General features: G+C 71.9%; 46 protein-coding genes (1 of these 46 running past the window's edge). 21 read left to right on the top strand and 25 right to left on the bottom strand.

Annotated elements, in window-relative coordinates; translation table 11 throughout:
* Nucleotides 1–1,424: the 5' portion of a prolyl oligopeptidase family serine peptidase gene (locus ACFVGY_RS04810; protein ID WP_385671021.1), read on the bottom strand. It extends 709 nt beyond the left edge of the window; the window shows 1,424 of its 2,133 coding nt (coding positions 1–1,424); the start codon lies at nt 1,422–1,424; its stop codon lies off the left edge, out of view.
* Nucleotides 1,425–1,523: 99 nt separating this feature from the next.
* Here ACFVGY_RS04810 and ACFVGY_RS04805 point away from each other — a divergent pair, with 99 nt between their 5' ends.
* Together ACFVGY_RS04805 and ACFVGY_RS04800 are read left to right on the top strand one after the other, a co-directional pair.
* On the top strand, nt 1,524–3,071 hold the full coding sequence (locus tag ACFVGY_RS04805) for an MFS transporter (RefSeq protein ID WP_385671018.1): 1,548 nt from the start codon (nt 1,524–1,526) through the stop codon (nt 3,069–3,071).
* 58 nt (nt 3,072–3,129) lie between these two features.
* On the top strand, nt 3,130–4,365 hold the full coding sequence (locus ACFVGY_RS04800; protein ID WP_385671015.1) for a hypothetical protein: 1,236 nt from the start codon (nt 3,130–3,132) through the stop codon (nt 4,363–4,365).
* 16 nt (nt 4,366–4,381) lie between these two features.
* Here the strand turns inward: ACFVGY_RS04800 and ACFVGY_RS04795 are convergent, their stop codons facing one another.
* The 4 genes from ACFVGY_RS04795 to ACFVGY_RS04780 form a co-directional block, all read right to left on the bottom strand.
* Nucleotides 4,382–4,930 (bottom strand): hypothetical protein, encoded by a 549-nt coding sequence (locus tag ACFVGY_RS04795; protein WP_385671012.1) that lies wholly within the window; start codon nt 4,928–4,930, stop codon nt 4,382–4,384.
* Nucleotides 4,931–4,954: 24 nt separating this feature from the next.
* Nucleotides 4,955–6,358 carry a cytochrome P450 gene (locus ACFVGY_RS04790; protein ID WP_385671009.1) on the bottom strand — a complete coding sequence of 468 codons (1,404 nt, stop codon included), beginning with the start codon at nt 6,356–6,358 and terminating at the stop codon, nt 4,955–4,957.
* A gap of 149 nt (nt 6,359–6,507) precedes the next feature.
* Nucleotides 6,508–7,011 (bottom strand): NUDIX domain-containing protein, encoded by a 504-nt coding sequence (locus ACFVGY_RS04785; RefSeq protein ID WP_385671006.1) that lies wholly within the window; start codon nt 7,009–7,011, stop codon nt 6,508–6,510.
* A complete protein-coding gene (locus ACFVGY_RS04780; protein ID WP_385671003.1) occupies nt 7,008–7,208 on the bottom strand; it encodes a ferredoxin in 201 nt (66 codons plus the stop codon). The genes ACFVGY_RS04785 and ACFVGY_RS04780 overlap by 4 nt, the downstream gene beginning before the upstream one ends.
* 196 nt (nt 7,209–7,404) lie before the next feature.
* Between ACFVGY_RS04780 and ACFVGY_RS04775 the strand changes: the two genes are divergently transcribed.
* On the top strand, nt 7,405–8,298 hold the full coding sequence (locus ACFVGY_RS04775; protein ID WP_385671000.1) for a hypothetical protein: 894 nt from the start codon (nt 7,405–7,407) through the stop codon (nt 8,296–8,298).
* A 21-nt stretch (nt 8,299–8,319) separates the two neighbouring features.
* Nucleotides 8,320–8,853, top strand: a complete 534-nt coding sequence (locus tag ACFVGY_RS04770) for a hypothetical protein (RefSeq protein WP_385670997.1) — start codon at nt 8,320–8,322, stop codon at nt 8,851–8,853.
* A 246-nt stretch (nt 8,854–9,099) separates the two neighbouring features.
* On the opposite strand, the gene ACFVGY_RS04765 is transcribed toward ACFVGY_RS04770, so the two are convergent.
* Nucleotides 9,100–10,200, bottom strand: a complete 1,101-nt coding sequence (locus tag ACFVGY_RS04765; RefSeq protein WP_385670995.1) for a M20 family metallopeptidase — start codon at nt 10,198–10,200, stop codon at nt 9,100–9,102.
* 271 nt (nt 10,201–10,471) lie between these two features.
* Here ACFVGY_RS04765 and ACFVGY_RS04760 point away from each other — a divergent pair, with 271 nt between their 5' ends.
* Nucleotides 10,472–10,876, top strand: a complete 405-nt coding sequence (locus ACFVGY_RS04760) for a hypothetical protein (protein WP_385670992.1) — start codon at nt 10,472–10,474, stop codon at nt 10,874–10,876.
* Nucleotides 10,877–10,892: 16 nt separating this feature from the next.
* Entirely contained in the window at nt 10,893–11,168 is a 276-nt protein-coding gene (locus ACFVGY_RS04755; RefSeq protein WP_385670989.1) for a hypothetical protein, read from the top strand.
* A 91-nt stretch (nt 11,169–11,259) separates the two neighbouring features.
* Here ACFVGY_RS04755 and ACFVGY_RS04750 read toward each other — a convergent pair whose 3' ends face one another.
* The 3 genes from ACFVGY_RS04750 to ACFVGY_RS04740 form a co-directional block, all read right to left on the bottom strand.
* Entirely contained in the window at nt 11,260–12,789 is a 1,530-nt protein-coding gene (locus ACFVGY_RS04750; RefSeq protein WP_385670986.1) for a helix-turn-helix domain-containing protein, read from the bottom strand.
* Nucleotides 12,790–12,990: 201 nt separating this feature from the next.
* Complete coding sequence (locus tag ACFVGY_RS04745; protein ID WP_385670983.1) at nt 12,991–13,842, bottom strand: DUF4253 domain-containing protein; 852 nt, start codon at nt 13,840–13,842, stop codon at nt 12,991–12,993.
* A 122-nt stretch (nt 13,843–13,964) separates the two neighbouring features.
* Complete coding sequence (locus tag ACFVGY_RS04740; RefSeq protein ID WP_385671556.1) at nt 13,965–14,825, bottom strand: alpha/beta fold hydrolase; 861 nt, start codon at nt 14,823–14,825, stop codon at nt 13,965–13,967.
* Between the two features lie 305 nt (nt 14,826–15,130).
* Between ACFVGY_RS04740 and ACFVGY_RS04735 the strand changes: the two genes are divergently transcribed.
* The 11 genes from ACFVGY_RS04735 to ACFVGY_RS04685 all read left to right on the top strand — a co-directional run bounded on the left by ACFVGY_RS04735 (nt 15,131) and on the right by ACFVGY_RS04685 (nt 31,222).
* On the top strand, nt 15,131–15,652 hold the full coding sequence (locus ACFVGY_RS04735; RefSeq protein WP_385670980.1) for a hypothetical protein: 522 nt from the start codon (nt 15,131–15,133) through the stop codon (nt 15,650–15,652).
* 277 nt (nt 15,653–15,929) lie between these two features.
* Nucleotides 15,930–18,644 (top strand): aconitate hydratase AcnA, encoded by a 2,715-nt coding sequence (gene acnA, locus ACFVGY_RS04730; protein WP_385670977.1) that lies wholly within the window; start codon nt 15,930–15,932, stop codon nt 18,642–18,644.
* 305 nt (nt 18,645–18,949) lie between these two features.
* Nucleotides 18,950–20,374 (top strand): N-acetylglucosamine/diacetylchitobiose ABC transporter substrate-binding protein, encoded by a 1,425-nt coding sequence (ngcE, locus tag ACFVGY_RS04725; RefSeq protein ID WP_385670975.1) that lies wholly within the window; start codon nt 18,950–18,952, stop codon nt 20,372–20,374.
* Nucleotides 20,375–20,399: 25 nt separating this feature from the next.
* Nucleotides 20,400–21,344 (top strand): carbohydrate ABC transporter permease, encoded by a 945-nt coding sequence (locus ACFVGY_RS04720; protein WP_385670972.1) that lies wholly within the window; start codon nt 20,400–20,402, stop codon nt 21,342–21,344.
* Nucleotides 21,345–21,357: 13 nt separating this feature from the next.
* Complete coding sequence (locus ACFVGY_RS04715) at nt 21,358–22,281, top strand: carbohydrate ABC transporter permease (RefSeq protein WP_385670969.1); 924 nt, start codon at nt 21,358–21,360, stop codon at nt 22,279–22,281.
* 292 nt (nt 22,282–22,573) lie between these two features.
* Entirely contained in the window at nt 22,574–23,776 is a 1,203-nt protein-coding gene (locus ACFVGY_RS04710; protein ID WP_385670966.1) for an ROK family protein, read from the top strand.
* Between the two features lie 130 nt (nt 23,777–23,906).
* Nucleotides 23,907–25,013 (top strand): substrate-binding domain-containing protein, encoded by a 1,107-nt coding sequence (locus tag ACFVGY_RS04705; RefSeq protein WP_385670963.1) that lies wholly within the window; start codon nt 23,907–23,909, stop codon nt 25,011–25,013.
* 278 nt (nt 25,014–25,291) lie between these two features.
* Nucleotides 25,292–26,080 carry an ATP-binding cassette domain-containing protein gene (locus ACFVGY_RS04700; protein ID WP_385424969.1) on the top strand — a complete coding sequence of 263 codons (789 nt, stop codon included), beginning with the start codon at nt 25,292–25,294 and terminating at the stop codon, nt 26,078–26,080.
* Nucleotides 26,077–27,369 (top strand): sugar ABC transporter permease, encoded by a 1,293-nt coding sequence (locus ACFVGY_RS04695; protein ID WP_385670959.1) that lies wholly within the window; start codon nt 26,077–26,079, stop codon nt 27,367–27,369. The genes ACFVGY_RS04700 and ACFVGY_RS04695 overlap by 4 nt, the downstream gene beginning before the upstream one ends.
* Before the next feature lie 253 nt (nt 27,370–27,622).
* Nucleotides 27,623–29,539 carry a 1-deoxy-D-xylulose-5-phosphate synthase gene (dxs, locus tag ACFVGY_RS04690; RefSeq protein ID WP_385670957.1) on the top strand — a complete coding sequence of 639 codons (1,917 nt, stop codon included), beginning with the start codon at nt 27,623–27,625 and terminating at the stop codon, nt 29,537–29,539.
* Between the two features lie 183 nt (nt 29,540–29,722).
* Entirely contained in the window at nt 29,723–31,222 is a 1,500-nt protein-coding gene (locus ACFVGY_RS04685; protein ID WP_385670954.1) for an amino acid permease, read from the top strand.
* 136 nt (nt 31,223–31,358) lie between these two features.
* Here the strand turns inward: ACFVGY_RS04685 and ACFVGY_RS04680 are convergent, their stop codons facing one another.
* On the bottom strand, nt 31,359–32,429 hold the full coding sequence (locus ACFVGY_RS04680) for an LCP family protein (RefSeq protein WP_385670952.1): 1,071 nt from the start codon (nt 32,427–32,429) through the stop codon (nt 31,359–31,361).
* 128 nt (nt 32,430–32,557) lie between these two features.
* Here ACFVGY_RS04680 and ACFVGY_RS04675 point away from each other — a divergent pair, with 128 nt between their 5' ends.
* Nucleotides 32,558–33,706, top strand: coding sequence for a hypothetical protein (locus ACFVGY_RS04675; protein WP_385670949.1), 1,149 nt, complete (start codon nt 32,558–32,560; stop codon nt 33,704–33,706).
* A 55-nt stretch (nt 33,707–33,761) separates the two neighbouring features.
* Here the strand turns inward: ACFVGY_RS04675 and ACFVGY_RS04670 are convergent, their stop codons facing one another.
* From ACFVGY_RS04670 to ACFVGY_RS04615, 12 genes are all read right to left on the bottom strand, one after another.
* A complete protein-coding gene (locus tag ACFVGY_RS04670; RefSeq protein WP_385670946.1) occupies nt 33,762–35,366 on the bottom strand; it encodes a glycosyltransferase family 2 protein in 1,605 nt (534 codons plus the stop codon).
* Nucleotides 35,363–36,211 (bottom strand): Ig-like domain-containing protein, encoded by an 849-nt coding sequence (locus ACFVGY_RS04665; protein WP_385670943.1) that lies wholly within the window; start codon nt 36,209–36,211, stop codon nt 35,363–35,365. The genes ACFVGY_RS04670 and ACFVGY_RS04665 overlap by 4 nt, the downstream gene beginning before the upstream one ends.
* 12 nt (nt 36,212–36,223) lie before the next feature.
* Entirely contained in the window at nt 36,224–37,030 is an 807-nt protein-coding gene (locus ACFVGY_RS04660; protein ID WP_385670940.1) for a rhamnogalacturonan acetylesterase, read from the bottom strand.
* Nucleotides 37,031–37,032: 2 nt separating this feature from the next.
* Nucleotides 37,033–38,538, bottom strand: a complete 1,506-nt coding sequence (locus tag ACFVGY_RS04655) for an SDR family NAD(P)-dependent oxidoreductase (RefSeq protein WP_385670937.1) — start codon at nt 38,536–38,538, stop codon at nt 37,033–37,035.
* A 115-nt stretch (nt 38,539–38,653) separates the two neighbouring features.
* The gene (locus ACFVGY_RS04650; RefSeq protein ID WP_385670934.1) at nt 38,654–40,654 is read right to left on the bottom strand and encodes a hypothetical protein; all 2,001 of its coding nucleotides are present in this window, start codon (nt 40,652–40,654) and stop codon (nt 38,654–38,656) included.
* Nucleotides 40,655–40,811: 157 nt separating this feature from the next.
* Nucleotides 40,812–41,876, bottom strand: coding sequence for a signaling protein (locus ACFVGY_RS04645; RefSeq protein ID WP_385670931.1), 1,065 nt, complete (start codon nt 41,874–41,876; stop codon nt 40,812–40,814).
* 187 nt (nt 41,877–42,063) lie between these two features.
* A complete protein-coding gene (locus ACFVGY_RS04640; protein WP_385670928.1) occupies nt 42,064–44,202 on the bottom strand; it encodes a 3-hydroxyacyl-CoA dehydrogenase NAD-binding domain-containing protein in 2,139 nt (712 codons plus the stop codon).
* Entirely contained in the window at nt 44,199–45,425 is a 1,227-nt protein-coding gene (locus ACFVGY_RS04635) for a thiolase family protein (RefSeq protein ID WP_385670926.1), read from the bottom strand. Before ACFVGY_RS04635 ends, ACFVGY_RS04640 begins: the two co-directional genes overlap by 4 nt.
* A gap of 139 nt (nt 45,426–45,564) precedes the next feature.
* A complete protein-coding gene (locus ACFVGY_RS04630; RefSeq protein ID WP_385670923.1) occupies nt 45,565–46,356 on the bottom strand; it encodes a hypothetical protein in 792 nt (263 codons plus the stop codon).
* 209 nt (nt 46,357–46,565) lie between these two features.
* Nucleotides 46,566–47,837, bottom strand: coding sequence for an HRDC domain-containing protein (locus ACFVGY_RS04625; RefSeq protein ID WP_385670920.1), 1,272 nt, complete (start codon nt 47,835–47,837; stop codon nt 46,566–46,568).
* A 243-nt stretch (nt 47,838–48,080) separates the two neighbouring features.
* On the bottom strand, nt 48,081–48,743 hold the full coding sequence (locus ACFVGY_RS04620) for a response regulator transcription factor (protein ID WP_214956508.1): 663 nt from the start codon (nt 48,741–48,743) through the stop codon (nt 48,081–48,083).
* Between the two features lie 347 nt (nt 48,744–49,090).
* Entirely contained in the window at nt 49,091–49,747 is a 657-nt protein-coding gene (locus tag ACFVGY_RS04615) for a DUF3000 domain-containing protein (protein WP_385670916.1), read from the bottom strand.
* A 91-nt stretch (nt 49,748–49,838) separates the two neighbouring features.
* On the opposite strand from ACFVGY_RS04615, the gene hemE reads away from it, so the two are divergent.
* Complete coding sequence (gene hemE, locus ACFVGY_RS04610; protein ID WP_385670913.1) at nt 49,839–50,903, top strand: uroporphyrinogen decarboxylase; 1,065 nt, start codon at nt 49,839–49,841, stop codon at nt 50,901–50,903.
* Between the two features lie 47 nt (nt 50,904–50,950).
* Here the strand turns inward: hemE and ACFVGY_RS04605 are convergent, their stop codons facing one another.
* Together ACFVGY_RS04605 and ACFVGY_RS04600 are read right to left on the bottom strand one after the other, a co-directional pair.
* Nucleotides 50,951–52,333 (bottom strand): FAD-dependent oxidoreductase, encoded by a 1,383-nt coding sequence (locus ACFVGY_RS04605; protein ID WP_385670910.1) that lies wholly within the window; start codon nt 52,331–52,333, stop codon nt 50,951–50,953.
* A gap of 57 nt (nt 52,334–52,390) precedes the next feature.
* Complete coding sequence (locus tag ACFVGY_RS04600; RefSeq protein ID WP_385670907.1) at nt 52,391–53,560, bottom strand: DUF4349 domain-containing protein; 1,170 nt, start codon at nt 53,558–53,560, stop codon at nt 52,391–52,393.
* A gap of 165 nt (nt 53,561–53,725) precedes the next feature.
* On the opposite strand from ACFVGY_RS04600, the gene hemG reads away from it, so the two are divergent.
* Both hemG and hemQ read left to right on the top strand, forming a co-directional pair.
* On the top strand, nt 53,726–55,201 hold the full coding sequence (gene hemG / locus ACFVGY_RS04595; protein ID WP_385671553.1) for a protoporphyrinogen oxidase: 1,476 nt from the start codon (nt 53,726–53,728) through the stop codon (nt 55,199–55,201).
* Nucleotides 55,202–55,224: 23 nt separating this feature from the next.
* A complete protein-coding gene (hemQ, locus tag ACFVGY_RS04590; protein ID WP_385670904.1) occupies nt 55,225–55,938 on the top strand; it encodes a hydrogen peroxide-dependent heme synthase in 714 nt (237 codons plus the stop codon).
* 99 nt (nt 55,939–56,037) lie between these two features.
* Here the strand turns inward: hemQ and ACFVGY_RS04585 are convergent, their stop codons facing one another.
* Entirely contained in the window at nt 56,038–57,666 is a 1,629-nt protein-coding gene (locus tag ACFVGY_RS04585) for an alpha/beta hydrolase (RefSeq protein WP_385671549.1), read from the bottom strand.
* Nucleotides 57,667–57,671 lie beyond the last annotated feature (5 nt).

Here is a 57,671-nt window from a genome sequence, read left to right as displayed (position 1 = left end):
GCGGTGGGCACCCCGTGCTCGGTGACCCGCTCCAGCACCGGGGTCACCCGCCAGGGAAGCGGCGCCGCGTGGTCGGCCGGGGTGAACTCGCGCCCGTCGGCGGTGCGCACGGTGCGGCGTACGCCCGCGCGCCCGGCGGCGGTCAGCAGCAGCGTCCCGGCGGAGGCGAGGACGCAGTGCACGGTGGGGACCCCGGGGTCGTCGGCGAGCACGGTGACCTCCCCGGTGTCCGGGTCGAGCAGCAGCACCTGCTGCTCGGCGGGGTCGCGGAGCCCGGCCTCGACCAGCAGTCGGCCCTGGTGGACGCCGGCGAAGCGGCGGACCTGGACGCCTTCGCCGGTGAGCAGGCGGCCGTCGACGGCCACGGCCCGGGCGGCCCCGCCGGGTACGTCGGCGGCCGTGAGCATGCGCCCGTCGGGGAGCCGGGCCGGGGTGCCGGGCAGCAGCGGGTCGACCCACCGGGGGTGGGTGGTGCGCGACAGCTCCCGGGTGCGGCCGGTGGCGGGGTCGGCGCGGAGGAGGAGGACGCACTGCTGGAGCCGGTCCTGGACGGTCAGCAGGATCTCCTCGGACGACTCCCAGGACGCGTCGGAGACGTACGGGAAGCGCTCGGCGTCCCAGTCGAGCCGGACCCGCCGGCCGCCCGGCCCGAGGACCCACAGCTGGACGTCCGCGTTGGGCCCGCCCGCCTCGGGGTAGGCGAAGTCCTCGGGCGGCAGTTCGGGGTGTGCCGGGTCGGCGAAGTGGCGCCGTTGGAGGGCGGTCTCGTCGACGCGGGCGGCGAGGAGGGTGATGCCGTCGGGGGACCACCAGTGGCCCCGGGAGCGGCCGAGCTCCTCGGCGGCGGCGAACTCGGCGAGGCCCCAGCGGGCCCCGTCGTCGGGGCTGATCCGGCCGCCGGGGGCGGTGTACAGGGCGTCGTCGGCGACGTAGGCGATGCGGGAGCCGTCGGTGTTGGGACGGGGGTCGAAGGCGGGGCCGGCGGCGGGCACCTCGACGGGGCCGGGCGCGTCGGAGTCGTAGGCGCCGGTGTCGTGCGCGCCGGTGTCGTGCGCGCCGGTGTCGTGCGCGCCGGAGTCGTACGCGACGGTGAACAGGCGGCCGTAGAGGGCGAAGACCGCGCTCCGTCCGTCGCCGGAGAGCGCGTAGGAGCCGATCCCGGCGGCGGTGAGCCGGGTCCGCTCGCGCAGCCGCCGCTCGGCGACGGGGAGCGGGCCGGTGGCCGGGGCGAGGGCGCGCGGGTCGGCGAGGAGCGCTTCGGCGCCGGTGGCGGTGTCCAGGATCCAGAGGGAGTCGAGGGGGTCGGCGGGGCCGGAGGACCGGAGGAACCAGAGGAGCCGGCCGTCGTCGCCGAAGGCGAACGCGCGCGGGGCGCCGTACGTGAAGCGGGCCGTACGGGCGGAGAGCCGGAGGAAGTCGTCCATGAACGAGCAGTGTGCCATGTGAAATGGCACACTGCACAGGTCGTGCACCCTGGGCCATTCGAGTGGTGTACCCCCGGGAGCAGGTTTAGCGTCGGGAGCGTGGACCCGAACGCATCGCCGAGCGGCAACGGGACCGACGGCGAGGCCCGCGGGAACGGCAGCAGGCTCGCCCTCTTCGTCATCGCCTCGTGCCAGCTCATGGTCGTTCTCGACATCACCATCGTGAACATCGCGCTGCCGCACATCCAGACCTCGCTCGGCTTCTCCACCGAAGGCCTGTCGTGGGTCGTGAGCGCCTACACCCTCGCCTTCGGCGGGCTGCTGCTCCTCGGCGGACGCGCGGGCGACATCCTCGGCCGCAAACGGGTCTTCATCTGCGGCGTCCTCCTCTTCGGCCTGGCCTCGCTGCTCGGCGGACTCGCCGGGACCGAGGGCCAGTTGCTGGCCGCCCGGGCCCTCCAGGGCGTCGGCGGCGCCATCGCCTCCCCGACCGCCCTGGCCCTGATCACCACGACCTTCCGCGAAGGCCCCGCCCGCAACAGGGCGTTCGGCGTGTTCTCCGGGGTCTCCGCGGCCGGCGGCGCGATCGGAGTGCTGCTCGGCGGCATCCTCGTCGAATGGCTCGACTGGCGCTGGGTGCTCTTCGTCAACGTCCCCATCGCCGTGGTCGTCGCCACCCTCGCCACCAAGGTCCTGCACGAGTCCGAGCGCCGTCCCGGGCACTTCGACCTCGCCGGCGCCCTGCTGTCCACCGCCGGCATGGTCCTGCTCGTCTACGGGTTCATCCGCGCGGCCCGGGACGGCTGGCGCGACCCGATCCCCCTGGCCTCCTTCGGCGTGGCCGTGGTCCTGCTGACCCTGTTCGTCATCAACGAGCGCCGCTCTCTCCAGCCCATCACCCCGCTGCACATGTTCGCCGACCGCAACCGCGCCGGCACCTACGGGATCATGCTCTTCCTCGCCTGCGCGATCTTCGGCATGTTCTTCTTCCTGACCCTGTTCGTACAGAACGTGCTGGGCTTCAGCCCGCTCCAGGCCGGGCTCGCCTTCCTGCCGGTCAGCGTGATCGTCGCCATCGCCGCGGGCACCACCGCGCGGCTCCTGCCCACCTTCGGGGCCAAGCCCTTCATGGTGGCGGGCGCCCTGTCCTGCGCGGTCGGCCTGGGCTGGCTGACGCAGACCGACGTCCACTCCACCTACCTCGGCAGCATCCTCGGCCCGATGCTCTGCTTCGGCCTCGGCATGGGCCTGCAGTTCGTGTCCCTGACGGTGATGGCGCTGTCCCACGTCGCCGACCGCGAGTCGGGCGCCGCGTCCGGCCTGCTCAACACCACCCAGCAGGTCGGCGGATCGCTGGGCCTGTCCATCCTGGTCACCGTCTTCGGCACGGCCAGCCGCAACGAGGCCCCCGCCCAGCTCGCCGACTTCCTGGCCACCGCCACCCCGGCGCAGCAGGTCGTGTTCCGGCGCACCGGCCGGCTCCCGGACCCGTGGGGCGATGCGGTGCTGACCGCGGGCGTCAGCGCCGCCTTCGTGGTCGCGGCCGCGTTCACCCTGGTGGGCGCGGCCATCGCGCTGTTCGCCATCCAGGTCCGCCCGTCCGACCTCGAACGCCTCAAGGGTCACCACACCCCGACGGCCGCCTGAGCGCCGCGGAGCACGTGCGCATGCGGCCGCGGGCGGGGTTCGCCACACTGGGCGTGATGTGAACGCTGACCCCGCCCCCGCGGAACCCGGCCGGCCGGCGCGCCGCGAGTGGACGCGGCACGCCCTGCTGCCCCCGCTCATCGCCTGGCTGCTCTCGAACCTCGTCACCTGGCTGGTCGCGCGGGCCTCCGTGGCCGGCGACGGGTCCCGGGTCTCCTACTGGTCCACGGGGAGCCGCCGCCGCTGGGACTCCGAGCACTACCTGTCCATCGCCAGGACCGGCTACGAGATGTTCTGGTGCCGGGAACGCCACCCGGACTTCCCCGACGTCATGTGCGGGAACGTCGCCTGGTTCCCCGGATACCCCATGGCGGTCCGGGCGCTCTCCGCCACCGGGCTCTCCTACGAGCTGTCCGCCGTGGTCGTCACCGAAGCGGCGCTGTTCGGGATGTTCGCGGTGCTGTGGTGGCTGCTCGGCGCCCGGCTCCGTTGGTCCACCGGCCTCACCCTCGCCATCGGCGCGGTGTTCCCGGGCGGCGTCTACCTCCACGCGATGTTCCCGATCGCCCTCGGCACGCTGGCGCTGCTCGTCTGCGTCGCCGGGGTGAAGCGCGGGTCCTGGGGCCTGGCCGCCGCCGGCGGCTTCGTGGCGGCGGCCTGTCATCCCGTCGGCGCGGCCGCCGTCGTCGTCATGCTGCTGCTGAGCGCCTCCTTCGCCTGGCGCGGGCACACCCGGTTGCTGCGGTGCGCGAAGGCCGGGCTGTCGGCGGCCCTCGCCGCCTGCGGCGTGCTGTGGGCCAAATGGCTGATGTGGCAGGCCACGGGCCGCTGGAACGCGTACGAGACCATCCAGGCCTCCAGCTACGGCCAGGGCGGCCTGCGCCAGCCCTTCGACGAGATGCGCAAGGCCTACGACTTCCCGTTCCGCCACTGGTACGCGCCCGAGGGGCAGCTGTCGTGGCTGGTCGAGCAGAGCCTCGCCGCGCACCGGACCCAGTTCTGGCTGAACGCGGCCCTCGTCCTGCTCGTGGTGGTCGCCGCCGGGCTCCGGCTCGTTCGGGACCGCCGGCTCGACGCCGAGGAGTGGGCAGCCCTGATCCTCGTGGTGGTGATCTACCTGCTGCCGTTCTTCGCCGGCGCGGAGATGTCGTGGTACCGCAACCACGCCCAGATGTTCGTCGGGCTCGTCCTCGTCAGGAACCTGCCCCGGTGGATCCAGGCGTCCCTGCTGGTGTGCTGCCTGGCCCAGTACGCCCTGCTGGGGGCGATGTTCTTCGCCGGGGTGCTGGTGTGACGGGTGTTGCGCACGCTCAGCCGGTGAGGTCCGCACGCAGGCGGGCCGCGTCCCCGCGGGTGTTCATGGCGAGGGCCAGCCAGGAGCCGTCGGCGAAGGCCAGGTCCACGCGGGCCGGTCGGCGCCGCAACCGGGGGATGCGCCGCAGGGTGCAGGCGGCGGCGTACTCCTCGCGGGCCGTCCCGCCGCGACCCCAGGGCGACCGGACGGTCACCTTGCCCGGTTCCGCGGTGAACGCCCCCGGCGGGTCCTCGGTCTCGGTCTGCCGGTGCGTCCAGTGGAACCCGTGCAGGGCCAGCGCGAGGCGGCCGGCCTCGCTGTCCCAGTCGCCGCGCCGGCCGGGGCCGTGGAGCAGCCGCCCCAGCAGGCGCAGGGCCCGCTCGAAGGGCTCGACCAGGGCGGACAACGCGCTGACGAGGTCGTCCGGCACGGCGACCAGCATCCGGACCAGGAAGAACTCCGCCAGCCGCGCCCGCAGGCGCCGCTCGGCCGGGGAACCGGGCAGCATCGCGCGGGGCGGCCTGCGTGCATAAGGGGACAGGCTCCCCATGATCTCCTCGCTCACCGGCCCATGATCGCCGGACCGCGGTTACCCGGCCAAACCCCTGATCCGGCAGCGCATCGGCCCTTCCGTGCGCAGGGTGATCCCGGCGCTGACCGGGATGTCGGCGTCCACGGCCTCGAACTCGTACGCCCGCAGCAGCATCGCCAGCGCGATCACCGACTCCAGCATCGAGAAGTGCTGCCCGATGCAGGCGCGGGGGCCGCCGCCGAACGGGAACCAGGCGTACCGCGGCCGCTCGGCCTCCGCCTCCGGGGTGAAGCGGTCCGGGTCGAACCGCTCCGGGTCGGGCCAGTACTGCGGGTGGCGGTGCGTCACCCACGGGGACAGGATCACGTCCGAGCCCGCCGGGATGGCGTGCCCCGCGACCTCGGTGGCCGCGACGGAGCCGCGGCCGATGACCGGGGCCGCCGGGTAGAGCCGCATCGCCTCCTTCAGGACCCGCGTGAGGTACGGCAGCCGTTCCAGGTCGGCGGCCTCCGGCGTACGGTCGCCCAGGACGCGGAGGACCTCCTCGCGGGCCCGCGCCTGGTGCTCGGGGTGCCGGCCCAGCAGGTGCAGGGAGAAGGCGAGCGAGGTCGCGGTCGTCTCGTGCCCCGCCAGCAGGAAGATCAGCACCTGGTCGCGCAGCTCGGCCGCGTCGAACTCGCCGTCCTGCGTGCTGCCGGCGGAGGACAGCAGGCCCAGCAGGTCCTCGCCCGTCCCGTCGGCCGTGCCGGCGGAGGCCCGCCGCTCGGCGATGATCCGGTCGCATACGGCGTACAGCTCGTCCATCGCGGCGGCGGCCCGCCGGTTGCCGGGCGTGGGCCAGTTCCGGGGGACGTTCGCGGGGGAGTAGCCGCGGCGGAGCACGTACTCGGTGATGACCGGAAAGCACCGGTCGACGACGTCGACGGTGGCGTCCACGTCGGTGCCGAAGAGGATGCGGGCGACGGCGCGCAGGGCGAGCTCCATCATCTCGTCGGAGACGTCGACGACCCCGCCGGGCGCCTGCGCCCACCGGGTGAGGGTGGCCTGCGTCTCGTCGGCGACGGCGCCGGCGTAGCCGTCCACGCGCCGCTTGGTGAACAGCGGCTGCACCAGCCGCCGCTGGCGCAGGTAGTCCTCGTCCTGACTGGTCAGCAGGCCGTTGCCGAAGGAGTCCCGGACCTCCTGGTAGAAGGTGTTGTCCTTGCGGAAGTTGGCCGACTGCGCGGCCAGCACCTGCTGGGCGCCCTCGGCGGAGAACACGCAGTACAGCTCGGCCCGCAGCCCGGGCGGGCCCGCGGTGATCCGTACGACGTCGCCGTGCTGGGCCTGGGCGCGCAGGTAGGTGCCGAGCGAGTCCGACTTCAGGTCGAGCAGCGACCCCAGCAGCGGGTTCCCCGCGAGCGTGGGCACCTCCGCACCGGGTCCGCGGTCCGCTCGTGCCTGTGAATCCACTGCTGCCATGGCCGCCCCCTCGACACCGTGCTGACGGGCCGATTCTGCACGGTCCGGCGCGCGGCGGCGAGATCTGTCACCCCGTCCGGCCGAATCCGGCCATGCGACTCCTACCCCGTTCGGACTACTCGTCGCCCTCGTGTCGTCCGGCCGGGGGCTCAGTCCCCCCAGTCCCAGGTGTCGAAGTACGTGGCCGTCCCGGTCCGGCGGGCCTCCATGGCGGCTTCGAGCCGCGCGAAGTCCTGCGGCGGCATCAGGGCCCGCCACCGGTCGAGCGGCAGCGCCCGTACGTCGTCGTGCTCGGCCGGGTCCAGGGTGATGCGCCGGATCTGCCCGTCGGTGAGCCGGCCCCCGTCGAAGACGAAGCCGATCGAGCTGAGCGGCCACTTCTTGCCCGGCAGGCCGAAGACCGTGGTCAGGAGCCGCGGGGGGCCTTCGTAGACGATGCCGGTCTCCTCCCGGCACTCGCGCAGCGCGGTCCCCCAGGGGCGTTCGCCCTCCTCCATGCAGCCGCCGGGCCACTGCCACGGGTGGCTGCGCGAGTACACCGCGCGCAGCTGCACCGGCCGTTCCTGCTCGTCGGTGAAGAACAGGCAGGCGAAGGCGGTCGCCTTGGGCAGGGTCGCGGCGAACTCCTCGGGCGGCAGCCAGCCGGAGGTCACGCGCCGGGAAGGGTGATCGCCTGCACGGGACAGGCCCGCGCGGCCTCCTTCAGCATCGGGTCGCCGCCACCGTCCTCCCGACCGGGAATCACCATCCCGAAACCGTCGTCGTCGCTGGTGAACACCGCGGGCGCGCGCAGGGCGCACTGGCTGCTGCCGATGCAGACGTCGGTGTCGATCGTGATCCTGTCGGACATGGATCCGGCCCTTCTGAGATCGCGGTGCACGCGGTCGCATGCGCGCTGCTCATGATCGCCGCCAGGGCCGCCCGGATCGGCGTGTCGCCCGGACAATCACCCCTTCGGACGAGCTCGGGAGACCCGCCCGGAGCCAAAATCCGGGGGCGTCCTGCGCTGTCCGGACCCTACGATCGGCCGCGGGGGGTGGTGCGCGATGTGGCCGTGGCGCAGGCGGAGGAACCGGGGGACTACCGGAACGCAGCCCGACGGGCCACGGCAGTCGCAGTCGCAGTCGCAGCCGGAGCCGGAGCCGGAGCCGCAGCCGCAGCCGCAGCCGCAGCCGCAGCGGGAGTCGGAGCCGCAGCCCGAGACCGACCCTTGGCAGGAATGGCTGAGCGGTTCGCCCGAGGCGCTCGCGGTCGGGCAGTGGTGGGGGGACGCGGCCGAGCAGATCGCCCGGCTCGGCGAGGAGGCGTTCTGCGAGCGCCTGGGCGAGCTGCTCTCCCGCCTGTCCCCCCGCGACTTCGCGGCGCTGGGCCTCGGCTGTAGCCGCCGGATCGACCGCTCCTGCCGGGAGCCGCAGACCTGCTCGCAGGACCCCGTGCCGCTGCCTGCGGGCGGCCGGCCGCGCCTGCGCCAGGGCCCGGTGGCCGGCGCCTGCAGCGACTTCTGGGACTGCTACAGCCGGTTCGGGCTGCGGGCCGCGTTCACCGCCGACGACCGCCACCGCGCGGTGACCGTCCAGGGCCCGTGGTCCCGGGTGATGCTGTGGGTGGACGGGGTCCGGGTGGAGGCGCCGAGCTTCCTGGACCAGACCGGCTACTGGCTGGAGAACCGCTTCTACGTCACGGAGATGTCCGGCCCGGATGACCACCCCTTGCAGGGGCACTACGGCATGGGCCAGATCGCGGTCCTCTCGCTGGTGATCCACGACGTCGCCACCGCCACCACCCACATCGTGGAGCCGGAGCCGCACCAGGACTGGTCCGACCCGGTCGCCGCGCTCCGCGACGGCGAGTGGCGCTTCTACCCGACCCGCGAGGCCCGCGACGCCGGCCGCCCGGACCGCACCCTCACCGTCCTCCCGCCCCACCCGAAAGCCGGTTGACCCGTGAGGGAGGATGAGGTCGTGATCTCCAAGGAGCGGGCCGTCGAGCTCGTCGAATCCTTCCTGGCCGGCGACCTCCCGACGTGGACGTGGGACGGACCGCCCCCCACGCCGGAGGTCTACCACGTCGAGGAACGCGAGGTCGGCTGGCTCGTCTTCTGGCGCTCGACGGAACGGCCCCGCCGCGGCATGACCGGCACCTCCGTCGGCGGCCACTACCTGGTGGACCGGTACGACGGGAGCATCCACTTCGTCCCCGCAGTCCGGTGGGACGACGATGGCTGGGAGGACCAGTACCTCCTGGAGGCCAAGGGCCTCAGGCGGCCCGATCCCCTGGCCGCCGCGGTTCGCGCGCTCGTGCAGTCCGCCGGGACCGTGGCCGCGATGGGCCACCTGCGCAAGAAGGCCCCGCGGCTGGGCCTACAGGACGCGAAGGCCTACGTCGCGGCCGTCCGGGACGGCGCCGAACCACCGGAGGAACTCGCGGCCCTCACCCGCGAGGAGCGGCTGCAGCCGCTCCCGCCCATCGAAACGGTGGCCGGCCCAGTGCGGTAAGGGTCGGGGCCCCGTCAGTCGACGGCCCGGACGTACGACCCGTCGCCCGCGACCGGGGAGCACTTCCGATGCCGGTGACGGCCGCCGCCATGGCCGGGCCGGCTACGGCAGCGCGGCCGTCCTGCGTGAACAGTTCGTACGCCGCAGGGGCCCGTCCCCGCCCCTACCGCCGCTCCTTCACCCGCACGCCCCGTCCGGCAGGATGAGCCGGCCCGCGCACGACGCGCGTCGGTCCTCGACCCTGGTTCAGGCGTTCTGGAGGGCGGTGACCAGGCCGGCCAGCAGGTGGGCGCGTTCATTCATCGCCTCGACCACGACGTACTCGTGGTCGGCGTGGGCGCCGCCGCCGACCGCGCCGAGACCGTCGAGGGTGGGCACCCCCAGGGCGGCGGTGAAGTTGCCGTCGCTGCCGCCGCCGACCGCGCAGCCTTCGAGGCCCGGGAGCAACCTTCGTGCCAGCGCGAAGAGTTCGGCGGAGGCCGACTCGGGCATCGGGGGTCGACCGATGGATCCCTCCACCGAGATCTCCGCCCCGTCGAGGTGCGGGGTCAGGGCGGCGAAGGCCGATTCGACGCGCTCCTTCTCGTCTTCCGTCTCCACCCGCACGTCGACGGTGACGGTCGCCTCCGCGGGCACGACGTTGTCCAGGGTGCCCGCGGCGGCGACGGTCGGGGTGACCGTCGTCCCGATCCCGGGCCGGCCGAGCGCCGCGATGTCCAGCACCTGGTGCGCCGCCTCGACCAGGGCGTTGACCCCGGCGGCGGGTTCGAGGCCGGCGTGCGAGGCCCGGCCCGTGATGGAGACGTGGAACGAACCACAGCCCTTGCGGCCGGTCTTGAGTCCGCCGCCGTCCGCGGCGCCCTCGACGACCAGCACCGCCCCGCAGGCGAGGGCCCGTTCCTCGATGAGGGCCCGCGAGGAGCGCGAGCCGACCTCCTCGTCGGCGGTCACCAGGATCTCCACGCCCGACCGGTCGTCGAGGGCGGCCACCCCGTGCACCGCCTGCACCAGGCCGCCGAGCATGTCGAAGACCCCGGGGCCGGTCGCATGCCCGTTCTCGACGGTGAACGGGCGCCGCTCCAGGGTGCCGAGCGGGAACACGGTGTCGTGGTGACCCAGGATCAGGACCTTGGGCGCGCCGCCGCCCGACCAGTGCACGTGCGGCCCCGCTTCGCTCTCGATGAGCACGGCATGCCCGCCGAGACGGTGCTCGATGACGCCGGCGACGGCTTTGGCCGATGCCGTCAAGGCGTCGGGGTCGCGTGACGGCGACTCGGTTTCGACGAGCGTCCTGAGGTCCTCGAGCATCGCTTCCACACTCACACGGCCTGTCTTCTGCGTCGTCATGTGCAAAGCCTAATCCGCGCGCCCACAACGCCGGTCGAGCGCCGCAGCGGGCGCGCAACCGTGCGACGGCAAGGCCGGCCGTGGCCTACCCGTCGACGATCCCCGCCGCCGTTCCCGCGCGGCGGCCCAATTGTGCGCCGGCAGAAGGGAGTTGAACCTGACGCATTCCCTGACCGGGACTCCCGCGAACCGTGCAGTATCCATGAAGCTTCGTGAGGAATGGACCTGGGCAGCCGCAGTGAATGGCCCTTTGTGCAAGGAGCCAGTCTCCATGGGGGCTGATATGCCGGCGGACGGCACCGCTTTGGAACTCGTGGACGTGGAGCTGTACGACCTCGAACAGGATCTGTCTTTTCTCGCCACCCCGAACGGCGGGCAGTTCGCGCTGAGCACCACCGGCTACGCACGGGTCGGGCCGGCCCCGGAGGACCTGTCCGCCGTCGACGTCCGCGACACCGTGCTCGTCGCGGCCTTCGCCCACCCCGCCCACCGGGAACTGAGCCGCATCGACGAGCTGTGTGCCCGGCTCGGCCTGCGCTGGCTGCATGGTGGTCCGCCAAGCGTTCAGCTGTCACGGGTTGACGCGGTCCGGGCCGTGATCCTACTGTCCGCCTTGCGTGTGCTGCAGCCGACGGCGACGCAGGCCGACCGGATTCTGATGAATGCCGAAATCTGAGCAAGTGAGGGTAGTCGTGGGGGTACTGCTCTCTTACCTGCTCATTTTCCTTGTTCAATGCGGCTTGATGGTGTTGCAGATCGTCGGCGCGTTCCTGCTCGTGTTGAGTGCCGCGCTGTTCATCCGACGCTTCGCTCATGCGCGCAAGCGTCGAGCCGACGGCCACTTCCCCAAGGCGAAGCCAGTGGCGCCGTATGTGCTCGGCGGCATCGGCATGTGCTTGCTGGTTCCTACCACGGCAGCGCTCTCCGCCGGGAGGGAGTCAGGCCTTTTTGAAGCCTGGGCGATATAGGTCGAAACCGTTGTGTTCCGCGGGGGTGGAGACACCGGCGACGGCCCACAGGCGGCCAGGAGGACGGAAAGTCCTCCTGGCCTGCGGCTGGCTAGATGTCGCGGAAGGTCTCGATCTGGGCGCCGACCGAGTTGAGGCGCTCGGCGAGGTCCTCGTAGCCGCGGTTGATGACGTACACGTTGCGCAGGACCGAGGTGCCCTCCGCCGCCATCATCGCCAGCAGGACGACCACCGCCGGGCGCAGGGCCGGCGGGCACATCATCTCCGCGGCGCGCCAGCGGGTGGGGCCCTCGACCAGGACGCGGTGCGGGTCCAGCAGCTGGAGGCGGCCGCCGAGGCGGTTGAGGTCCGTCAGGTAGATCGCCCGGTTGTCGTACACCCAGTCGTGGATCAGGGTCTGGCCCTGGGCGGCGGCCGCGATGGCCGCGAAGAACGGGACGTTGTCGATGTTCAGCCCGGGGAACGGCATCGGGTGGATCTTGTCGATGGGCGCTTCGAGCTTCGAGGGGCGGACCGTCAGGTCGACCAGGCGGGTGCGGCCGTTGTCGGCCGTGTACTCCGGCGAACGGTCGTGGTCGAGACCCATCTCCTCCAGGACCGCGAGCTCGATCTCCATGAACTCGATCGGGACCCGGCGGATCGTCAGCTCCGACTCCGTGACGACGGCGGCGGCGACCAGGCTCATCGCCTCGACCGGGTCCTCGGAGGGGGAGTAGTCGACGTCGACGTCGATGTTCGGGACGCCGTGGACCGTCAGGGTCGTGGTGCCGACGCCGTCGACCCGGACGCCGAGCGCCTCCAGGAAGAAGCAGAGGTCCTGGACCATGTAGTTGGAGGAGGCGTTGCGGATGACCGTGACGCCGTCGTGCCGGGCGGCGGCCAGCAGTGCGTTCTCGGTCACGGTGTCGCCGCGCTCGGTCAGCACGATCGGGCGGTCGGGGCTGACGCCGGGCTCGACCTTGGCGTGGTAGATGCCCTCGGTCGCGGTGATGTCCAGGCCGAATCGGCGCAGGGCGATCATGTGCGGCTCGATGGTGCGGGTGCCGAGGTCGCAGCCGCCGGCGTACGGCAGGCGGAACTGGTCCATCCGGTGCAGCAGCGGGCCCAGGAACATGATGATGCTCCGGGTCCGGACGGCCGCCTCCGCGTCGATGGCGTCCATGTCGAACTCGGCCGGCGGGACGAGCTCCAGGTCGACGCCGTCGTTGATCCAGCGGGTGCGGACGCCGATGGAGTTCAGGACCTCCAGGAGGCGGTAGACCTCCTCGATGCGGGCGACCCGGCGCAGGACCGTGCGGCCCTTGTTCAGCAGGGACGCGCACAGCAGGGCCACGCACGCGTTCTTGCTCGTCTTGACGTCGATGGCGCCGGACAGCCGGCGGCCGCCGACGACCCGCAGGTGCATGGGGCCGGAGTAACCCAGGGAGACGATCTCGCTGTCGAGCGCCTCGCCGATGCGGGCGATCATTTCAAGGCTGATGTTCTGGTTGCCGCGCTCGATGCGGTTCACGGCGCTCTGGCTGGTGCCCAGGGCGTCCGCGAGCTGACTCTGTGTCCAGCCCCGGTGCTGCCGGGCGTCACGGATGAGCTTGCCGATGCGTACGAGGTAGTCGTCTGCCATGGGTGCACCGTATCTCAGATATGAGATGAGCTATGCGTCGGGTGTGGCGTACGGGTGTTACCGACCGTCAGTTTCCCCGGGGCGCAGGGCCGAACGGGTGCCACCGCGAGCAGTTCGCGAACCCGGCCGACCAGGGGCGAGCCCATAACATCTAGCTGGATACGGACAAATGGGTGAAGTTTGAGTGGATCGGGCGAGGTCTCAGTCCCACCAGAGCGACCACAGCGACGAGCGCACCATGCCGTCGCCGGTGCTGCAGGGGGCTTGGACCGCGTCGCGGCAGTAGCCCATCAGCTCCGTGGTGGCCTGCGCGGCACCCGGAGGATCCAACGGCGGCCGGTCGACGACCAGCTCCAGGTAGGCGCCCTGGGCGAGGAAGAGCCCGGCCCCCCACTGCTCGTGCCAGCGCCTCAGCAGGGCTGCGTCGTCGGCAGGCGTGAGGAACCGGTCGCCGTACCCGCACCAGTTGCCCGTCCCGATCACGTACGGCAGGACCACGGGCACCTCGTGGCCCCCTCGCACCGCCACGAAGTTGAGCCAGCGCTGACTCCGGCCCCCGAAGACGTCCCGGTCGCCGCAGCCCCAGCGCGACACCCCGGGCAGGGGCTCCGCGAGCTCCGGACCCAGCCGCGGGGCCAGCCGCTCGGGGTCGTAGTCGTCGCACCACTCCTCCCGTTCCGCCCCGGAGGCCTCCCCCGCCGACCACCGGAAGCTGGAGACCACGACGGATGCCGCGCGGGCGTCGTGGTCCTGGCGCAGCACCTCGGCCATCAGGTCCTCCAGGGCCGCGGCATCGACGCCGGAGTGCTGACTGCTGCGGGCCACGGCGTCCGGCGACAGCAGCGTGACGAAGGGCCACCAGCCGGTCTCCCCGTGCCGTCCGCGCCATTCGTCCCACACCTCGCGCACCCGGTCCCGGGGCACGGACACGCCGATCACCTCGACGCCCGCTGCCGTGGTGGCCCGCTGGGGCTCGGCCCGGGGGAGGCGGGCGCGCAGGGCGCGGACGAGCCCGTCGGCATCGAGCCGCGGCCGGTGGAGGAAGCTGCTCATGAGGTCCGGACCCTACGGTCCGCCCGCCCACCCCCGCATCCCGATAAGGCCCCTGGCTCCTGAGGCACTTGCTGGTCCAGGGCGCCGGCTCCGGGCGGCGACGCAGTTCCCGCCGCGCGGGCTCAGCCGGCCGCCAGGAACTCCGCCACGGTCGAGGTGACGCCGGCCGGGTCGTCGCGCCAGGGGAAGTGGCCGACCCCGGGCCGGATCGTGAGCCGGGCGTCCTTGAAGAGGCCGGCGTACTCGGTCATCACCGGGACGGGGCCCTGTAGGTCGAGCTCCCCGGCGAGGACGAGCACCGGCGGCTCGAACCGGCCGAGCGCGGCCCGCAGTGCGGCCGGGTCGTACGCGCCGTCCCCGCCGAAGGCGGCTGCCGCCTCCTGGTTCTTCCGGCTCTCGCCGTCGGCGGCGAACCGCCGGGTCGCCTCGTCCCAGCGGCCGTGGAAGAAGGGTTCGGCGGCCGTCCAGTCGTCGGCTCCGGCGCGGCCCGCGACGATGCGCTCCAGCGCCGCGAAGGCGGCCGGGAACCAGGGCTCCTCCCGGCGGAGCCGCGCGGCGGCCAGCCGCTGCTCCCCGCCGATGGTGATGCCGGTGGCGGCGACGCTCGGCGTGATCAGAGCCAGCTTGCCGGTGTGCTGCGGGTACCGGGCCGCGTAGAGCGCGGCGAGGTTCGCGCCGGCGCTGTGCGCGAGCAGGTCCATCCGGTCCGGGCCGAGGTGGCGGCGCAGTGCCTCGACGTCGTCGACCTGCCGGTCGCAGCGGTAGGTGGCCGGGTCCTCGGGCACGGCCGAGGCGCCCGTCCCCCGCGGGTCGAGGAGGATCAGGCGCCGGTGTGCGGCCAGGCCGCCGAGGTCGCCGAGGTAGGCGGAGTCCAGCATCGGCCCGCCGGGCAGGCAGACCAGGTCCGGGCCGTCGACGGTGTCCGGTCCGGTGAGGACGCGGTAGCTGAGGCGGGTGCCGTCGTACGAGGTGAAAGTGGGCATGCGGGCGACGCTCGCAGCCCAACCCCCGCGGGGCAACCGGGTTTCAGCCAGGTCAGCCAGGTCAGCCAGTCGGTCGCCGGGGCCGGCGACCGCGGGCCCGATCCCGGCCGGGAGGTCCGCGAGGGCGAGGGCTACGGCCTCGTGCGCGCTGTCCGCGAAGCCGGTCGCGTTCACGGCCCCGGTCTGCGGGCCCGGCGGGGCGGGGAGAAGCCCCTCCGGGCGGGACGCCCCTGCGAGCGGATCCGGGGCGGGCCCGCGGCGGCGTGTGTGAGACTCCAGCGTTGATCACCAGTGGGGGAGTCACGATGTACACGTACGGGCACGTGGGGCGGCCGGCTGCGGCCGCCGCGGTTCCGGCCGCCTCGGCGGCCCTGGCCCTGGCCCTGGCCTTGGCCTTGGTCCTGACGGGCTGCACCGGCGCCGACACGGCAGGCGGCTCGAAACCTTCGCCCACGTCGTCCACGAAGAAGGCCGCGACCGCCGACCGGGACACCGTGGACGCGGAGGTCCGCGCACTGGTGCGCGCGGCGGGCCTCGATCACGGGCAGGGCAAGACGACCAGCATCACCCAGAACGGTGTGAAGAACCCCGGCCTGGTCGACTGGACGGTCGTCCTGGACACCCCGCGCGCCGAGCGGGCGCTGCGCGCGATGGGGGCCGAAGCGGAGCGCCGCGGCTGGCACCCGGAACCCCTGGAGGACGGGAAGGTCATGTACGAGAAGTCCGGCTGGGTGCTGACGGTGGGAAGCTCCGCCACGGCGGACGTCGTCGCCCTCCGCGAGGGGGAGAGCCTGCTGTCCGTGTTCGCCCACGCCTGGGGCGCATGACGCACGACCGGCCCGGAAGGGGGGTGGGCGACGGCCGGCCGGGGCGGCCACGGCCAGCCGTCGCACGCCCGGGAGTGCGGCGTGCGCCACGCCGTGCATGACCAGGACGCGGCGATGCACTAGAGTTATCTCGACATCGAGATATCTGCCGAAGGCGTACCGCAGCCGCCCCTGCTGGTAAGGACTACCTAACTTAGCCTTACCTTAGCGGATTGGCCACAGGGCGTGGCGGCAGGATTGCGGTTACACGCGCGAATCATGCATGAAGGAGACTGTCGTGTCGGCGAACAGCTTCGACGCCCGCAGCACGCTGCAGGTGGGCGACGAGTCGTACGAGATCTTCCGGCTGGACAAGGTCGAGGGCTCCGCCCGCCTCCCGTACAGCCTGAAGGTGCTGCTGGAGAACCTGCTCCGCACCGAGGACGGCGCGAACATCACCGCCGACCACATCCGGGCCCTCGGCGGCTGGGACTCGCAGGCCCAGCCGAGCCAGGAGATCCAGTTCACGCCGGCGCGCGTGATCATGCAGGACTTCACCGGCGTTCCCTGTGTCGTGGACCTCGCCACCATGCGTGAGGCCGTGAAGGCGCTCGGCGGCGACCCGTCCAAGATCAACCCGCTGGCCCCGGCCGAGCTGGTCATCGACCACTCCGTCATCGCCGACAAGTTCGGCACGCCGGACGCGTTCACCCAGAACGTCGAGCTGGAGTACGGCCGCAACAAGGAGCGCTACCAGTTCCTGCGCTGGGGCCAGACCGCCTTCGACGAGTTCAAGGTCGTCCCCCCGGGCACCGGCATCGTCCACCAGGTGAACATCGAGCACCTGGCCCGCACCGTCATGGTCCGCAACGGCCAGGCGTACCCCGACACCCTCGTCGGCACCGACTCGCACACCACCATGGTCAACGGCCTCGGCGTGCTCGGGTGGGGCGTCGGCGGCATCGAGGCCGAGGCCGCCATGCTCGGCCAGCCGGTCTCCATGCTGATCCCGCGCGTCGTCGGCTTCAAGCTGACCGGCGAGCTGCCGACCGGCACCACCGCCACCGACCTGGTGCTCACCATCACCGAGATGCTGCGCAAGCACGGCGTCGTCGGCAAGTTCGTCGAGTTCTACGGTGAGGGCGTCGCCGCCACCTCCCTCGCGAACCGCGCGACCATCGGCAACATGTCGCCGGAGTTCGGCTCCACCGCCGCGATCTTCCCGATCGACGGCGAGACGCTGAAGTACCTCAAGCTGACCGGCCGTTCCGAGCAGCAGGTCGCGCTCGTCGAGGCGTACGCCAAGGAGCAGGGCCTCTGGCTGGACCCGAAGGCCGAGCCGGACTTCTCCGAGAAGCTGGAGCTCGACCTCTCCACGGTCGTCCCGTCCATCGCCGGCCCGAAGCGCCCGCAGGACCGCATCGTCCTGGCCAACGCCGCCCAGCAGTTCGCCGCGGACGTCCTGAACTACGTGGACGACGCCGACGAGGCGGGCAAGGAGTCCTTCCCGGCCTCCGACGCCCCGGCCGCCACCGACGGCGTGCCGACCCGCCCGACCCTGGTCACCCTGGCCGACGGCACCTCCTTCGAGATCGACCACGGCGCCGTCACCGTCGCCGCGATCACCTCCTGCACCAACACCTCGAACCCGTACGTCATGGTCGCCGCGGCGCTCGTGGCCAAGAAGGCGGTCGAGAAGGGCCTGGCCCGCAAGCCGTGGGTCAAGACCACCCTGGCCCCGGGCTCGAAGGTCGTCACCGACTACTTCGACAAGGCCGGCCTGACGCCGTACCTCGACAAGATGGGCTTCAACCTCGTCGGGTACGGCTGCACCACCTGCATCGGCAACTCCGGTCCGCTGGACGAGGAGATCTCGAAGGCGATCAACGAGCACGACCTCGCGGTCACCTCGGTCCTCTCGGGCAACCGCAACTTCGAGGGTCGCATCAACCCCGACGTCAAGATGAACTACCTGGCCTCCCCGCCGCTGGTCGTCGCGTACGCCATCGCGGGCTCCATGAAGGTGGACATCACCAAGGACGCCATCGGCATCGACACCGAGGGCAACCCGGTCTTCCTCAAGGACATCTGGCCGACCGAGGCCGAGGTCAACGACGTCGTGGCGAACGCCATCGGCGAGGACATGTTCAACAAGTCCTACCAGGACGTCTTCGCGGGCGACGCCCAGTGGCAGGCGCTGCCGATCCCGACCGGCAACACCTTCGAGTGGGACCCGCAGTCCACCTACGTCCGCAAGCCCCCGTACTTCGAGGGCATGACCATGGAGACCACCCCGGTCTCCGACATCGCCGGCGCCCGCGTGCTGGCGAAGCTGGGCGACTCGGTCACCACCGACCACATCTCCCCGGCCGGTGCGATCAAGGCCGACACGCCGGCCGGCAAGTACCTCACCGAGCACGGCGTCGAGCGCCGCGACTTCAACTCGTACGGTTCCCGCCGCGGCAACCACGAGGTCATGATCCGCGGTACGTTCGCCAACATCCGCCTGCGCAACCAGATCGCGCCGGGCACCGAGGGCGGCTTCACCCGCGACTTCACCGTCGAGGACGGCCCGGTCTCCTTCATCTACGACGCCTCCCAGAACTACCAGGCCGCCGGCATCCCGCTGGTCATCCTGGCGGGCAAGGAGTACGGCTCCGGCTCCTCCCGCGACTGGGCCGCCAAGGGCACCGCGCTGCTCGGCGTCAAGGCCGTCATCGCCGAGTCCTACGAGCGCATCCACCGCTCGAACCTGATCGGCATGGGCGTCCTGCCGCTGCAGTTCCCGGAGGGCGCCTCGGCCTCCTCCCTCGGCCTGACCGGCGAGGAGACCTTCTCCTTCACCGGCGTGGAGGAGCTGAACAACGGCACCACCCCGCGCACGGTGAAGGTCACCACCGACTCCGGCGTCGAGTTCGACGCGGTCGTCCGCATCGACACCCCCGGTGAGGCGGACTACTACCGCAACGGCGGCATCATGCAGTACGTGCTCCGCAACCTGATCCGCGGCTGACCGCAGCAGTAGATCCTGGCTCCACCGAAGGGCCGTATCCCCGTCACGGGGGTACGGCCCTTCGGCCGTCCGGGCGCAGGGCCAGGTTTCGGCGAGGTCTCAACTCGGAAAAGCTGGCAGACATGGCTGCGCATGATCTTGCTCACATGAACGGGAGTGGACTATACCTGTGCGCGTCGGGCCCGCCGCGGTCGTGCGGCGCCGGACGGGGGGACGGGCGGGGGGCTGCGGCGACGTCCGCGCGCACCACAACCGTCTTGATCCCCGGCTTCCTTCACACTTCGGACGAAGGCGAGGACTAGAGCATGGGATCCACTGACGAGGGCCTGGGCCGCCGCGATCTGATCAAGCGCTCGGCCGCACTCGGTCTGGTCTCGGTGCCGGCGACGGGCTTGCTGTCCGCCTGCGCATCCGGCGGCGACGCCTCGACGAACGGCCCCGTCAAAGGGCCCGTCACCAAGGAGAACCCTTTCGGCGTAGCCAAGGGCGGCAAGCTCGACGTCGTCATCTTCAAGGGCGGCTTCGGCGACGACTACGCGAAGACCTGGGAGGCCGCCTTCGACAAGAAGTGGGGCACCACCAGCTCCCACCTGGGCACCCAGGAGATCGCTGCCAAGCTCCAGCCCCGTTTCAACGTGGGCAACCCGCCGGACGTCGTGGACGACGCCGGCGCCCAGCAGATCAAGATCGACGTACTGGCCAAGGGCGGCCAGCTCACCGACCTCACCCAGCTCCTCGACGCCCCCACCCTCGACGACCCGAACCGCAGGATCCGCGACGTCCTGATCGCCGGCACCGTCGAACAGGGCACCCAGGGCGGCAAGTTCGTCGCCCTCTACTACGTCTACACGGTCTACGGGTTCTGGTACTCGGGCAAGCTCTTCAAGGAGAAGGGCTGGACCCCGCCGAAGACCTGGGACCAGTTCCTGGACATCTGCACCAAGGCCAGGGACGCCGGCCTCGGCGGCCTCGCCCACCAGGGCAAGTACCCGTACTACATCAACGTCGTCATCATGGACCTGATCGCCAAGAAGGGCGGTCTGGAGGCCATGAAGGCCATCGACAACCTGGAGCCGGGCGCCTTCGAGGGCAACCCGGCCGCCCTCGCCGCCGTCGAGGCCGTCTACGAGGTCGTCGAGAAGGGCCTGCTCATGGCGGGCACCAACGGACTGACCCACACCGAGTCCCAGACCGCCTGGAACCAGTACAAGGCGGCCTTCATCCCCTCCGGCTCCTGGCTGGAGAACGAGCAGCTCAAGCAGACCCCGGAGGACTTCGACATGAAGTTCCTGCCGGTGCCGGTCCTCGCCGACAGCAAGCTGCCCGTCGAGGCCATCCGGGCCGGCGCGGGCGAGCCCTTCATCGTCCCCGAGAAGGCCGCCAACAAGGCCGGCGGCCTGGAGTTCCTGCGCTCGATGCTGTCACGCGAATGGTCCACCCTCTTCGCCCAGCAGGCCAACTCCCTCACGGTCGTCAAGGACGGGGTCGACCCGGCCGTCAGGCTGCGGCCGGGCACCCAGTCGGCCGTCGAGGCCGTCAAGGCGGCGGGTCCGAACACCTTCAACTATCTGTACCCCGACTGGTACAGCGAAATGGACACCGAGATCCAGAACGCGTCCAATGAGCTGATGGCCAAGCGGATCCAGCCAAAGGAATGGATCAAGCGGGCCCAGGCTGCGGTAGACAAGGCCGCCAAGGACCCGAACGCGAAGAACAACCGCCGCAGCTGACGCCACCGACGGACGGACGGACACCATGAGCCACGTAGCCAGGGGACGGGGGCGGGCCGGCTTCATCAGCGGCTTCCTCTTCCTGCCGCTCGCGCTGTACCTGACCTTCGTCATCTGGCCGTACGTCCAGACCTTCGGCTACTCCTTCACCAACTGGTCGGGCCAGTCACCCACGTTCGACTTCGTCGGCTGGGACAACTACACGACCCTGCTCCAGGACGAGGTCTTCCGCGGCGCGCTCTGGCACAACCTGCTGCTCCTGGTGTTCGTCCCGGCCCTCACCATCCTGCTGGCCCTCTTCTTCGCCTTCATGGTGAACGCGGGAGGGCGCAGCGGGGCCGGCGGGGTGCGGGGCGTGCGCGGCTCCTCCGTGTACAAGATCGTCTACTTCTTTCCGCAGGTCCTCTCCCTGGCCATCCTCGCCGTCCTCTTCGGCGCGGTGTACCGCAGCGACGAGGGCGGCCTGCTCAACGGCTTCCTGGTCGGGCTGGGCCTGGTCGACCCGGCCCACCCCGTCGAATGGCTCAACGAGCCCGACCTGGTCCTGTGGTGCCTGCTGTCCGTGGTGGTCTGGCACGGGGTCGGCTTCTACCTCGTGCTGTTCTCGGCGGCCATGCAGTCCGTCCCCAAGGACATCTACGAGGCCGCCCTGCTCGACGGCGCGGGGCGCGCCCAGACCTTCCTCAAGGTCACGCTGCCCCTGCTGTGGGACTCCGTGCAGACCTCCGCCGTCTACCTCGGCATCGCCGCCATGGACATGTTCGTGCTGGTCTCGACGATGACTTCCGGTCAGTTCGGCGGCGGGCCCGACCACCACAGCGAGGTCATGGCCACGGTGCTGATGCGCAACTTCCTGTACTTCGGCAAGAGCGGCTACGCCTGCGCCATGGGCGTGGTCATGCTCCTGCTGACCCTGATCCTCTCCGTCGTCACGCTGCGCGCGACCCGCCGCGAGCGCATCGAGTTCTGAGCGGGAGACCACGATGACCACTGTGATCAAGGCGCCCGGAGAGCGCTCCGAGGAGCGGGCGGGCGGCGGCGGCCCGGCGCAGGGCTCCGGCGGAGGCTCCGACGGCACGGCGCTGAACGTCTTCTCGCACGGGTTCCTCGCCGTCTGGGCGGTGCTGATCGTCCTGCCGCTGGTCTGGCTGGCGCTCGGGTCGTTCAAGACCGACTCCCAGATCGGCGGCTCGGCCCTGAGCTGGCCCTCCAACTGGCACTTCGACGCGTTCGCCCGGGCCTGGGACAAGGGCATCGGCGACTACTTCGCCCACACCCTGATCGTGATGGCGTTCTCGGTGCCGCTGACGATGCTGCTCGGCTCGATGGCGGCGTACGTGCTGGCCCGCTACCCCTTCCCGGGCAACCGGGTCGTCTACTACTTCTTCGTCAGCGGGGCCATGTTCCCCGTCTTCCTGGCGCTCGTCCCGCTGTTCTTCATGGTCAAGCGCCTCGACATGCTCAACACCTACCAGGGGCTGATCCTGGTCTACGTCGCCTACTCCATGCCGTTCACGGTCTTCTTCATGCACTCCTTCTTCCGCACGCTGCCGACGGCCGTGTACGAGGCGGCGGTGATCGACGGGGCCTCCGACACCCGGATCTTCTTCCAGGTGATGCTGCCCATGGCCAGGCCGGGCCTGATCAGCGTCGGCATCTTCAACGTGCTGGGCCAGTGGAACCAGTACATCCTGCCGTCCGTGCTGATGCAGCCGCAGACCGGATCGGACCCGGAGCGCTACATGCTGACCCAGGGCCTGATCCAGCTCCAGTACCAGATGGGCTACGAGACGGACCTGCCGGTGCTCTTCGCCGGTGTGACCATCGCGATGATTCCGATGCTGGTGGTGTACCTGTCCTTCCAGCGGCAGATCCAGGCCGGCCTGACCTCCGCCACACTGAAGTAGCCCCGCGGGCACCCGGAGGCGGCAGAGGGCCGCACAGTGCCGTGGGGGGCCGTAGGAGCCGTGGACAGCCGGCCCCTGCGGCCCCCACAGCACGATCTAGAGGGATGTCTCTCATACTTATGACGGATAAGGGCAGATTCGTGCCGTGTCCGCCTCTTGACGTGTGGATGCCCAAGAGCTCGACTTAGGGTTCACAAGTTGGAGAGACGCCGGCGTCTCGGAGACTCCAGTCCGCGATCGCCGGCCGGGGGGCGACGGCCGGCCGTCGCTTATGGGCAGGAGTGGATGAGTCGTGCAGACTCCCGGATCGCAGTCTTCACTGCACCGTGCGAATCTCGAGCGGGTCGTGCGGGCGGTGCGGCTCGCGGGTTCGCTGACCCAGGCGGAGATCGCCCGGTCCACCGGACTGTCGGCGGCCACGGTCTCCAACATCGTCCGGGAACTCAAGGACGGTGGGACCGTCGAGGTCACGGACACCTCGTCCGGCGGCCGCAGGGCGCGCAGCGTCTCCCTCAGCGGCGACGCGGGCATCGTGATCGGCGTGGACTTCGGCCACACCCACCTGCGGGTGGCGGTGGGCAACCTGGCCCACCAGGTGCTGGCCGAGGAGTCGGCACCGATGGACGTGGACGCCTCCTGGGCGGACGGCTTCGACCGGGCGGAAGTGCTGGTCGGACAGCTGATCGCGGGCATCGGGGTGGGCCTGGAGAAGGTCATCGGCGTAGGGCTCGGCGTGCCCGGCCCGATCGACGTGGAGTCCGGGACCCTCGGCTCCACCGCGATCCTGCCGGGCTGGGCCGGGATCAACCCGCGCCAGGAGCTCGCCCGGCGCCTCGGCGTGCCCGTGTACGTGGACAACGACGCCAACCTCGGCGCCCTCGGCGAACTGGTGTGGGGGAGCGGCCGCGGGGTCAAGGACCTGGCGTACATCAAGGTGGCCAGCGGCGTCGGCGCAGGCCTGGTGATAAACGGGCAGATCTACCGGGGGCCCGGCGGCACGGCCGGCGAGATCGGGCACATCACGCTGGACGAGTCCGGCCCGGTCTGCCGTTGCGGCAACCGCGGCTGCCTGGAGACCTTCGCCGCGGCCCGCTACGTCCTGCCGCTGCTCCAGGGCACGCACGGGCCCGAGCTGACCATGGAGCGGGTCGTGGAGCTGGCCCGTGAGGGCGACCCCGGATGCCGGAGGGTCATCGCCGACGTGGGCCGCCATGTGGGTAGTGGCGTCGCGAACCTCTGCAACGTCCTGAACCCGAGCCGGGTGGTGCTCGGCGGCTCCCTGGCCGAGGCCGGCGAGCTGGTCCTGACCCCCATACGCGAGTCCGTGGGGCGGTACGCCATCCCCAGTGCGGCACGCCAACTCTCCGTCCTCACCGGCTCGTTGGGCAGCCGCGCCGAGGTGCTGGGGGCGCTGGCCCTGGTGCTCAGCGAGATGGGCGATTCAACCCTTCTGGCCGATTCGTCGTCGCTGAAGCTCTTGCCTTCAGTTAGATAACGGATGGCACCGTTGTCATCTCGTTAAGGATTCACTCCTTGACGGCAAACTTGCGGCCGGGGTTGACTCCATCACACCTCGGCCGCACCGTCGCGGCCTCGTCAGGGAGGTTCAGGAAATGAACACGCGTATGCGTAGAGCCGCCGTAGTCGTCGCCGCCGGCGCCATGGCCGTGTCCCTCGCCGCCTGTGGCAGCGCCAAGGAGGCCGGTGAGAAGCCGAAGCAGTCCGGCACCGCCGCCGCCGCGGGTGGTGCGATCAAGGTCGGTCTGCTCCTGCCCGAGAACCAGACCGCGCGCTACGAGAAGTTCGACAAGCCGCTCATCGAGAAGAAGGTCGCCGAGCTCACCGGCGGCAAGGGCGAGGTGGTCTACGCCAACGCCAAGCAGGACGCCACCACGCAGAACTCCCAGGTCGACACGATGATCACCAACAAGGTGAACGTCCTGATCGTCGACGCGGTCGACTCCAAGGCCATCGCCGGCGCGGTCAAGAAGGCCAAGGAGGCCGGCATCCCGGTCGTGTCCTACGACCGCCTCGCCGAGGGCCCGATCGACGCCTACACCTCCTTCGACAACGAAGAGGTCGGCAAGGTCCAGGGCAAGGCCCTGCTGGAGGCCCTGGGCGACAAGGCCAAGGACGGCGACATCGTGATGATGAACGGGTCGGTCACCGACCCGAACGCCGCCCTCTTCAAGAAGGGCGCCCACTCCGTCCTCGACGGCAAGGTGAACATCGGCAAGGAGTACGACACCAAGGAGTGGAAGCCGGAGAACGCCAACACCAACATGGCGGGCGCGATCTCGGCGCTGGGCAAGGACAAGATCATCGGCGTCTACTCCGCCAACGACGGCATGGCCGGCGGCATCATCACGGCCCTGAAGGCGGCCGGCATGAGCCCGCTGCCCCCGGTCACCGGCCAGGACGCCGAGCTCGCGGGCGTGCAGCGCATCGTCGCCGGTGAGCAGTTCATGAGCGTCTACAAGCCGTACGCCCCCGAGGCCGAGGCCGCCGCCAAGATGGCCGTCGCCCTCGCCAAGGGCGAGAAGCTCGACGGTGTGACCACCTCCACGGTCGACAGCCCCACCACCAAGGGCGTCCCCTCGGTCCTGGTCCCGGTCGTCTCGCTCACCAAGAACAACATCAAGGACACTGTCATCAAGGACGGTGTCTACACGGCCGACGAGATCTGCACCGAGAAGTACGCGGCCGCCTGCACTGCCCTCGGCCTGAAGTAGGCCGCACCGGCCTCCACGAAGGGTCGTACGAAGGCCACGCCGGCCCGCCCGGGCCGGCCGCGGCCCCGCACGGACCCCCCAGCCGTGTGAGGCTCCAGCGTCCTGCCGGCCGGGGGCCCGCTCCGCGGCCTCCGGTCCACCGGGACCCCCGCGCCTGCCCGGCGCCCCGCCCACTCATCCCCGCCACCAGCGGGACGCCGGGCAGAAACGATTCCTCCACCCTTACCCCGCTCCTGCACTTACTGCACGACATCCCCGCCGGTCAGGCGGCGAAGGAGATGGTTCATGTGTCCGCTGCGCCCGTGCTGGCGTTGCGAGGGGTCTCGAAGCGGTTCGGCGCCGTCCAGGCGCTCACCGATGTAGACCTCGAGATCCACTCCGGCGAGGTGGTCGCCCTCGTCGGCGACAACGGCGCCGGCAAGTCCACGCTCGTCAAGACGATCGCCGGCGTGCACCCCATCGATGACGGCGTCATCGAGTGGGAGGGCAAGCCGGTCACGATCACCAAGCCCCACGACGCCCAGAACCTGGGCATCGCGACGGTCTACCAGGACCTCGCGCTGTGCGACAACATCGACGTCGTCGGCAACCTCTTCCTGGGGCGCGAGCTCAAGCGCCGCGGTGTCCTGGACGAGGTGGAGATGGAGCGCCGCGCCCGCGAGCTCCTGACCACCCTGTCCATCCGGATCCCCAGCGTCCGTATCCCCATCGCCTCGCTCTCCGGCGGTCAGCGCCAGACGGTGGCGATCGCCCGTTCGATGCTCGGGGAGCCCCAGCTCGTCATCCTCGACGAGCCGACCGCCGCCCTCGGCGTCGAGCAGACCGCGCAGGTCCTCGACCTGGTCGAGCGGCTGCGCGAGCGTGGTCACGCGGTCATCCTCATCAGCCACAACATGGCCGATGTGAAGGCCGTCGCCGACCGGGTGGCAGTCCTGCGGCTGGGCCGCAACAACGGTGTCTTCAAGGTCGCGGACACCTCGCAGGAAGAGATCATCTCCGCCATCACGGGAGCCACGGACAACGCCGTGACCCGTCGGGCGGCCCGCACCGGGGAGGCTCGCAAGTGAGCACGGAACACCACACCCATGCGGAAGAGGTGGCCCAGCTGGCCAACCCGGCCGCCCCGGCGGACGCCATTCCCGCGGTGGACCCCCGTCTGCTCGTCCGCGAGCAGGGCCTGACCGGCTACCTCAGCGAGTTCCGCCGCAAGATGAAGGCGGGCGACCTGGGGTCCCTCCCGGTGGTGATCGGCCTGATCGTCATCTGGGGCATCTTCCAGGGGCTGAACGAGAACTTCCTGTCCCCGGAGAACCTCACCAACATCGCGATCACCATGGTCGCCACGGGCATGATGGCCGTCGGCATCATCTTCGTGCTGCTGCTCGGTGAGATCGACCTCTCGGTCGGCTCGGTCAGCGGCGTCTCGGGTGCCCTCTTCGCCGTCCTGGCGGTCACCAACGGGGTCAACGAGTGGGTGGCGATCCTCGCGGCGGTCGCCGGCGGTGCCCTGATCGGCGCGATCCACGGCTTCTTCTTCGCCAAGGTCGGCGCGCCGGCCTTCGCCGTCACCCTGTCGGGCCTGCTGTTCTGGTCCGGTGCCATGCTCCAGATCCTCGGCAGCAACGGCACGATCAACATCGACCCCGACGGTGTCGTGGGGCAGCTGACCACGTACTACTTCACGGACGTTGCGGCGGCCTACGGCCTCGCCGCGGTCGCCACGGCCGGGTACTTCCTGGCCGCGTTCACCGACAACAAGCGCCGGGCGGAGGCGGGCGTCCCGTCCCGCCCCCTGAGCGAGCTGCTGCTGCGCACCGGCCTGCTCGCCGTGTTCACCTTCGGCCCCGCCGCGGTGTTCAACCAGTACAAGGGCCTCCCGCTCGCGGTGGTGCTCTTCGTGGTGGTCCTGGTCGGCACGGACTTCCTCCTGCGCCGCACCAGCTTCGGCCGGAACGTCTTCGCCCTCGGCGGCAGCGTCGAGGCCTCCCGCCGCGCGGGCATCAACGTCACCGGCATCCGCGTCGCGGTGTTCTCCATCGCGGGCACCTTCGCCGCCATCGGCGGGCTCTTCTGGTGCTCCAAGATCGCGGCGGCGAACCAGAGCGCCGGCGCCGGCGATCTGCTGATGAACGTCATCGCGGCGGCCGTCATCGGCGGCACCAGCCTCTTCGGCGGCCGGGGCAGGACCTGGAACGCCCTCCTCGGTGTCATGGTCATCACCTCGATCCAGTACGGTCTGGCTCTCGAGGGAATCGCCACTCCCGTCCAGTACATGATCACCGGTGCGGTGCTGCTGGCCACCGTGGTGATCGACTCGATCACGCGCAAGACCCAGAAGACCGCCGGACGCGTCTGACAGCACGCCCAACGCGGTAAGACCGGTCACAGTGCCCGGTGCCACTCCCCGTGGCACCGGGCACCTGTGCGTACATCAGTTCGTTGGCGCGTGCGGGCAACTGTACGGATATGCACCCGAATGTGAGGTGTGACGTCGGGCGGATGCGCACAGGAATGACAAAGCTGTGACCCGCATGCGGCAGCCCGATGACCGGGGTCGCCGACGGAACATTAGACTCGACAGACCAGCAAGCAACTGCAAGGAGGCACGGGTGCTGCTGACCCGCATCAAGGGACCGCGCGATCTGGACCGGCTCAGCCAGGAGGAGCTCGTTCAGCTCTCCGCCGAGATCAGGTCCTTCCTCGTCGACGCCGTCTCCAAGACCGGCGGGCACCTCGGCCCCAACCTCGGTGTGGTCGAGCTGACGATCGCCCTGCACCGGGTCTTCGAGTCGCCGAAGGACCGGATCCTCTTCGACACGGGCCACCAGGCCTACGTCCACAAGCTGCTCACCGGCCGCCAGGACTTCGCCGGCCTGCGCACCAAGGGCGGCCTGTCCGGCTACCCGTCGCGCGCCGAGTCCGAGCACGACGTGATCGAGAACTCCCACGCCTCCACCGTGCTGGGCTGGGCCGACGGCCTCGCCAAGGCCAACGAGGTGCTCGGCCGGGCCGACCACCACGTGGCCGCCGTCATCGGCGACGGCGCCCTGACCGGCGGCATGGCCTGGGAGGCGCTGAACAACATCGCCGCCGCCAAGGACCGCCCGCTGGTCATCGTCGTCAACGACAACGAGCGCTCCTACGGCCCCACCATCGGTGGCCTCGCCAACCACCTGGCCACCCTGCGCACCACGGACGGCTACGAGCGCTTCCTGGCCCGCGGCAAGGAGATCCTGGAGCGCACGCCCGTCGTCGGCAAGCCGCTCTTCGAGACCCTGCACGGCGCCAAGAAGGGCCTGAAGGACTTCATCGCCCCGCAGGGCATGTTCGAGGACCTGGGCCTGAAGTACATCGGCCCCATCGACGGCCACGACATCGAGGCGCTGGAGTCCGCGCTGCAGCGCGCCAAGCGCTTCAGCGGCCCCGTCATCGTCCACTGCCTCACCCAGAAGGGCCGCGGCTACACCCCGGCCCTGGAGCACGAGGCGGACCGCTTCCACGCGGTCGGCGTCATCCACCCGGACACCGGCCTGCCGGTGAAGACCGCCGCCGCCAGCTGGACCTCCGTCTTCGCCGACGAGATGGTGAAGATCGGCCACGACCGCCCGGACGTCGTCGGCATCACCGCCGCCATGCTCCACCCGGTCGGCCTCAACAAGTTCGCCGAGGCCTTCCCGGAGCGCATCTACGACGTCGGCATCGCCGAGCAGCACGGTGCGACCTCCGCCGCTGGCCTCGCCACCGGCGGCGTCCACCCGGTCTTCGCGGTGTACGCCACCTTCCTCAACCGCGCCTTCGACCAGGTCCTGATGGACGTGGCCCTGCACAAGTGCGGCGTCACCTTCGTCCTGGACCGCGCCGGCGTCACCGGCGACGACGGCGCCTCCCACAACGGCATGTGGGACATGTCGATCCTCCAGGTCGTCCCCGGCCTGCGGCTCGCCGCGCCCCGCGACGCCGAGCAGCTTCGCGCCCAGCTGCGCGAGGCCGTCGAGGTCAAGGACGCCCCGACCGTGGTGCGCTTCTCCAAGGGCGTCGTGGGCCCGGCCGTCCCGGCCGTCGGCCGCATCGGCGGCATGGACGTGCTGCGCGAGCCGGCCCCCGAGGTCACCCGGCCGGACGTACTGCTCGTCTCGGTCGGCGCGCTCGCCCCGATGTGCCTGGAGATCGCCGACCTCCTCGACAAGCAGGGCATCAGCACCACCGTGGTCGACCCGCGCTGGGTCAAACCGGTGGACGAGGCCCTCGCCCCGCTGGCCGAGCGGCACCGGGTCGTCGTCACCGTCGAGGACAACGGCCGCGCCGGTGGTGTGGGCTCCGCGGTCTCGCAGGCGCTGCGCGACGCGGGCGTCGACGTGCCGCTGCGCGACTTCGGCATCCCGCAGCGCTTCCTCGACCACGCCCTGCGCAAGGAGATCCTGGCCGAGATCGGGCTGACCGCCCCGAACATCGCGCGGCAGGTCACCGGCCTCGTCGCCAAGCTCGACGGGCGCCTCGACAGCGAGCCGGCCGCCGCCGTCGACTGACCGCCTCCGTCGGCCGCCCCCGTCCGGCGGTCCGGGCGGCGTGTCCGGGCGGCGTGTCCGGAAAACGCCCCGCGCACGGTGCGTAGATCGATGCGCGGTTGCACGTCACGGGCCGGGAGATCACTCTTGAAGAGTGGGCCTCCCGGCCCGTTCGTGCGTCGACACCTGTTCGGAGGTGCGTCGGTGAGTACGGATATCAACAGCCCCTTCCGCACCAAGACGGTGGAGCAGTCCATACGCGACACGGAGGAGCCGGAACACGCCCTCAAGAAGTCGCTGTCGGCCTGGGACCTCACCATCTTCGGTGTCGGTGTCATCATCGGCACGGGCATCTTCGTCCTGACGGGCATCGCGGCCCGCAACAACGCCGGCCCCGCCACCTCCCTCTCCTTCGTGGCGGCCGGCGTCGTCTGCGCCCTCGCGGCCCTCTGCTACGCCGAGTTCGCGTCCACCGTTCCGGTGGCGGGCTCGGCGTACACGTTCTCGTACGCCTCGATCGGCGAGTTGCCCGCGTGGATCATCGGCTGGGACCTGGTGCTCGAATTCGCGCTCGGCACGGCGGTGGTGGCGGTGGGCTGGTCCGGCTACGTCCGGCACCTGATGGACACCAACCTGGGCTGGCAGATGCCCGTCGCGCTCTCCGGACCCGATGCGGGGGGCACCTTCGACCTACTGGCGTTCTTCCTGGTCCTGGTGCTGACCGCGATCCTGGTCATCGGCACGAAGCTGTCCGCCCGGATCACCGCGATCGTGGTCGCCATCAAGGTGACCGTCGTCCTGCTGGTCATCATCGCCGGCCTGTTCTTCGTCAAGTCCGACAACTACGCGCCGTTCATCCCTCCGGCCCAGCCGCAGCCCGCCGGCGGGAGCCTCTGGACGGCGCCGCTGGTGCAGGTGCTGTTCGGCTACGAGCCCACCAACTTCGGTGTCATGGGCATCTTCACGGCCGCCTCCCTCGTCTTCTTCGCCTTCATCGGCTTCGACGTCGTGGCCACCGCGGCGGAGGAGACCAAGAACCCGCAGCGCGACATGCCGCGCGGCATCCTGGGCTCGCTGTTCATCTGCACGATCCTCTACGTCGCCGTGACCCTCGTGGTGACGGGCATGCAGAAGTACACGGAGATGTCGCCGACCGCCCCGCTCGCCGAGGCCTTCAAGTCGGTGAACCAGCCGTTCTTCGCCGGCGCCATCAGCCTCGGGGCGTCCGTCGGTCTGATCACCGTGTGCATGATCCTGCTGCTCGGCCAGACCCGGGTGTTCTTCGCGATGAGCCGTGACGGGCTGCTGCCGCGCGTCTTCTCCGTCACCCACCCGAAGTACCGCACCCCGTACCGGGCGACCGTCCTGCTGGGTGTGGTCATCGCCGTCGTGGCGGGCTTCACCAGCCTGGAGAACCTCGCGGAACTGGTGAACATCGGCACGCTGTTCGCCTTCGTGGTGGTCGCCCTCGGCGTCATCATCCTCCGCAGGACCCGCCCCGACCTGCACCGGGCGTTCCGCACCCCGTGGGTGCCGTTCGTCCCGATCCTGTCGATCGCGGCCTCGCTCTGGCTGATGCTCAACCTGCCGACCGAGACCTGGGTCCGGTTCGCCATCTGGATGGTCATCGGCTTCATCGTGTACTTCGCCTACAGCCGCGGCAACAGCCGCCTGGGCAAGGTCGGCACGGACGCCAAGTACTGACCCGCCGAAAGTACGACGCCGCAGTACGCCGCAGCACGCGTCGGGCCCGTACGGGAGACCTCCCGGTACGGGCCCGACCCGACGCGTGGCGGCGCGGTGGGTGCCGTCGGCGGGGCGGGCGGCGCCCCGCCCGGGCTCACCCCTTGGCCGTGGCGGGGGACTTCTTCGCGTCCGCCGGGATCTTCTGGTCGGTGCGCAGGGCCTCCCACAGCTTGCCGGCCTGCGGCTGCGCGACGACGACCCGGTTGGGGTCGACCTTGTCGTAGGCCACCGGGAGCAGGATGGTCTCCATGGTGTCCGGGTCCACGCCCTTCATGCTCTGCGCGAAGTCGGCGAGCGCGGTGAGCGAGGCGAGTTCGGAGTCGGTGGTGAGCGACTTGGTGCCCGCGTCCGCGAGCTTGTAGAGCCGGGCCGGGTTGCCGAGGGCGTCCTGCTTCTTGATCTCCGAGAGCATCGCCATCATGAACTGCTGCTGGAGGCCTATGCGCCCGAGGTCGCTACCGTCGCCGTAGCCGTAGCGGGTGCGGACGAACTTGAGGGAGTCGGTGCCGTTCAGCCGGTGCGTGCCGGCGTCCAGCTTCAGGCCGCCCTTCGCGCCGGTCATCGGCTTGTCCAGGGTGACGGTGACCCCGCCGAGCGCGTCCACCAGGCCCTTGAAGCCGGCGAAGTCGACCTCCACGAAGTGGTCCACGCGGATACCGGACAGCTGTTCGACGGTCTTGACCACGCAGGCCGGCCCGGCGAGCGTGTAGACGGAGTTGAACATGACCCGGTCGGCGGCCGGGACGGTCTTGCCGTCGCCGCCCTTGCACTCGGGCCTGGATATGAGGGTGTCGCGGGGGATGCTCACCGCCGTGGCGCGGGACCGGCCCTCCGGGAGGTGGACCAGCATCGCGGTGTCCGAGCGGGCGCCGCTGACGTCGCCGTGGTCGAGGTCGCCGTTCGCGCCGTCGCGCGAGTCCGAGCCGAGGACCAGGATGTTCTGCGCGCCGGGGGCGACCTTCTTCGGGCGGTTGTCGCCGATGGCCTGGTCGAGGTCGACGCTGTCGATGTTGCCGTTGAGGTGGCTGTACGCCCACCAGCCCGCGCCGCCGGCCGCGAGGATGAGCACCGCCACCACCAGCAGCACGATCCGCAGGACGCGCCGTCCGCCGCGCCGCGGCTTGCGCCGGGTGGAGGGAGGGGTGGCCGAGGGGCGGTCGGTCATGGAGGCAGTGCCCTTCTATTATCGATGGGGGTGCATCATAAGACACCCTTTCGAGTGGCTGATTCCTTCGGGTGAAGAGCCCTGCCCCTCGGGGTGTGAACATATCGGGCAGAAGGGTGGTATACGGAGTGATCCGCGGCAAAGACGGTAGCCGAGCCGCCTCTTCGGCTCGCGGGGCGCAGGACGCCCGTACCGGCGGACCTGGGGCACGCCGGTCCACCCCGCCGGCCGGCACCTGGCTGTTCAAGGGCGGCGACGGCCGCCTGACGGCCTATGCCTGCACTCCGGGCGGCCTGCTCCGCTGGACCGAGGCGGCCGCCCCCTTCACCGGCTGGACCGGCCCCGACACCTTCGACGTCCCGGGCTGGTCGGGAACCGCCGCCATGGCGCGGACCTGCGAGGGGTACGTCCACTTCGCCGCCCTGCGGGCTGCCGAGGACGGCTCGGGCCTGCCCGAGGTCATCGTCTCCACCCAGTTCCAGCCGGGCCGCCCCATGATCGACTGGTACAGCCTCGGCACCCCGGCCCTGCGCGACGGCCCCGAGGGCGACCGGCTGACCGGCCCGCCGCGGATCGCCGTCAACCAGCGCTCCGGCTCCACCCACGTCATCGTCTCCCTGCGCCACTCCGGCATCCTGCGGCGCAGCCGCAACGCCGAGGGGGCGTGGGGCGCCTGGAAGCAGGTGGCCGCACAGCCCTACCCGGGCGACGTGGTGCCGCTCATGCCGACCGGCGGAGTGCTGGAGGTGCTCGCCGTCGGCCCGTCCGGCCCCGACCGCTGGACCGGCATCGGCCAGGGCCGCTTCGGCCTCACCGACCGCATCCCCACGCCCGTCGTCCCCGGCACCCCGGTCGCGTACGGGACGGGCCCGCGCCGGGCCACGTACTTCTGGCGCTACCCGGGCGACGGCTCGCTGGTCGCCTGGCGGGCCGCCCGCCAGGGTGTCCAGGGCGGCCTGATGGGCCTCGGCGGCGCGGGCGGCCGCGGCGCGCCCGGCGTCACCCGGGCCGTCCTCGGCGGCTACGACTGCACGGTGCTCGCGCAGACCGGGGCCGACGGCGACGTCGAGGTCACCGCCTACGTCACCGAGAACGAGGGCTACGGCACGTGGTGGGCGTCCATCGGCGGCCACGGCGCGTACGCCCCACAGGTGGACGTGGACGCGGCCGGCCGGGTCGTCGTCGCCGCGTTCGACGAGAGCGGCACACCGATGTGCGCCCGCCAGGACACCACCGTCCAGGGGCTCGCGTTCGGCCCCTGGGAGCCCCTGGCCTGATCCGGGCGGCGGACCGGGCCGGGCCGGACCGGGCCGGGCCGGCCCGGCCGCAGCCCTAGTAGGCGCGGCCCGGCAGCGGGGCCCGCTGCACGACCTCCAGGGTCAGGCCGCCGTCCTCCGCGTAGTACGGGGTCGCCGCCAGCTCCATCCCCTGCGTGCCCGGCGCGTCCGAGATCCGCACCGGCATCCGGGCCGTGGTGTCCAGGTCGGCCGCCCGGCGCGTGCCGAGCCGCACCTCCTGGGTCACGCCCTCGAAGCTGACCGACAGGTACAGGTCCCAGGTGCCCGGCGGCAGCGGCCAGCCGCTGGAGGTCTGCGCCAGGTTGATCCGCGCCGAGAACCGGCCCATCGCCCGGGCCTTGCCCTTGGCGTTGGTCAGGGTGTCGTCCCGGCGGGCCGTCACCGCGTGGGTCTCCTGGGCGCCGCTGGTCCGCTCCCGCAGCACCACCCGGGTCGCGCGCTCCTTCGTCGACAGCTGCTCGAAGAAGGCGTAACCGTCCAGCAGCAGCATCGGCCCGTCCCAGCGGGCCTTCTGCAGCTGCTGGGAGACCGTCATGTCGCCGGTGATGTCGAACAGCTCGTCCGGCAGCCCGACCTGCGCGTCCCGGAAGAACGGCAGGGTGGTGAACACCCGCCCGTTCTCCACCGTCTTGCGGACGACCGGCCGGTCCGTGTCCGCCTCGAAGGCGGCGATCCGCTGCGCTTCGGCGAACCGGCCCTGGGCCAGCAGTGCGAACCGTACGGCGACCATGCGCGGCAGCAGCGCCAGCGCCCCCGGAGCGGCCTGGGTGCGCAGTACCTCGGCCGCGGCCCACAGGGTCTGGTCCCGCTCCGCCGGGTCGGCGGCCGACAGCAGCGCCTGCGCGGTGGCCCCGCCCAGCTCCACCTCCAGGTGCCGGGCCTGGAGCCGGTCCCGGCGCGGCCCCTCCGGCAGCTGCGAGGCGACCAGGGCCAGCATCCGGGAGGCCAGGGTGACCTCGTCGGCCAGGGTCGCCCGGTGGGCGGGCGCGGGGCCCTTGACCACGCAGGTGGCGTCGGCGACGACGGAGACGTTGTCCGCGCCGATGAACGCGCCCGCGGTGAAGACCTGGTCGTCCCCGACCGGCATGTCGGTGGGGAAGACCAGGCCGCGCCGGTGCAGGAGGCTGGTGCGGAACAGCTTGTCCGGGCTGAGCGACCAGTAGACGCGCGAGCTGAAGGCGTCGGTGTAGGCCTGGTTCTTGCGGAACATGGCCGTCGGCACCGAGTGCCGGCCCGAGCTCTCCAGCTTGCCGAGCACCACGTCCGCCTCGTTGGCGTCGGCCGCGGCCAGCATCCGCTGCAGCGCGTCGGGCGCCAGCCGGTCCGTCGCCTCCAGGAAGATGACGTACCGTCCGCGCACCTGGCTCAGCGCCCAGTTGCGGGCGGCGGCCGGGCCCAGCCCGTGCGAGACCTGCCCGACGCGGACGAACCCGGGGTACTGGTGCGCCGCCCGGGCCAGGACGGAGCCGCTCTCGTCCGTCGAACCGTCGTCGACGCCGATGATCTCCAGCCGGTCCGTGCCGATGGTCTGGGCGAGGAGCGAGGCCAGACAGGCTTCCAACGCCTGGGCCTGGTTGCTGACCCGGACCGCGACGGACACGTCCTTGGTGTCGGCGGGGAGCGCGACGGCGGTGTTCATGCTGTTGGGTTCCTCGGGCGGTCGGACGGGGCGGCGGAGGCGGGGTGGCCGGGACGGTCGGGGCGGGGCCAGGGCATCTCGCCGGTCAGCTCCGGCCACTGCCAGGGGCGGAAGGCGACGTCCGTGGGCCGCGCGGGGAAGGCGCCCGGGGCGTAGTCCAGGGATCCCACGAAGACGTTCACGTGCGAGGTCAGCTGCTCCCCGGTCGGGCTGCCCACCGTGTACTCGAAGCGGTCGTAGCCGGTGAAGCCGGGCGCCGGGCTGTACGTCACCCAGCCGTCGTACGACAGCTGCGCGTCACCGTGGCGCGGCGCGGTCACCGCCACGGCGGTGCTTCCCGCCGGGCACGCGGACAGCACGTTCACCGAGCCGGACCGGCCCGGCTCGGCGGTGAGGCGCAGGCCGCGGGCGGTGGCCCGGCGGACCGGCAGCGCCTCGGCGTCCAGCCGGGCCGTGCGGACGAGCTTGCGGCCGGTCGCGTCGGGGACGGCGACCACCATCTGCGGCCGGATCCGCGGCGCCGAGGCCGTGTCGTGGACGCGCAGGTGCAGGATGCCGGTGCCGGTCTCGCCGGAGTCGACGCGGACCCGGAACCAGCCCTGCCGCGGGAAGTACTCCAGGCCCTGCACGCCGACGATGTCGGCGGACTCGACCAGCGGGGCACGCAGCAGGTAGCCGCAGCCGCGCGAGGCGCCCTGGTCGGGGGCGACGGACAGGCCGAGCTGGACCGTCTCGCCGGGCGCGACGCCGCGGCGCGGGTCGACCGAGGAGTACAGGGCGGCGTACACGGCGCCCCCGTCAGGGGTGTCGCCGAGGGCCCGGCCCCGGCACAGGAGGTTGTTCACGTACGGGACTCCTCAGGCGCCGGGGAACGTGGAGACGCGGGACGCGGTGCGCTGCCGGAAGGTGTCCTCGTCCAGCCAGCCCATCTCGTCGTAGTCGAAGCGCGTGCGGTCCAGGTCCCGGCCCCAGTGGGCCGGGATGATGCCCTGTTCCAGCATGCTGCGGGCGATGAACCGGGCGCACTCGATCGCGCCCTCGGCCCGCGTGTGCACGTTGTCCCCGTCCAGGATGTGCTTCTGCAGGGGCTCGCCGCGGCGCAGGTACATGAAGGCGGCCTTGGACGCCTCCGGCCCGAGCTCCTCCCACCACAGCAGGCTCTGCCCGTACAGGTCGACGACGGGCACGTGCTCGTCCTCGGCCAGCTGCCGGGCCGCGACCGGGTAGTCGCCGAGGAAGCGGGCGACGTTGCCGTGCCGGTCGATGCGCCGCCGCTCGTACGGCAGCAGGACCACCGGGTGGCCCTGCCGCTCCCGGGTGCCGTGCACGTACGCGGCCATCTGCTCCATGAAGGTGGAGAACGGCTCGGTGTGCAGGCCCGGGTCCGGCTTGATGTCGTTCTGGCCGAAGCCGAACAGCAGGTAGTCGCCCGGCGCCATGTCCTCCAGGATCCACTGGAGCCGGCCGCGCTCGCGGAAGCTCTTGGAGCTGGCCCGCGCACGGGCGCAGTTGACCACCTCCACCGCGTCGGTGAGGAACAGCGGCAGCGCCTGCGTCCAGCCCGCCATCGGCAGGAAGCTGTACGGGCGGCTGACTGCGTTGGAGCCGCCGGCCACGTAGATCCTGGGACGGCGACCCTGCTGCGGGACGGTTTCGTACGACACGCCTAGACCCCCTGGTCCTCCGACGTCCGGATCAGGACGGAGGCGAGCGCCGCCTCGAAACCGGAGCGCTGCGCCGGGGACGACGTCGGGTCCTGCTTGCGGACGTCGATCACATGGCCGGTCATCTCGGAGACCAGCACGTCCAGGGAGGTCAGGGCCACCGACTCGGAGGTCAGCAGCGAGTCCTGGGGCTCCCGGCCGAAGGCCTTGGTGCGCATCGGGGTGGCCGTGCGCTCCGGGTTCACGCAGTTGACGCGGATGCCGTCCTCGGCCCACTCGTCGGCGAGGGCCTGGGTCAGGTTGACCATGGCGGCCTTCGTGGACGAGTACAGGCTGTACTCGGCGCGGCCGCGGGTGTAGCTGCTGGAGGTGAACAGCAGCAGCTGGCCCTCGGTCTCGCTGAGGTACTTGTAGGAGGTGCGGGCGATGTTCACGGGGGCCAGGTAGTTGACCTCCAGCGCCTCGCGGATGGTCTCGTTGTCGGTCTCGGCGAGGCGGCCGACGCGCAGCACGCCCGCGGTGTTGACGACGTAGTCGATCCGGCCGGTCTCGGCGTAAGCATGGGCGAGGGCCTCCTCGACGTGGTCGAGGTTCTCCACGTGCGTGCCGGTGGTGGAGCGGCCGAGCGCGAAGACGCGGGCGCCGAAGCCCTCGGCGATCCGGCAGATGTCGGCGCCGATGCCGTACGAGCCGCCGAAGACCACCATCGTCTTGCCGGACAGCTGCTCGCGGTAGGCGGCCTCGCCGGCCTGGGCGGGCGCGGCGTGGGAGGCGAGCTGGAACAGCTTGTCGGCGATGAAGACGTCGACCGGCTGGGTGACCTTCATGTTGTAGTCGTCGCCGGTGACCACGTGGACGGGGACGTCCGGCAGGTACTTGACCACCACCGAGCAGTCGTCGGTCGCCTGGAAGAACGGGTCCGCGACCGCCCGCTCGTACGCGGCGCGGATGGTGGAGAGCCGGAAGCCCTGCGGGGTCTGGCCGCGGCGCAGCCGGGAGCGGTCGGGGACCTCGGTGATGAACTCGCCGTCGTCGCCGTGGGTCCGCGTCACGATGACGGTGTCGGAGGACGGGATGGCGACGTCGACGGCCTGGTAGCGCTCCAGGGACTCGACGCACTCGCGCACCACGCGCTGGGAGAGCAGCGGGCGCACCGCGTCGTGGAAGAGGAGGTTGCAGTCCTCGCCCTCGCCGAGCCGCTCCGTGGCCGCCCCGATGGCGATCAGGGTGGTCTCGCTGCGGGTGGAGCCCCCGGCGAGGACCGCCGTCACCTTGCGCAGGCGGGCCTTGTCGACGATGCGGCGGGCGTCGTCCAGGTACGCGGGCGTCATGAGGAGGATGACCTCGTCGACGTCCGGCGCGTTCTCGAAGATGTGGAGGGTGTGCTCCAGGATCGACTTTCCGGCGATCTTGAGCAGCTGCTTGGGGATTTCGAGCCCGATGCGCTGGCCGGTGCCCCCAGCGAGTACGACGGCGATGGTGCGGTGGGGGACAGGTCTGGAGGACACGGTCTCCTACTTCCTGAGCTGGTGGTGCGGGGGTGGCGGTACGGACGCGGTGGGGGCGCGTGGGTGGGGGTGGTGCTGCGGGGTGGTGCGGGGCTGGTGCTGCGGGGCGGGCCGGCTAGACCGGGAAGGGGGCTTCCTCCGGCTCCGGGTACTCGATGGGGAAGTCGAGCAGTCCGCGCCGGTAGAGGTCGTTGGCGGCCTGGTTGAAGCGGACGATCGAGGGCGGGTACTCCGGACCGAGGAGGTAGTCCTTGAGCTGGTCGCGGTAGGGCGCCATGACGTCGCGGCTCGGATTCAGCGTGGCGTCGAGGGCCTCGGCCAGGCCGTTGCAGTCGGCGTCGAGCAGATACGAGGCGTAGGCGGTGCGCTGCTCGTTGCGGAACTCCTGGTCGGGCAGGCCCTCCAGGTTGAAGATCGCGTACGGCTTGCGGGTCGCCACGAAGTCGGAGACGACGCTCGACATGTCGCCGATCAGCAGGTCGGACTGGTTGAAGCAGTCGTACAGGGCGGGGATCCGCTCGGTCACCACGTGGTGCGCCGCCTCCGGGATGGCGCTCCAGTACAGGGCGCCGGCCTGGTTGCGGTGGCGCCGGATGCGCGCGGTCCGCTCCTCCTCGGTGAGGTCGGGGTACTTGGAGCGGACGCCGCGCTCGGAGAGGTCGGCGATGCGCTGGTCGATGCGGGCGAGCTTCTTGGCCGCGCTCTTGGAGTCGGTGGCGTTGCGGCCGAAGCGCCGGGCGTTGTCCTCCTCCAGGAGGGCGATGACGCGGCGGTGCGCGGCGGCGGCCTCGGGGGAGCGCGAGCCGGTCAGCGGGTGCGGCTTGTAGATGATCCGGATCTCGCGCTCGTCGTCGAGCAGGGCCTGGATCAGCTTCTCGCCGGCCGGGATGACGGAGGTGTAGCAGGCGTCGTCGGTCCAGCCCTCCCAGGTGGGGGCGTAGACGACGGTCGGGATCTTGCCCGCGACCCGGCCGGTCCAGGGCTGCAGGGGCGCCAGCTGGGGGCGGCCGACCTCGACGATCTGGTGCGGGGTGACGGCGTGCTTGATGCGCTCGTAGCGGTCGCGGCCGGCCCGGCCGGCCACCCATATCTCGTCGAAGACCTTGCTGACTCGGTTGCTGCTGGCGAGCTTGTCGCTGTCGCCGTGGCCGATGAAGACGTGCTTGACCTCGGCGCGCTGGAGCATGTGCACGTTCTTGCCCGCGTTGCCCGGGTAGAGGGCGACACGCAGCTCGTGCATCTCGATACGGGCGAGATTGTCCGCTTTGGGAACGCAGATGACGGGAACGGGCGTCGCGTCGAGGTAGCGCAGGGTGGCCCGCTCGCGCAGCACGATGATGGGCCGCAGGTCGAGCGCCTCCAGTGACTCCAGCCACATGTTCACCTGGTACATGAAGTCTTTGGAGATGGCGGCGAAGGTGAAGTAGAGCGCGACCTGGGGCTGGTACGCGGCCAGCTGGTGGTTGAGCTCGTCGATGGCCTCGTCGGTGGTGGGCAGCTTGAGCGCGTTGCGCGCGTCGGGCACCAGCACCAGCAGCGAGAAGTAGGCGAGGAAGACCGTGCTGATCATGCCGTACGTGACCCAGCGCCAGTCGTCCGTCGCGATGGTGGCCAGGGCTCCGGCGACCAGCGGGATGTCCAGGTGCAGGGTCTTGCGGACGTGCTTGTTCATCAGGAACGGGTGGGGCATGCGGCGGATGCCGAGGGCCTCCAGGTCCAGCCCGCGCGTGGTGAACGGCAGCTCGTTGCGCGACTTGCGGACGTGCTTGAGCAGGGCGCCGTACGCGAGCTGGAGGATGAACAGCAGCAGCAGGCCGATGGTGGTCATCTGGGCCACGAACGACTCGATGTCGGCCACGGCCCCGCACAGGCCCAGCAGCAGGAACTGCCGGATCAGGAAGCGCATGGTCAGGCCGAAGCGCGAGTCGCGCAGCTTCTCCAGGGTCGGCGACTCGGTGTTGTGGAGCATCAGGTCGGCGACGTAGCTGAGGGCCGCGCAGCCGGCGAAGAGGGGGAGGGAGACGAACGCGACCGCGACCAGCATCCCGACGAAGCTGAGGATGAGTCCAGAGGTGATCGCCACGCCGAGTGCGGCGCGCAGCCGCTTGGAGCGCATGATGCGGTGCCTCCCCCATGGAGGTATAAGAGTCGCGTGAAGTGTCGCAGTAGTATAAGCAGTCTCATGGACGGCTCTAGAACGTGCCGTGAACCACAGGCCAATGATTACGGGCCCCGTCACGGAATAATGTGACGACCGTCCCTCCGGCGGACTCTCAGCCCGTGAACCGGTACACCGTCAGCTCGCGCCGGTCCTTCGCCTTCACGGAAAATCCGACGCACAAACCCACCTGTGCACCCGCCCGGCGCACCGCGATTCCCTCCGGCTCCCGGTAAGGAAGATCCGGGGCCACGGTCACCTTGTGGCGCCCCTGCGCCCGGCCCGTCCGCACGTCAATTGCGGAGACGTAGGTATTCCCGCCGGATTTCCGCGGATTGCGCCCGTTCTTCCCGGTATAGGGATTGCCGGTCAATACGTACACGAAGTCCCCGGACAGTGCGCAGCCCTGGAACCATTCCTCTTCCTTGACCTGCACACCGGCCTTGATCGTTTGGGTCGGGGTGAACCGCCCGGCCAGGAAATCCGCCATCCCGTACACCGAGAACCGGTGCTCGCCCTCCTCCTCGTGGCTCACCAGCACCCGCTCGCCGGCCAGGTCGAGCGCCGGGCAGACGGCGGTGGCTCCGGGCACCGGCTCGAAATGCCGCACGGAGTCATCGGAGCTGTTCAGCACCGCACCGTCCTTGAACGGCACGCGGACCACCGTCCGGCCGTAACCCTTCTCAAGATCGGCCCGGCCCTCCAGCCACATGTACGTACGCTGCCCCGTCGGCTCGACGCCGAAGGAAATTCCGTGGCCGAATCCGCGCAGATACATGTGCCCGAGCGTATTCCCGGAACTGTCCAACCGGGTCAGGCACATATCGCCGGACGACTTGCGGTCGTCGTACGCGACGGCCTCCTGCTCGTCGTCGAGCCGGATCCCGTCCTGCACCACCTGGAGCGTGTAGACCTGACCATTGGTGTCGTCGAACGCGAACGACTGCGGGCCCGTCGTGTTGAACAGCGGCGCCGGGGCCAGCAGCTCCGCACCGGTCCGCAGGTCGAAATCGCCCACCTGCGGCGGGGTGGCGGCGGCCTCCCGGCCCCCGTCCCCGCTCTCGTCGTCGGGACCGGGTCGCTGCGCCCAGGCCAAACCGCCCGTGGCGAGCCCGGCGGCCGCCGCGCCGCCCGCGAACAACAGGGTCCGGCGGCTGAAAGGTCTCTTGCCATCCGCCATGGCCCCATTCTGCCAGCTCGGACGCCGGGCCCAGGTCCGGGCCCCGGTCCGGGCCCCTGGTCCGGGCCCCTGGTCCGGGCCCCTAGTCCGGCCCCGGAGCAGGGGCCCGCACGCGCCGGACGCCCCCCCCCCCGTGGGGGACGGGCGTCCGCGGTGCTCACCCGCCGTCAGGCAGGTGCCGCCGGCCTCAGGCCGGGACGCTCGCCAGGCCCGGGGCGAGGAACTTCTTGCCGTTCACGCGCTCCGAGACGCCCTCGCGGTCCAGGTACGGCGTGATGCCGCCCAGGTGGAAGGGCCAGCCGGCGCCCGTGATGAGGCAGAGGTCGATGTCCTGAGCCTCGGCCACGACACCCTCCTCCAGCATCAGGCCGATCTCCTGCGCCACCGCGTCCAGGACGCGGTCGCGCACCTGCTCCTCGGTCAGGACCGAGTCGCCCTGCACCAGGAGGGCGGCGACCTCCGGGTCCAGCTCCGGCTTGAAGCCGTTCTCCGCGGAGTAGACGTAGAAGCCGCGCTTGCCGGCCTCCACGACGGCCTTCAGGTTGGGGGAGACCGTGAAGCGCTCCGGGAAGGCGCGGTTCAGGGTCTCGGAGACGTGCAGGCCGATGGCCGGGCCGACCAGCTCCAGCAGCACCAGCGGGGACATCGGCAGGCCGAGCGGCTCGATGGCCTTCTCCGCCGTGACGACCGGGGTGCCCTCGTCGATGACGTTCTGGATCTCGCCCATGAAGCGGGTCAGGATGCGGTTCACGACGAACGCCGGGGCGTCCTTGGTGAGGACCGCGGTCTTCTTCAGCTTCTTCGCGACACCGAAGGCCGTGGCCAGCGAGGCGTCGTCGGTCTTCTCACCGCGGACGATCTCCAGCAGCGGGAGGATCGCGACCGGGTTGAAGAAGTGGAAGCCGACGACGCGCTCCGGGTGCTGCAGCTTGGAGGCCATCTCCGACACCGACAGCGAGGAGGTGTTGGTGGCGAGGATCGCGTGCGCCGGGGCGACCGCCTCGACCTCCGCGAACACCTTCTGCTTGACCGTCATCTCCTCGAACACGGCCTCGATGATGAAGTCCGCGTCCGCGAAGCCCTCGGCCTTGTCCAGGACGCCGGTCACCAGCGCCTTGAGGCGGTTGGCCTTGTCCTGGTTGATGCGGCCCTTGCCCAGCAGCTTCTCGATCTCGGCGTGGACGTAGCCCACACCCTTGTCGACGCGCTCCTGGTCGATGTCGGTGAGGACCACCGGCACCTCCAGGCGGCGCAGGAACAGCAGCGCCAGCTGCGAGGCCATCAGGCCCGCGCCGACGACGCCGACCTTGCTGACCGGGCGGGCCAGGGACTTGTCCGGGGCGCCGGCCGGGCGCTTGGCGCGCTTCTGCACCAGGTTGAAGGCGTAGATGCCGGAGCGCAGCTCGCCGCCCATGATGAGGTCGGCCAGGGCCTGGTCCTCGGCGTCGAAGCCCTTCTGCAGGTCGCCGTCCTTGGACGCCTCGATGATGTCCAGGGCGCGGTACGCGGCCGGGGCCGCGCCGTGCACCTTGCCGTCGGCGATCAGGCGGCCCTTGGCGACGGCCTGGTCCCAGGCCTCGCCGCGGTCCACCTCGGGACGCTCGACCGCGACGTCGCCCTTGAGGACCTTCGCGGTCCACAGCAGGGACTGCTCCAGGAAGTCCGCACCCTCGAAGAGGGCGTCGGCGATGCCCAGCTCGAAGACCTGCTTGCCCCGCAGCTGCTTGTTCTGGTTCAGCGAGTTCTCGATGATCACCGAGACCGCCTTCTCCGCGCCGATCAGGTTCGGCAGGATCGTGCAGCCGCCCCAGCCCGGGACCAGGCCCAGGAACACCTCGGGGAGGGAGAACGCCGGCAGCGCCTTGGAGACGGTGCGGTACGTGCAGTGCAGACCGACCTCGACACCGCCGCCCATCGCCGCACCGTTGTAGTACGCGAAGGTGGGGACGGCCAGGCCCGCCAGACGCTTGAAGACGTCGTGGCCGCCCTTGCCGATGGCCAGCGCCTCGTCGTGCGCCTTCAGCAGCTCGACGCCCTTGAGGTCGGCGCCGACGGCGAAGATGAACGGCTTGCCGGTCAGACCGACGCCGGTGATCGCGCCCTCGGCGGCCTCCTTCTCGACCTGGTCGATGGCGGCGTTCAGGTTCGCCAGCGACTGCGGACCGAAGGTGGTCGGCTTGGTGTGGTCGAAACCGTTGTCCAGCGTGATGAGCGCGAAGCGCCCGGCGCCGAACGGCAGGTCGAGGTGGCGGACGTGCGCCTGGGTGACGACCTCGTCCGGGAACAGCTCGGCCGCGCCCTTCAGGAGCTCAGCGGTGGTGCTCACTTGGAGTCTCCCTCGGTGTCGAAGTGCGGGTTCTCCCAGATGACCGTCGCGCCCATGCCGAAGCCCACGCACATGGTGGTCAGGCCGTAGCGGACGTGCGGCTGCTCCTCGAACTGGCGGGCCAGCTGCGTCATCAGGCGGACGCCGGAGGAGGCCAGCGGGTGGCCGAACGCGATGGCGCCGCCGTACTGGTTCACGCGGGCGTCGTCGTCGGCGATGCCGTAGTGCTCCAGGAAGGCGAGGACCTGGACCGCGAACGCCTCGTTGACCTCGAAGAGGCCGATGTCGTCGATCGTCAGGCCGGCCTGGGCCAGGGCCTTCTCGGTGGCCGGGATCGGGCCGTAGCCCATGACCTCCGGCTCCACGCCCGCGAAGGCGTAGGAGACCAGGCGCATCTTGACCGGGAGGTCGTTCTCGCGGGCGAAGTCCTCGGACGCGATGATCGCGGCGGTGGCGCCGTCGTTGAGACCGGCGGCGTTGCCCGCGGTGACCCGGCCGTGGGTACGGAACGGGGTCTTCAGGTTCGCCAGGTTCTCCAGCGTGGTGCCCGGGCGCATCGGCTCGTCGGAGGTGACCAGGCCCCAGCCCGTCTCACCGACCTCCGCGTTGGTGTTGCGCACCGAGATCGGGACCAGGTCCTGCTGGATCTTGCCGTCGGCGTACGCCTTGGCGGCCTTCTCCTGCGAGCGCACGGCGTACTGGTCGGCGCGGAGCTTGGTGATCGTCGGGTACCGGTCGTGCAGGTTCTCGGCGGTCATGCCCATGAACAGGGCGGACTCGTCGACCAGCTTCTCGGAGACGAAGCGCGGGTTCGGGTCGACGCCCTCGCCCATCGGGTGGCGGCCCATGTGCTCGACACCGCCGGCGATGGCGACGTCGTACGCACCGAAGGCGACACCGCCCGCGACGGCGGTCACGGCGGTCAGCGCGCCGGCGCACATGCGGTCGATCGAGTAGCCCGGGACGGACTGCGGGAGGCCCGCGAGGATGCCGGCCGTGCGGCCGATGGTGAGGCCCTGGTCGCCGATCTGCGTGGTGGCGGCGATGGCCACCTCGTCGATCTTCTTGGCGTCCAGGTCCGGGTTGCGGCGCAGCAGCTCCCGGATCGCCTTCACGACGAGGTCGTCGGCGCGGGTCTCGTGGTAGATGCCCTTCGGGCCCGCCTTGCCGAACGGGGTGCGGACGCCGTCGACGAAGACGACGTCCCTGACGGTACGAGGCACGTTGGCTCTCCTCCAGGTGCGGGTGTGCACTGCTGCGCGGGGGCATGCTCGGTACGCACGACCTGAGCGCCCGCTCACCCGGCCCATGCTACTTGTGGGTAACCAATGTGCACACCCCCTCCCCGAACAGCGGCGAAGGTCACACCGCGGCGCGGGCCGCGGCCGGGGCGGGAACCGCCGGAGCCGGGCCGTCCGACATGGTCGCGGCCATCGGCGCCGACGAGCCGACCACGTCCGACAGGAAGGCGCGCCGCGAGACCCCGGCCTCCCGCAGGGCGGCCCCGTGATCGGCCGCCACCAGCAGCGCCGCGGCCGCCACCATGGCCCGCCAGCCCGTGGTCGCGGCCCTGCGGGCGGGCCGGGGGAGCCCGGCGAGGCCCTCGTGCAGCCGACGGCAGTGGAACGGCACGTGCCGTTCCTCGTCGGCCAGGATCCGGCCCGCGACCTCGGAGGTCAGCGGGTCGGCGGAGCCGTCGCGCAGCGCCCGGTAGTACCGCAGGGCGACGACCTCCGCGACCATCAGCACCATCAGCTCGACCCGCAGCCCGAGCAGGCGCCGCACCCGGACGAACGCCGCGTCGCTCCAGTGCCCGTCGAGGGTCTCGGCCCCGGCCGCCGACAGCAGCAGGGCCAGCAGGCGCGCGTGGTTCTGCTCCTCGGCGATGAACAGCCGCGCCGCGGCCGCGTAGGCCGGGTCCCCCGCGCGGTCCGCCTTCGAGACCAGGGCCGCACCGTCGCCGTCCTCGCCCACCTGGAACGTCTGGATGCTGCGGACCAGCGCCGGGGACAGCCGCGCGCCGCGCGCCCAGTCCGGGTCGCCGAGGGCGGCCCGGCGCTCCCGCTCGGCTTCGAAGTGGCGGACCCACGCGTCGTAGGCGCGGGCCGCGCCACCCGTGTGCTCGTCCTGTGCCGCGTGCTCATTTTTGATCATGTTCAAGAATCTAGCCGGTCTTGAGCGTGTTCAAAAGAGCCGGAACGTCATGATCGAGCAACGGAATGTCACGGCCGCGCAACCGCGCGACCGTGCAACCGCGACGCGACCGTGCGACCGCGACGCGACCGTGCGACCGCGGCCGACCGCGGACGCGCAGGAGCCCCCGGCCGGTCGGCCGGGGGCTCCTGCGAAGGGTGGCTCGTGCGTCAGGCGGTCGCGGCCAGGGCCGTGACCAGTACCGGGGTCACCTGTTCGATCTGCCAGGGGCGGGCGCCGTAGCCCGCCAGGGCCTCGGCCACCGCGTCCCGGCCGAGCCGCTTGGGCGGCTCCCAGCACAGCCGCCGGACGGTGTCCGGGGTGATCAGGTTCTCCTGGGGCAGGGCCAGCTGCTCGGCGAGCGCGGACACCCCCGATCGGGCGGCCGACAGGCGGGCCGCGGCGGCCGGGTCCTTGTCGGCCCACGCGCGCGGCGGCGGCGGGCCCGCGGGGCTGGCCCCCGGCTGCGGCAGCTCGCTGTCGGGCAGGGCCTTGGCCCGGTCCACGGCGGCCATCCACTGCTCCAGTTGGCGCCGGCCCATCCGCTGCCCGTACCCGGGCAGGGCCGCCAGCGCGTGTACGTTCCCGGGCAGGGCGAGCGCGGCCTCGACGATCGCGGCGTCGCTCAGCACCTTGCCCGGCGAGACGTCACGGCGCTGCGCGATCCGGTCGCGGGACTCCCACAGTTCGCGTACGACGGCCATCTGGCGGCGCCGGCGCACCTTGTGCATGCCGGAGGTGCGGCGCCAGGGGTCCTTGCGCGGCGGGGCGGGCGGGGCGGCGGCGATGGCGTCGAACTCCTGCCGGGCCCATTCCAGCTTGCCCTGCCGGTCCAGCTCCTTCTCCAGCGCGTCGCGCAGATCCACCAGCAGCTCGACGTCGAGCGCCGCGTAGCGCAGCCACGGCTCGGGGAGCGGGCGGGTCGACCAGTCGACGGCGGAGTGGCCCTTCTCCAGGGCGTAGCCGAGCACGCTCTCGACCATCGCGCCCAGTCCCACGCGGGGGAAGCCGGCGAGCCGGCCGGCGAGCTCCGTGTCGAACAGGGAGGTCGGGACCATGCCTATTTCGCGCAGGCACGGCAGGTCCTGGGTGGCGGCGTGCAGGATCCACTCGGTACCGGACAGGGCCCCGCCCAGCGCGGACAGGTCGGGGCAGCCGACGGGGTCGATCAGCGCGGATCCCGCGCCCTCGCGGCGCAGCTGCACCAGGTAGGCGCGTTGGCCGTAGCGGTATCCGGAGGCGCGCTCGGCGTCGACCGCCACGGGTCCGGTGCCCGCGGCGAAGGCCGCGACCACCCGGGCGAAGGCGTCCTCGTCGGCGACCACCGGAGGGATCCCCTCGCGGGGTTCGAGCAAGGGAATCGGCGCCTTCTCGACGTCGTCCGGGGGGCCGCCCCCGGTGGTGGTGCGCAGGTCTGCTGCGGTCTCTTGGGCGTCGGTCACCGCTCAAGGGTATCCGCGGATGGGACGCGCCCGTCGCCGGAACGTTCCGTCGACGGGCGCGGTGGGCGAGGGCGGCGGTTTCCCCGGGGTTCTCCCGGAGGAAAGCCCGGTGCCGGCGATGCGCGGGGAAGCGGGTCGCCGCAGGGGCGGTCGGGGCGGCGGTGGGCGGCGCGGGCCGGGTTCGGGGCAGGGGCAGGGCAGAGGTAGTGGCAGGGCGGGATCGGGGTCGGGGTCGGGGTCGGGTCAGTGGATGATGCCGGTCCGCAGGGCGACGGCGACCATGCCGGCCCGGTCGCCGGTGCCCAGCTTGCGTGCGATCCGGGCGAGGTGGGACTTGACGGTCAGGGCGGACAGGCCCATGGAGACGCCGATGGCCTTGTTGGACTGGCCCTCGGCGACGAGGCGCAGGACCTCGACCTCGCGGCCGGAGAGCTCGCGGTAGCCGCCCGGGTGGCTCGGGGCACCCGGGGGGCGGCGGTGCATGCGGGCGGCGGCGGCACCGATGGGGGCGGCGCCGGGCCGGGAGGGGAGCCCGATGTTGGTCCGGGTGCCCGTGACGACGTAGCCCTTCACCCCGCCCGCGAGGGCGTTGCGCACGGCGCCGATGTCGTCGGCGGCGGACAGGGCCAGGCCGTTCGGCCAGCCCGCGGCGCGGGTCTCGGAGAGCAGGGTCAGGCCGGAGCCGTCCGGGAGGTGCACGTCGGCGACGCAGATGTCGCGCGGGCTGCCGATGCGGGGGCGGGCCTCCGCGATGGACGACGCCTCGATGACATCACGTACTCCGAGGGCCCACAGATGACGGGTCACGGTGGAGCGGACGCGCGGGTCGGCCACGACGACCATGGCCGTCGGCTTGTTCGGGCGGTAGGCGACCAGGCTTGCGGGCTGCTCGAGAAGAACGGACACCTAGGCCTCCTGGGGGAGTGGCGGGACGGCCGGCTCTCGGGGAAGGAAGCCGGTGCGAACCGTGCGGATGGTCACTGACTCCTCCTTCGGCACGTCACCCGCCCGGCTTTAGGGAATGATCACGATTTGGTGAGTAACAATTCGGGCAATTCGGACGCACGATCGATCACCGTGTGATCAGAAGCCCACAACCTGTGCCGTGTTCCGGCACTCCCCGGCAGTCTTTCGATCAGCCGTTCCACGGACGGCCGCACCGGGCACGACCCGAAGGGTGACCCGGGCCGCCGTACGGTCCCACCGCCACGGGTGATGCGGAGGGTCGCTACGGGTGGTGCGGAAGGCCCCCGCTACGGGTGGTGCGGACCGCGCCGCTGCGGCAGTGAGACCACACCCGGCCCCGCCTCCCCCGGGCCGAGCGGCGGCAGCCCCGCCACCTGGCACAGCAGCTCGCACCATGCCGCCAGGTGGCCGGACGTGTCCGGCACCCCGCCCACCCCCTCGCGCGGCGTCCACGAGGCCCTGATCTCGATCTGCGTGGCCGGTCGCCGCGCCGCGAGCCCGCCGAAGTAGTGCGAGCCCGCCATCGTCACGGTGCCGCTCGCCTCCCCGTACGACAGCCCGCGCGCCTCCAGCGCCCCCGTCAGCCAGGACCAGCACACCTCCGGCAGCAGCGGGTCCGCGGCCATCTCCGGCTCCAGCTCCGCCCGGACCAGCGTCACCAGGCGGAACGTTCCGCGCCAGGCCTCGTGCCCGGCCGGATCGTGCAGCAGGATCAGCCGGCCGTCGGCCAGGTCCTCCTCGCCCTCCACGACCGCCGCCTCCAACGCGTGGGCGTACGGCGCCAGCCTCTGCGGCGGTCTCGCGGGGTCGATCTCGATCCCCGGCCGCAGGCGCGCCTTCGTCAGCCCCTCGACCGCCCGTCGGAACGGGAGCGGGACGGAGCTCTCCTTCCCGCTGTCCATACCGTCGGCGCCATCTGAAAATCGTCCCTGAGCCGCAGCCATGCCCGGAAGACTAGGCGGAACGAGGGCCCGCGCGGCGCAGGGACACCCGCGCCGGGTGGGCCTCTTCGCCGTACGTGCGAAGATTTGCGGCGTGAGCGCCAACGACCGCCCGACGGGCCAGCCGAGTCAGACGTACGATTCCGCCTTCCTGAAGGCGTGCCGCCGCGAGCCCGTACCGCACACCCCGGTGTGGTTCATGCGTCAGGCCGGCCGCTCCCTGCCGGAGTACCGCAAGGTGCGCGAGGGCACCGCGATGCTCGAGTCGTGCATGCGCCCCGACCTGGTCACCGAGATCACCCTGCAGCCGGTGCGCCGCCACAAGGTCGACGCGGCGATCTTCTTCTCCGACATCGTCGTCCCCCTCAAGGCCATCGGTATCGACCTGGACATCAAGCCGGGCATCGGCCCGGTCGTCGCCCAGCCGATCCGGCGCCGCGAGGACCTCGCACAGCTGCGCGACCTCACCCCGGACGACGTCCCGTACGTCACCGAGGCGATCGGCATGCTCACGGGTGAACTGGGCTCCACGCCGTTGATCGGCTTCGCCGGCGCGCCTTTCACCCTCGCGAGCTACCTCGTCGAGGGCGGCCCGTCCCGCAACCACGAGCACACCAAGGCCCTCATGTACGGGGACCCGCAGCTGTGGGCGGACCTCCTCGACCGCCTGGCCGAGATCACCTCCGCCTTCCTGAAGGTCCAGATCGAGGCCGGCGCCTCGGCGGTCCAGCTCTTCGACTCCTGGGTCGGCGCCCTCGCCCCGGCGGACTACCGGCGCTCCGTGATGCCCGCCTCGGTGAAGGTCTTCGACTCCGTCGCCTCCTACGGCGTCCCGCGGATCCACTTCGGTGTGGGCACCGGCGAGCTGCTCGGCCTGATGGGCGAGGCCGGCGCGGACGTCGTCGGCGTCGACTGGCGGATCCCGCTGGACGAGGCGGCCCGCCGCGTCGGCCCCGGCAAGGCGCTCCAGGGCAACCTCGACCCCGCCGTGCTCTTCTCCACCGCCGAGGCCGTCGAGGCCAAGACGGACGAGGTGTTGGCGGCCGCCGCCGGGCTGGAGGGCCACGTCTTCAACCTGGGTCACGGCGTCCTGCCGACCACCGACCCGGAGGCCCTGACCCGCCTGGTCGACTACGTCCACACCAAGACGCAGCGCTAGCCGAGCCGGTCCGCTGCCCTGCGGGGCGGCGGACCGGCCACCGGCGGCTAGACCCCCGCGGCGCGGACCGCGGAGACCGCCTTGCGGGCGGCCACCAGGACGGGGTCCCAGACCGGGGAGAACGGCGGGGCGTAGCCCAGGTCCAGGGCGACGACCTGTTCCACCGTCATGCCCGCGGTGAGGGCGACCGCCGCGATGTCCACCCGCTTCGCGGACCCCGCGCCGCCGACGATCTGCACGCCCAGCAGCCGGCCCGTGCGCCGCTCGGCCAGCACCTTGACCGTCATGTCGGCGGACGTCGGGTAGTAGCCCGCCGTGGTCGTGGAGCTGATCGTCGCCGTCACGAAGCGCAGGCCGGCTTCGAGCGCGTCCCGCTCCCGCAGCCCCGTACGGGCGATCTCCAGGTCGCACACCTTGCTCACCGCCGTGCCGACCACCCCGGGGAAGGTGGCGTAGCCGCCGCCGACGCCGGAGCCGATCACCTGGCCGTGCTTGTTGGCGTGGGTGCCCAGCGGGATGTGCCGGTGGCGGCCGGCCACCAGGTCCAGGACCTCCACGCAGTCGCCGCCGGCCCAGAGGTCGTCGTGGCCGCGGACCCGCATCGACAGGTCCGTCAGCAGGCCGCCCGAGGTGCCGAGCGGCAGTCCCGCCGCCCGGGCCAGGGCGGTGCGGGGTTCGACGCCGATCCCGAGGACCACCACGTCCGCCGGGTACTCGTCGCCGGTCGCGGTGGCCACCGCGCGGGCCCGGCCCTCCTCGTCGGTGAGGACCTTCACCACCTCGGCGCCCGCGACCGTGGTGATGCCCATGCGGTTCATGGCGCTGTGCACCAGGCCGCCCATGTCCGGGTCCAGGGTGGCCATGGGCTGGGCGCCGCGGTGCAGGACCGTCACCTCGTAGCCCCGGTGGACCAGGGCCTCCGCCATCTCCACGCCGATGTAGCCCGCGCCGACGACGACCGCCCGGCGGCCCGGCGTGCGCTCCAGGGTGTCCATCAGCCGCTGGCCGTCGTCCAGGGTCTGCACGCCGTGCACGCCGTGCGCGCCGATCCCGGGCAGCCGGGGCCGCACCGGGCGGGCGCCCGTGGCCAGGACGAGCTTGTCGTAGCCCGTCCAGGACTCGGCCCCCGAGTCGAGGTCGCGGGCCCGGACCCGGCGCCCGGCCAGGTCGAGTTCGACGACCTCGGTCCGGGTGCGCAGGTCGATGTGCCGGGCGCGGTGCTCCTCGGGGGTCCGGGCGATCAGGTCGTCGCGCTCCGCGACCTGGCCGCCGATCCAGTACGGGATCCCGCAGGCGGAGTAGGAGGTGAAGTGCCCGCGCTCGAAGGCGACGATCTCCAGCTCCGCCGGGCCCTTCAGCCTCCGGGCCTGTGACGCGGCGGACATCCCCGCCGCGTCACCGCCGACCACCACGAGTCGTTCCGCTGCCATCGTCCGCACCGTCCTCCACTGCCGTTCCTGGGGAACACGCTACGGGCGTACGGGTGTTCAGTCCGGAATCCGGGGCGATTCCGTCGGGTCCGGGCCCCGCTCCGGGTCCTGCTGCGGGTCCCGCTCCGGGTCCTGCTGCGGTTTCCGCCCGGGCGCCGGGTACGACGGCCGTGTCGGCGCCGGGACCGTGCGGACGGCCCCCGGTGCGCGCCCCGTCCTCGGCTTCGGCGGGCGCAGCCGCCGGTACAGCCGGAACGCCAGCACGCCCAGCGCCGCCGTCACCGCGAACGGCAGCACCACGGCCACCGCCAGCACCACGTACCGCAGGACCGTGATGAAGGCGTTCCAGCCGCTCTCCAGTGCGCCCAGGACGGACGGCGGCGCGTCCTCCTTCTTCTGCGCCGGCGCGTCGGTCGGCTCCGAGACCTCCACCGTGATCGTGCCCATGGAGGTCTGGTCCCGCAGCGCGTTCTGCTGGGCCAGCAGCGATTCCAGGTCCGACTGGCGCTTGCTGAGCTCGCCCTCCAGCATGACCACGTCGCCGAGCGCGGTGGCCTTCTCCATCATCTGCCGCACCCGCGCCACGCTCGCCTGCTGCGACGCGACCCGGCTGTCGACGTCCGCGACCTTCTCGGTCACGTCCTGCGCCTCCACCTTCCGGTGGAGCAGCTTGCCGCTGCCCTCCAGCGCACCGAGTACGGAGTCGAACCGGTCGGCGGGCACCCGCAGGGTCAGCGTGGACCTGATCCGGCCGTTCTCGCCGCGCTGGGTGGACTCGTTGCCGACGTACCCGCCCGCGCCCTCCGCCGCCGTACGGGCCGCTGCCAGCACCTTCGCGGCGTCCTGCGTCTCGATGCCGAGGTTCGCGGTCCGGATGACCTGTGGGCGGACCGCCGCGGGCGCCTTCGGGCTGCCTGCCGCGCCCTCCGCCGGTGCCGGGGCCGCCGCCCCCGCGCCCGCCTTGGCGCCCGGAGCCGGGGCGTGCGGGGCCACCGCCGCCTTGTCCGCCGAGGCCACACCGGGGCCGTCGCTCCCGGCGCCGCATCCGGTGAGCGCGAGCGCGAGCGCGCAGGTGAGGCCGAGGCCGGCCAGCGCCGCCGCGCCGCGCCCCGTGCGCGAACGGCCTCTGGTGCGCGGGCTGTCGGGGCTGTCGGGGTTGTCGGGGCTGTCGGGGTTGGCGGGGTTTTCGGGGCCGTCCGGGCCGGCCGGGTCGTTCCGGGTGTGCACTGCTGTCTCCCCAAGGGTCGGCTTCCGCTGTGCCGTTTCGACGTCCACGGTCGCCCCGCGGGTTTCGCTCCCGCGGTCCCGGGACGGTCCCGATGCGGTCACGGTCAGGCCTCGGTGATCGGCCGGTGATCGGTCTGAGACGATGTGTCCATGCACGAAGCGGACATGCGTACGGACGCTGCGGCCGCGGCGCACGGCACGGACCGGACGGACGACCCGGCGGCGCCCGAGGCCCGCCACGCCGTCGTCATCGGCGGCGGCATCGCCGGCCTCGCGGCGGCCCACCGGCTGCTCGGCGCGGGCATCGGCGTCACGCTGCTGGAGGCCGGGCCCCGCCTCGGCGGCAAGCTGTACGCGGGCGAGCTCGCGGGCGCCCGCGTCGACCTCGGTGCGGAATCCGTCCTGGCCCGCCGGCCCGAGGCCCTGGAGCTGGCCCGGGCCGTCGGCCTCGGCGGGGCGCTGCAGCCGCCGGCCACCACCACCGCCCACCTGTGGACCCGCGGTGCGCTGCGGCCGATGCCGCGCGGCCACGTCATGGGCGTCCCCGGCGACCTGGCGCCGCTGGTGGCGTCCGGGGTGCTGTCAGCGCAGGGCCTGGCCCGGATCGAGGCCGAACGCGACCTGCCGCCCGCCGAGATCGGCGAGGACGTCGCCGTCGGTGAGTACGTGGCGGCCCGCCTCGGCCGCGAGGTCGTCGACCGGCTCGTCGAGCCCCTCCTCGGCGGGGTCTACGCGGGCGACGCCTACCGCCTCTCGATGCGCGCCGCCGTGCCCCAGCTCTTCGAAGCCGCCCGGACGCACGCCTCGCTCGGCGAGGCCGTACGGGACCTGCAACGCCGGGCCGCGGAGCAGCCGCAGCAGGCCGGCCCCGTCTTCTCCGGCATCGACGGCGGCATCGGGCGGCTCCCGCAGGCCGTCGCGGCCGCCTGCCGCGCCGCCGGCGCCCGGATCAGCACCGACACCCCCGTGCGCGAGCTGCGCCGTACCCCGGAGGGCTGGCTGGTCGCCACCGACACCGGCACCGTGGCCGCCGACGCGGTCGTGCTGGCCGTCCCGGCGGAGCCGGCCGCCCGGCTGCTGGACGGGCTCGCCCCGGCCGCGGCCGCCGAGCTGCGCAGCGTCGAGTACGCGTCGATGGCCCTGGTCACCATGGCGTTCCGGCGCTCCGACCTGCCCGCCGTGATCACCGACGGCCGCGCCAGCGGATTCCTCGTACCGCCCGTCGACGGGCGGACCATCAAGGCGTCCACCTTCTCCAGCAGCAAGTGGACCTGGGCCGGCGCCGACCCCGACCTCTTCCTGCTGCGCACCTCCGTCGGCCGCTACGCCGACGAGGCCGATCTGGGCCGCGCGGACTCCGAGCTGGTCGACGTCTCGCTGCGGGACCTCGGCGAGGCGGTCGGCCTCGCCGCCCGCCCGGTGGCCTCCACCGTCACCCGCTGGGACGGCGGCCTGCCCCAGTACCCGGTCGGCCACCTCGCCCGGGTGGACCGGATCCGCACCGCCGTCGCCGCCCTGCCCGGCCTCGCCGTGTGCGGCGCCCTGTACGACGGCGTCGGCATCCCGGCGTGCATCGCGAGCGCCGGGAAGGCCGCCGACGTGGTGATGGCCACGTTGGGGACCCCTGGCGCCGACCACTGATCAGCGCACGGGACAATGGACACATGACTGCACCAGAGAAGATTCCCAACGCGGGGAAGAAGGCGAAGGACCTCAACGAGGTCATCCGCTACACCCTGTGGTCCGTCTTCAAGCTGAAGGACGTGCTCCCCGAGAACCGGTCCGGCTTCGCCGACGAGGTCCAGGAGCTCTTCGACCAGCTCGCCGCCAAGGACATCACCGTGCGCGGCACCTATGACGTCTCCGGTCTGCGCGCGGACGCGGACGTCATGATCTGGTGGCACGCGGAGACGGCCGACGAGCTGCAGACCGCGTACAACCTGTTCCGCCGCACCAAGCTGGGCCGTGCGCTGGAGCCGGTGTGGTCGAACATGGCCCTGCACCGCCCGGCCGAGTTCAACAAGTCGCACATCCCGGCCTTCCTGGCCGACGAGGTCGCCCGCGACTACGTCAGCGTCTACCCGTTCGTGCGCAGCTACGACTGGTACCTGCTGCCCGACGAGGACCGCCGCCGCATGCTCGCCGACCACGGCAAGATGGCCCGCGGCTTCCCGGACGTCCGTGCCAACACCGTCGCCTCCTTCTCGCTGGGCGACTACGAGTGGCTGCTGGCCTTCGAGGCCGACGAGCTCTACCGCATCGTGGACCTCATGCGCCACCTGCGCGCCTCCGAGGCCCGTATGCACGTCCGTGAAGAGGTTCCGTTCTTCACCGGGCGCCGCAAGTCCGTCGCCGATCTGGTGGCCGGGCTCGCCTGAAACCTCCCCAGGGGGGAACGGCCGGAGGACTGACCTCCTCCGGCGGATCGGGAGGCACTGCCCCCGAAACGACGCAGCCGGAGATCCCGCCCCGGAAGTTCAGACGGCCGGTGGCAGCAGAGCCCTGGGTACCTCGGGTACCTTCCCGGACTCTGCTGCCCGGTCGTCCAGCGACACCGGTGCGGGCTCCGGATGCGGCGCACACCTGACACGCCACCCCGGAGTGGCCCCCGTCAGCAGGTACCGCTCCACGTGCCCGTCCACGCACGCGTTCCGGCCGCCGACCACCCCGTGGGTGCCGGCCCCCGCCTCCGTGACCAGGGACGCCTGCCGGCCGAGCCGGCGTTGGAGCTCCAGCGCCCCCGGGTACGGGGTCGCCCCGTCCCGCTCCGCCGCGACCACGAGCGTCCCGGGGAGTGCCGCAGGCTGCCCGCCGGGGAGTGTCGCAGGCTGCCCGCCGGGGAGTGCCGCCGACCGCGCGCCCACCGCCACCGGCTGCTGCCGCTCGCGGACCGGCCAGTACGCGCACGGCAGGTTCAGGAAGGCGTTCGCCCACGTCTCGAAGGGCGCCCGGCGCGCCAGTTCCGTGTTGTCGCGGTCCCAGACCGCCCAGTCCGCCGGCCAGGGCGCGTCGTTGCACAGCACCGCCGTGTACACGGCCCGGGCGTTCTCCCGGGCGGCCGCCGAGCCCGGCTCCGGGTCCGGCCGGGCCTGCCCGGTCAGCGGCGCCGGATCCCCGGCCAGGAACGCCGACAGGGCCGCCGCCCGTTCCGGCCACACCTCGTCGTAGTACGCGGCCTGGAGGAACGCCGACTGGAGCTCGCCGGTCCCGACGACCCCGCCCGCCGGGGCCCGTTCGACGGCGTCCCGCACCCGCTCGTAGCTCGCCTGCACGGCCTCCGGGGTGGCACCGAGCCGGTAGACCGCGTGGTGGCGGGCCGCCCAGGCCCGGAAGTCGTGCCAGCGGCGCTCGAAACCGGCCGCCTGGTCGAGGTTGTTGAGGTACCAGATGCGGCGCGGGTCGGGGTTCACGGCGGAGTCGAGGACCATCCTGCGGACGTGGCCCGGGTGGCGCGTGGCGTACACCGCGCCCAGGTAGGTGCCGTACGAGGCCCCCATGAAGGTCAGCTTCGGCTCGTCGAGCGCGGCCCGCAGCACGTGCAGGTCGCGGACGTTGTCCAAGGTCGAGTAGTACGGCAGCGCCGCCCCCGACCGCTCCGCGCAGCCGCGGGCGTAGGCCCGGGCGGCGGCGATACGGGCGCGCTTGTCGGCGGGGGAGGGGACGGCCGGGAGCCGGGTGGGTCCCGCCTGGGCCGGGGCGGCCGGGTCCTCGCAGGACAGCGGGGCGGTGCCGCCGACGCCGCGCGGGGCGTAGCCGACGAGGTCGTAGGCGGCGCCGATGCGCTCCCATTCGGGGAGGCCCGCGACGAGGGGGAAGAACAGTCCGGAGGCGCCGGGGCCGCCGGGGTTGTACACGAGTGCGCCCTGGCGGGCGGCGCCGCCGCGGCCGGTGGCGGGAACCCGGCTGACGGTGAGCCGGATCTGCGGGCCGTCGGGGCGGGCGTAGTCGAGGGGGACGGTCAGGGCCGCGCACCGGACGGGGGAGGGCAGTTCCTCGGCCTCCGGGCACGGCCCGAAGACCAGCCCGCCGCCGGCCGGCCGCCGGGCCAGCCGCCGGGCCACGGCCTCGGCCCCGGCGCTGTCTCTAATACACAACACCGAGCCCACGAGAC

Source organism: Streptomyces sp. NPDC127106 (genome assembly GCF_042677605.1).
Taxonomy (GTDB): Bacteria; Actinomycetota; Actinomycetes; order Streptomycetales; family Streptomycetaceae; genus Streptomyces.
The sequence above is the reverse complement of the archived record's forward strand: the minus strand, read 5'-3'. Positions and strand labels throughout refer to the sequence as shown.

Excerpts from the sequence above, each read along its gene's own strand:
- hemG (WP_385671553.1), top strand. The coding sequence starts at position 53,726 with ATGCGTACGGACGCTGCGGCCGCGGCGCACGGCACGGACCGGACGGAC.
- ACFVGY_RS04735 (WP_385670980.1), top strand. The coding sequence starts at position 15,131 with ATGTACACGTACGGGCACGTGGGGCGGCCGGCTGCGGCCGCCGCGGTT.
- ACFVGY_RS04650 (WP_385670934.1), bottom strand. The coding sequence starts at position 40,654 with ATGCGCTCCAAGCGGCTGCGCGCCGCACTCGGCGTGGCGATCACCTCT.
- ACFVGY_RS04680 (WP_385670952.1), bottom strand. The coding sequence starts at position 32,429 with ATGACCGACCGCCCCTCGGCCACCCCTCCCTCCACCCGGCGCAAGCCG.
- ACFVGY_RS04745 (WP_385670983.1), bottom strand. The coding sequence starts at position 13,842 with ATGAGCAGCTTCCTCCACCGGCCGCGGCTCGATGCCGACGGGCTCGTC.
- ACFVGY_RS04670 (WP_385670946.1), bottom strand. The coding sequence starts at position 35,366 with ATGAACACCGCCGTCGCGCTCCCCGCCGACACCAAGGACGTGTCCGTC.
- ACFVGY_RS04700 (WP_385424969.1), top strand. The coding sequence starts at position 25,292 with ATGGTTCATGTGTCCGCTGCGCCCGTGCTGGCGTTGCGAGGGGTCTCG.
- ACFVGY_RS04720 (WP_385670972.1), top strand. The coding sequence starts at position 20,400 with ATGAGCCACGTAGCCAGGGGACGGGGGCGGGCCGGCTTCATCAGCGGC.
- ACFVGY_RS04740 (WP_385671556.1), bottom strand. The coding sequence starts at position 14,825 with ATGCCCACTTTCACCTCGTACGACGGCACCCGCCTCAGCTACCGCGTC.
- ACFVGY_RS04760 (WP_385670992.1), top strand. The coding sequence starts at position 10,472 with ATGGGGGCTGATATGCCGGCGGACGGCACCGCTTTGGAACTCGTGGAC.
- ngcE (WP_385670975.1), top strand. The coding sequence starts at position 18,950 with ATGGGATCCACTGACGAGGGCCTGGGCCGCCGCGATCTGATCAAGCGC.
- ACFVGY_RS04790 (WP_385671009.1), bottom strand. The coding sequence starts at position 6,358 with ATGGCAGCAGTGGATTCACAGGCACGAGCGGACCGCGGACCCGGTGCG.
- hemQ (WP_385670904.1), top strand. The coding sequence starts at position 55,225 with ATGACTGCACCAGAGAAGATTCCCAACGCGGGGAAGAAGGCGAAGGAC.
- ACFVGY_RS04780 (WP_385671003.1), bottom strand. The coding sequence starts at position 7,208 with ATGTCCGACAGGATCACGATCGACACCGACGTCTGCATCGGCAGCAGC.
- ACFVGY_RS04705 (WP_385670963.1), top strand. The coding sequence starts at position 23,907 with ATGCGTAGAGCCGCCGTAGTCGTCGCCGCCGGCGCCATGGCCGTGTCC.
- ACFVGY_RS04615 (WP_385670916.1), bottom strand. The coding sequence starts at position 49,747 with ATGGCTGCGGCTCAGGGACGATTTTCAGATGGCGCCGACGGTATGGAC.
- ACFVGY_RS04630 (WP_385670923.1), bottom strand. The coding sequence starts at position 46,356 with ATGATCAAAAATGAGCACGCGGCACAGGACGAGCACACGGGTGGCGCG.
- ACFVGY_RS04775 (WP_385671000.1), top strand. The coding sequence starts at position 7,405 with ATGTGGCCGTGGCGCAGGCGGAGGAACCGGGGGACTACCGGAACGCAG.
- ACFVGY_RS04605 (WP_385670910.1), bottom strand. The coding sequence starts at position 52,333 with ATGGCAGCGGAACGACTCGTGGTGGTCGGCGGTGACGCGGCGGGGATG.
- ACFVGY_RS04750 (WP_385670986.1), bottom strand. The coding sequence starts at position 12,789 with ATGGCAGACGACTACCTCGTACGCATCGGCAAGCTCATCCGTGACGCC.
- ACFVGY_RS04765 (WP_385670995.1), bottom strand. The coding sequence starts at position 10,200 with ATGACGACGCAGAAGACAGGCCGTGTGAGTGTGGAAGCGATGCTCGAG.
- ACFVGY_RS04645 (WP_385670931.1), bottom strand. The coding sequence starts at position 41,876 with ATGGCGGATGGCAAGAGACCTTTCAGCCGCCGGACCCTGTTGTTCGCG.
- ACFVGY_RS04715 (WP_385670969.1), top strand. The coding sequence starts at position 21,358 with ATGACCACTGTGATCAAGGCGCCCGGAGAGCGCTCCGAGGAGCGGGCG.